This is a genomic window from Streptomyces noursei (assembly GCF_001646665.1).
In the GTDB taxonomy this organism is placed as follows: Bacteria; Actinomycetota; Actinomycetes; order Streptomycetales; family Streptomycetaceae; genus Streptomyces; species Streptomyces lavendulocolor.
The window spans coordinates 114,215-168,906 of record NZ_LWBU01000249.1 but is presented as its reverse complement, the minus strand read 5'-3'; the positions used below and the strand labels follow the sequence as shown (position 1 = coordinate 168,906).

General features: G+C 72.4%; 46 protein-coding genes, 5 tRNA genes and 1 pseudogene. 35 read left to right on the top strand and 17 right to left on the bottom strand.

All coding sequences use genetic code 11. From position 1 onward, the window contains the following. Nucleotides 1-743 (bottom strand): annotated as a pseudogene (locus tag A4V12_RS18020) (PucR family transcriptional regulator); the annotation flags it as partial. A gap of 173 nt (nt 744-916) precedes the next feature. On the opposite strand from A4V12_RS18020, the gene A4V12_RS18015 reads away from it, so the two are divergent. The 8 genes from A4V12_RS18015 (at nt 917) to A4V12_RS17985 (ending at nt 8,619) form a co-directional block, all read left to right on the top strand. After that, nucleotides 917-1,843, top strand: a complete 927-nt coding sequence (locus tag A4V12_RS18015) for a proline dehydrogenase family protein (protein ID WP_064070373.1) — start codon at nt 917-919, stop codon at nt 1,841-1,843. Nucleotides 1,844-1,859: 16 nt separating this feature from the next. Further along, complete coding sequence (gene pruA / locus A4V12_RS18010) at nt 1,860-3,491, top strand: L-glutamate gamma-semialdehyde dehydrogenase (RefSeq protein ID WP_064070372.1); 1,632 nt, start codon at nt 1,860-1,862, stop codon at nt 3,489-3,491. A 138-nt stretch (nt 3,492-3,629) separates the two neighbouring features. Then, nucleotides 3,630-4,655, top strand: a complete 1,026-nt coding sequence (locus A4V12_RS18005) for a S1 family peptidase (protein WP_064070371.1) — start codon at nt 3,630-3,632, stop codon at nt 4,653-4,655. Between the two features lie 113 nt (nt 4,656-4,768). Then, complete coding sequence (locus A4V12_RS18000; protein WP_064070370.1) at nt 4,769-5,182, top strand: hypothetical protein; 414 nt, start codon at nt 4,769-4,771, stop codon at nt 5,180-5,182. A 76-nt stretch (nt 5,183-5,258) separates the two neighbouring features. Then, nucleotides 5,259-5,804 (top strand): GNAT family N-acetyltransferase, encoded by a 546-nt coding sequence (locus A4V12_RS17995; RefSeq protein WP_064070369.1) that lies wholly within the window; start codon nt 5,259-5,261, stop codon nt 5,802-5,804. Nucleotides 5,805-6,040: 236 nt separating this feature from the next. Then, nucleotides 6,041-6,181, top strand: a complete 141-nt coding sequence (locus A4V12_RS38060) for a hypothetical protein (protein ID WP_199831313.1) — start codon at nt 6,041-6,043, stop codon at nt 6,179-6,181. Between the two features lie 63 nt (nt 6,182-6,244). Next, the gene (locus A4V12_RS17990) at nt 6,245-7,288 is read left to right on the top strand and encodes a 3-isopropylmalate dehydrogenase (protein WP_064070368.1); all 1,044 of its coding nucleotides are present in this window, start codon (nt 6,245-6,247) and stop codon (nt 7,286-7,288) included. A 239-nt stretch (nt 7,289-7,527) separates the two neighbouring features. After that, nucleotides 7,528-8,619 carry a branched-chain amino acid aminotransferase gene (locus tag A4V12_RS17985; RefSeq protein ID WP_064070367.1) on the top strand — a complete coding sequence of 364 codons (1,092 nt, stop codon included), beginning with the start codon at nt 7,528-7,530 and terminating at the stop codon, nt 8,617-8,619. Between the two features lie 90 nt (nt 8,620-8,709). On the opposite strand, the gene A4V12_RS17980 is transcribed toward A4V12_RS17985, so the two are convergent. Beyond that, nucleotides 8,710-10,158, bottom strand: a complete 1,449-nt coding sequence (locus A4V12_RS17980; RefSeq protein ID WP_064070366.1) for a cytosine permease — start codon at nt 10,156-10,158, stop codon at nt 8,710-8,712. Between the two features lie 143 nt (nt 10,159-10,301). Between A4V12_RS17980 and ureA the strand changes: the two genes are divergently transcribed. The 5 genes from ureA to cimA all read left to right on the top strand — a co-directional run bounded on the left by ureA (nt 10,302) and on the right by cimA (nt 16,317). Then, nucleotides 10,302-11,009: an urease subunit gamma gene (gene ureA, locus A4V12_RS17975; RefSeq protein WP_064070365.1), complete on the top strand. Its 708-nt coding sequence runs from the start codon at nt 10,302-10,304 to the stop codon at nt 11,007-11,009. Further along, nucleotides 11,006-12,727, top strand: a complete 1,722-nt coding sequence (locus tag A4V12_RS17970; RefSeq protein WP_064070364.1) for an urease subunit alpha — start codon at nt 11,006-11,008, stop codon at nt 12,725-12,727. Before ureA ends, A4V12_RS17970 begins: the two co-directional genes overlap by 4 nt. Before the next feature lie 10 nt (nt 12,728-12,737). Further along, nucleotides 12,738-13,775: an agmatine deiminase family protein gene (locus tag A4V12_RS17965; protein ID WP_064070363.1), complete on the top strand. Its 1,038-nt coding sequence runs from the start codon at nt 12,738-12,740 to the stop codon at nt 13,773-13,775. Between the two features lie 59 nt (nt 13,776-13,834). Further along, nucleotides 13,835-14,404 carry a TetR/AcrR family transcriptional regulator gene (locus A4V12_RS17960; protein WP_064070389.1) on the top strand — a complete coding sequence of 190 codons (570 nt, stop codon included), beginning with the start codon at nt 13,835-13,837 and terminating at the stop codon, nt 14,402-14,404. A gap of 281 nt (nt 14,405-14,685) precedes the next feature. Next, nucleotides 14,686-16,317 carry a citramalate synthase gene (gene cimA, locus A4V12_RS17955; RefSeq protein ID WP_064070362.1) on the top strand — a complete coding sequence of 544 codons (1,632 nt, stop codon included), beginning with the start codon at nt 14,686-14,688 and terminating at the stop codon, nt 16,315-16,317. 54 nt (nt 16,318-16,371) lie between these two features. Here the strand turns inward: cimA and A4V12_RS17950 are convergent, their stop codons facing one another. The 3 genes from A4V12_RS17950 to A4V12_RS17940 are packed head-to-tail and all read right to left on the bottom strand — an operon-like array spanning nt 16,372 to nt 18,790. Beyond that, nucleotides 16,372-16,707, bottom strand: coding sequence for an STAS domain-containing protein (locus A4V12_RS17950; protein ID WP_064070361.1), 336 nt, complete (start codon nt 16,705-16,707; stop codon nt 16,372-16,374). After that, a complete protein-coding gene (locus A4V12_RS17945; protein ID WP_064070360.1) occupies nt 16,701-17,987 on the bottom strand; it encodes a PP2C family protein-serine/threonine phosphatase in 1,287 nt (428 codons plus the stop codon). Before A4V12_RS17945 ends, A4V12_RS17950 begins: the two co-directional genes overlap by 7 nt. Next, complete coding sequence (locus A4V12_RS17940; protein ID WP_064070359.1) at nt 17,984-18,790, bottom strand: alpha/beta fold hydrolase; 807 nt, start codon at nt 18,788-18,790, stop codon at nt 17,984-17,986. Before A4V12_RS17940 ends, A4V12_RS17945 begins: the two co-directional genes overlap by 4 nt. An 83-nt stretch (nt 18,791-18,873) precedes the next feature. Between A4V12_RS17940 and A4V12_RS17935 the strand changes: the two genes are divergently transcribed. After that, on the top strand, nt 18,874-20,205 hold the full coding sequence (locus A4V12_RS17935; RefSeq protein ID WP_064070358.1) for a hypothetical protein: 1,332 nt from the start codon (nt 18,874-18,876) through the stop codon (nt 20,203-20,205). 90 nt (nt 20,206-20,295) lie between these two features. Here the strand turns inward: A4V12_RS17935 and A4V12_RS17930 are convergent, their stop codons facing one another. Next, complete coding sequence (locus A4V12_RS17930) at nt 20,296-21,054, bottom strand: transglutaminase domain-containing protein (RefSeq protein WP_064070357.1); 759 nt, start codon at nt 21,052-21,054, stop codon at nt 20,296-20,298. A gap of 167 nt (nt 21,055-21,221) precedes the next feature. Between A4V12_RS17930 and A4V12_RS17925 the strand changes: the two genes are divergently transcribed. The 3 genes from A4V12_RS17925 to A4V12_RS17915 all read left to right on the top strand — a co-directional run bounded on the left by A4V12_RS17925 (nt 21,222) and on the right by A4V12_RS17915 (nt 24,253). After that, nucleotides 21,222-22,358, top strand: a complete 1,137-nt coding sequence (locus tag A4V12_RS17925; protein WP_064070356.1) for an acyltransferase family protein — start codon at nt 21,222-21,224, stop codon at nt 22,356-22,358. Between the two features lie 124 nt (nt 22,359-22,482). Further along, a complete protein-coding gene (locus A4V12_RS17920; RefSeq protein ID WP_064070355.1) occupies nt 22,483-23,370 on the top strand; it encodes a D-alanyl-D-alanine carboxypeptidase family protein in 888 nt (295 codons plus the stop codon). Between the two features lie 109 nt (nt 23,371-23,479). After that, nucleotides 23,480-24,253: a class I SAM-dependent methyltransferase gene (locus tag A4V12_RS17915; RefSeq protein ID WP_064070388.1), complete on the top strand. Its 774-nt coding sequence runs from the start codon at nt 23,480-23,482 to the stop codon at nt 24,251-24,253. Here the strand turns inward: A4V12_RS17915 and A4V12_RS17910 are convergent. Next, nucleotides 24,237-24,845 (bottom strand): YceI family protein, encoded by a 609-nt coding sequence (locus A4V12_RS17910; protein ID WP_064070354.1) that lies wholly within the window; start codon nt 24,843-24,845, stop codon nt 24,237-24,239. The two genes, A4V12_RS17915 and A4V12_RS17910, sit on opposite strands and share 17 nt — an antisense overlap. A gap of 314 nt (nt 24,846-25,159) precedes the next feature. Between A4V12_RS17910 and A4V12_RS17905 the strand changes: the two genes are divergently transcribed. The 3 genes from A4V12_RS17905 to A4V12_RS17895 all read left to right on the top strand — a co-directional run bounded on the left by A4V12_RS17905 (nt 25,160) and on the right by A4V12_RS17895 (nt 29,442). Further along, nucleotides 25,160-26,530, top strand: coding sequence for a hypothetical protein (locus A4V12_RS17905; protein WP_064070387.1), 1,371 nt, complete (start codon nt 25,160-25,162; stop codon nt 26,528-26,530). Nucleotides 26,531-26,740: 210 nt separating this feature from the next. Next, complete coding sequence (locus A4V12_RS17900; RefSeq protein ID WP_064070353.1) at nt 26,741-27,988, top strand: AAA family ATPase; 1,248 nt, start codon at nt 26,741-26,743, stop codon at nt 27,986-27,988. Continuing rightward, nucleotides 27,985-29,442: a vWA domain-containing protein gene (locus A4V12_RS17895; RefSeq protein WP_234372214.1), complete on the top strand. Its 1,458-nt coding sequence runs from the start codon at nt 27,985-27,987 to the stop codon at nt 29,440-29,442. Before A4V12_RS17900 ends, A4V12_RS17895 begins: the two co-directional genes overlap by 4 nt. A gap of 118 nt (nt 29,443-29,560) precedes the next feature. Here A4V12_RS17895 and A4V12_RS17890 read toward each other — a convergent pair whose 3' ends face one another. Then, nucleotides 29,561-30,838, bottom strand: coding sequence for a beta-1,3-glucanase family protein (locus A4V12_RS17890; protein ID WP_079137104.1), 1,278 nt, complete (start codon nt 30,836-30,838; stop codon nt 29,561-29,563). A 357-nt stretch (nt 30,839-31,195) separates the two neighbouring features. Here A4V12_RS17890 and A4V12_RS17885 point away from each other — a divergent pair, with 357 nt between their 5' ends. The 3 genes from A4V12_RS17885 to A4V12_RS17875 all read left to right on the top strand — a co-directional run bounded on the left by A4V12_RS17885 (nt 31,196) and on the right by A4V12_RS17875 (nt 35,511). Continuing rightward, a complete protein-coding gene (locus tag A4V12_RS17885) occupies nt 31,196-33,562 on the top strand; it encodes a polysaccharide lyase 8 family protein (RefSeq protein WP_064070352.1) in 2,367 nt (788 codons plus the stop codon). Between the two features lie 154 nt (nt 33,563-33,716). After that, nucleotides 33,717-35,300 carry an acyl-CoA carboxylase subunit beta gene (locus tag A4V12_RS17880; RefSeq protein ID WP_064070351.1) on the top strand — a complete coding sequence of 528 codons (1,584 nt, stop codon included), beginning with the start codon at nt 33,717-33,719 and terminating at the stop codon, nt 35,298-35,300. Between the two features lie 13 nt (nt 35,301-35,313). Beyond that, complete coding sequence (locus A4V12_RS17875; protein WP_064070350.1) at nt 35,314-35,511, top strand: acyl-CoA carboxylase subunit epsilon; 198 nt, start codon at nt 35,314-35,316, stop codon at nt 35,509-35,511. Nucleotides 35,512-35,921: 410 nt separating this feature from the next. On the opposite strand, the gene A4V12_RS17870 is transcribed toward A4V12_RS17875, so the two are convergent. The 8 genes from A4V12_RS17870 to A4V12_RS17835 form a co-directional block, all read right to left on the bottom strand. Further along, nucleotides 35,922-36,503 (bottom strand): GTP-binding protein, encoded by a 582-nt coding sequence (locus A4V12_RS17870; protein WP_064070349.1) that lies wholly within the window; start codon nt 36,501-36,503, stop codon nt 35,922-35,924. Beyond that, nucleotides 36,484-37,053: a DUF742 domain-containing protein gene (locus A4V12_RS17865; RefSeq protein WP_064070348.1), complete on the bottom strand. Its 570-nt coding sequence runs from the start codon at nt 37,051-37,053 to the stop codon at nt 36,484-36,486. Before A4V12_RS17865 ends, A4V12_RS17870 begins: the two co-directional genes overlap by 20 nt. 97 nt (nt 37,054-37,150) lie before the next feature. Next, nucleotides 37,151-37,564, bottom strand: a complete 414-nt coding sequence (locus A4V12_RS17860; protein WP_030980891.1) for a roadblock/LC7 domain-containing protein — start codon at nt 37,562-37,564, stop codon at nt 37,151-37,153. Nucleotides 37,565-37,574: 10 nt separating this feature from the next. Further along, the gene (locus A4V12_RS17855; RefSeq protein ID WP_064070347.1) at nt 37,575-40,802 is read right to left on the bottom strand and encodes a sensor histidine kinase; all 3,228 of its coding nucleotides are present in this window, start codon (nt 40,800-40,802) and stop codon (nt 37,575-37,577) included. 340 nt (nt 40,803-41,142) lie between these two features. Then, entirely contained in the window at nt 41,143-41,730 is a 588-nt protein-coding gene (locus A4V12_RS17850; protein ID WP_079137103.1) for an ATP/GTP-binding protein, read from the bottom strand. After that, the gene (locus tag A4V12_RS17845) at nt 41,711-42,118 is read right to left on the bottom strand and encodes a DUF742 domain-containing protein (protein ID WP_064070345.1); all 408 of its coding nucleotides are present in this window, start codon (nt 42,116-42,118) and stop codon (nt 41,711-41,713) included. The genes A4V12_RS17850 and A4V12_RS17845 overlap by 20 nt, the downstream gene beginning before the upstream one ends. Nucleotides 42,119-42,237: 119 nt before the next feature. Next, complete coding sequence (locus A4V12_RS17840; protein WP_064070344.1) at nt 42,238-42,651, bottom strand: roadblock/LC7 domain-containing protein; 414 nt, start codon at nt 42,649-42,651, stop codon at nt 42,238-42,240. Nucleotides 42,652-42,660: 9 nt separating this feature from the next. Beyond that, complete coding sequence (locus A4V12_RS17835) at nt 42,661-46,341, bottom strand: sensor histidine kinase (RefSeq protein WP_064070343.1); 3,681 nt, start codon at nt 46,339-46,341, stop codon at nt 42,661-42,663. Nucleotides 46,342-46,929: 588 nt separating this feature from the next. Here A4V12_RS17835 and A4V12_RS17830 point away from each other — a divergent pair. From A4V12_RS17830 to A4V12_RS17790, 9 genes are all read left to right on the top strand, one after another. Next, the gene (locus A4V12_RS17830) at nt 46,930-47,112 is read left to right on the top strand and encodes a hypothetical protein (protein WP_064070342.1); all 183 of its coding nucleotides are present in this window, start codon (nt 46,930-46,932) and stop codon (nt 47,110-47,112) included. Between the two features lie 80 nt (nt 47,113-47,192). Then, nucleotides 47,193-47,981 (top strand): fumarylacetoacetate hydrolase family protein, encoded by a 789-nt coding sequence (locus A4V12_RS17825; RefSeq protein WP_064070341.1) that lies wholly within the window; start codon nt 47,193-47,195, stop codon nt 47,979-47,981. Further along, a complete protein-coding gene (gene gltX, locus A4V12_RS17820; RefSeq protein WP_064070340.1) occupies nt 47,974-49,446 on the top strand; it encodes a glutamate--tRNA ligase in 1,473 nt (490 codons plus the stop codon). Before A4V12_RS17825 ends, gltX begins: the two co-directional genes overlap by 8 nt. A 137-nt stretch (nt 49,447-49,583) precedes the next feature. Then, complete coding sequence (locus A4V12_RS17815) at nt 49,584-50,303, top strand: HAD family hydrolase (RefSeq protein ID WP_064070339.1); 720 nt, start codon at nt 49,584-49,586, stop codon at nt 50,301-50,303. An 89-nt stretch (nt 50,304-50,392) separates the two neighbouring features. Further along, a tRNA-Gln gene (locus tag A4V12_RS17810) sits at nt 50,393-50,464 on the top strand. 39 nt (nt 50,465-50,503) lie between these two features. Next, nucleotides 50,504-50,576: transfer RNA gene (locus A4V12_RS17805), tRNA-Glu, on the top strand. 60 nt (nt 50,577-50,636) lie between these two features. Continuing rightward, nucleotides 50,637-50,712: transfer RNA gene (locus A4V12_RS17800), tRNA-Glu, on the top strand. A gap of 18 nt (nt 50,713-50,730) precedes the next feature. Beyond that, nucleotides 50,731-50,802, top strand: a tRNA-Gln gene (locus tag A4V12_RS17795). An 18-nt stretch (nt 50,803-50,820) separates the two neighbouring features. Beyond that, nucleotides 50,821-50,893 (top strand) — tRNA-Glu (locus tag A4V12_RS17790). 131 nt (nt 50,894-51,024) lie between these two features. On the opposite strand, the gene ndgR is transcribed toward A4V12_RS17790, so the two are convergent. Next, a complete protein-coding gene (gene ndgR, locus A4V12_RS17785; RefSeq protein WP_017947593.1) occupies nt 51,025-51,741 on the bottom strand; it encodes an IclR family transcriptional regulator NdgR in 717 nt (238 codons plus the stop codon). Nucleotides 51,742-51,929: 188 nt separating this feature from the next. Between ndgR and leuC the strand changes: the two genes are divergently transcribed. From leuC to A4V12_RS17770, 3 genes are all read left to right on the top strand, one after another. Further along, nucleotides 51,930-53,354: a 3-isopropylmalate dehydratase large subunit gene (leuC, locus tag A4V12_RS17780; RefSeq protein ID WP_064070338.1), complete on the top strand. Its 1,425-nt coding sequence runs from the start codon at nt 51,930-51,932 to the stop codon at nt 53,352-53,354. A 6-nt stretch (nt 53,355-53,360) separates the two neighbouring features. Beyond that, nucleotides 53,361-53,954: a 3-isopropylmalate dehydratase small subunit gene (leuD, locus tag A4V12_RS17775; protein WP_064070337.1), complete on the top strand. Its 594-nt coding sequence runs from the start codon at nt 53,361-53,363 to the stop codon at nt 53,952-53,954. Between the two features lie 387 nt (nt 53,955-54,341). After that, on the top strand, nt 54,342-54,569 hold the full coding sequence (locus A4V12_RS17770; protein WP_064070336.1) for a hypothetical protein: 228 nt from the start codon (nt 54,342-54,344) through the stop codon (nt 54,567-54,569). The last annotated feature ends 123 nt before the right edge of the window (nt 54,570-54,692 follow it).

Below are 54,692 nucleotides of genomic sequence, written 5' to 3'. Positions count from 1 at the left end.
CCCGCCCCGCCGGCCCCCGCACCCGCCCCGCCGGCCCCCGCACCCGCCCCGCCGGCCTCGGCCCCCGCTCCGCCCGCCCCCGTCCCGCCCGGGTGCGGGTCCCGCGCCGTGCGCGCCGGCCACGGCACCGTGCAGAGGGCCGCGACGCCGGGGGCGGTGCGGACGGAGGGCGTCCCGGGGCCGGGCCAGGGCGCGACGCAGAGCAGCGCGTGCAGCCCCTCCGCGTCGCGGCCGAGCGCCGTGCGCAGCGCGGCGACGGCCATGTCGTACTGCCATCCGCCCTCGGCGGTGAGGACGGCCCGCAGCTCGCGGGAGAGGTCGGCGTCCGCCCGCTCCTCGTCCGCCAGCAGGGCGCCGATCCGCTCGGCCACCTCCATGGCGGCCGTCAGCCGGCCGGCGGAAGGCCCGGGGTCGGCGTCGAGGAGCCACACGTATCCGAGCACGACGCCCCGGTGCCGTACCGGGAGGCAGATCCGGTCGCGCAGGACGCCCGCGTCCGGGGCGGCGGGGATGCGCACCGGGCCGGTCGCCCGGGTGATGCCGAACCCCTCGAACCAGGCGCGCACCGCGGGGGTGGACTTCCTGGTCAGGATGGAACGGGTGCGCACGGGGTCCATCGCGGTGTCGTCGTCGCTGTCGTGCGCGCCGAAGGCGATCAGCCCGAAGTCGCGGTTCTCCAGCGTGGCGGGGGCGCCGAGGAGCGCCGAGATCTCGTCGACCAGGTCCTGGTAATCGGCCTTCACCCGGACATTCTGCCACTCGCTCAGACATCTGTATGAGACGTGGGGCACGGATGCGTGACAGCTGTCGATGGCCGACCATCGAAGCGATCCTTAGGTTTCACGGTGGTTCTCCGTGCCGATACGGAATCTTCCGTCTCCGGCCCCCTTCGATCCGTGTTCCGTGGAGGTGCCCCGTGCTGGGTCCCGTGATCCTCGCCGCGTCGCGCAGCGACAAGATGCGCCGTTTCGTCTCTGCCGCTCCGGGCACCAAGCAGGTCGTCGGCCGCTTCATCGCCGGTGAGACGGTCGAGCAGGTCGTCCCCATCGTCCGGGAGACGACGGCCAGGGGCCTGGAGGTCACCCTGGACGTGGTGGGGGAGGACATCACCACCCGCGAACAGGCGTTCGCCGCGCGCGACGCCTACCTGGAGCTGATCGACCGCCTCAAGGGGCTGGACCTCGGCACCCGGGCCGAGATGTCGGTCAAGCTCTCGATGTTCGGCCAGGCGCTCGACGGCGGCCACGAGCTGGCCCTCGCCAACGTCCGCCCGGTCGTCGAGGCGGCCGCCGCCATCGGCACCACGGTCACCCTGGACGCGGAGGACCACACCACCCTCGACTCGATGTTCGCCATCCACGAGGAGCTGCGGAAGGACTTCCCGCAGACCGGCTGCGTCATCCAGGCGTACCTCTTCCGTACCGAGGAGGACGCCCGTCGCCTCGCCGCGAACGGCAGCCGCGTCCGGATCGTGAAGGGCGCCTACAAGGAGCCCGCCTCCGTCGCGTACCAGGACAAGACGGAGATCGACAAGGAGTACGTCCGGATCCTCAGGATCCTGATGGAGGGCGACGGCTACCCGATGATCGGGTCGCACGATCCGCGGCTCATCGCCATCGGGCAGGAGCTCGCGCGCCGCGCCGGGCGCAAACTGGACGAGTACGAGTTCCAGATGCTGTACGGGATCCGCAGCGACGAGCACGTGCGGCTCGCCGCCGAGGGGCACCGGATGCGCGTCTACACCGCGTACGGAACCGACTGGTACGGGTACTTCATGCGCCGCCTCGCGGAGAAGCCGGCCAACCTGCTGTTCTTCGTCCGCTCGATGATCACCAAGAACTGAAGGAGTTACGGAACTCATGGACGCTGTGACCCAGGTCCCCGCTCCGGTCAACGAGCCGGTCCACACCTACGCCCCCGGTTCGGCCGAGCGCGCCCGCCTGGAGGCGAAGCTCAAGGAGCTGTCCGAGAACCCCATCGAGCTCCCGATGACCATCGGCGGCGTCAAGCGGATGGGCGGCGGTGAGCGCGTCGACGTCGTGCAGCCGCACAACCACGCCAAGGTCCTCGGCACCTTCGCCGGCGCCACGCAGGCGGACGCCCAGGACGCGATCGACGCGGCCCTGGCCGCCGCTCCGGCCTGGCGCGCGATGTCCTTCGACGACCGCGCCGCGATCATCCTGCGCGCCGCCGAGCTGCTCGCCGGCCCCTGGCGCGAGACGATGGCGGCCTCGACCATGCTCGGCCAGTCCAAGACGGTCCAGCAGGCCGAGATCGACACGCCGTGCGAGCTGGTCGACTTCTGGCGCTTCAACGTCAAGTACGCCCGCGACCTGCTCGCCGAGCAGCCGCCGGCCAACGCCCCGGGTGTGTGGAACCGCCTCGACCACCGCCCGCTGGAGGGCTTCGTCTACGCGATCACGCCCTTCAACTTCACCGCCATCGCGGGCAACCTCCCCACCGCCCCCGCCCTGATGGGCAACGTGGTCGTGTGGAAGCCGTCCCCGACGCAGACCCACGCCGCCGTGCTGCTCATGCAGCTGCTGGAGGAGGCGGGCCTGCCCAAGGGCGTCATCAACCTGGTGACGGGCGACGGCATCGCCGTCTCCGAGGTGGCGCTGAACCACCCGGAGCTCGCGGGCATCCACTTCACCGGCTCGACCAAGACCTTCCAGCACCTGTGGAAGACGGTCGGCAACAACATCGAGAAGTACCGCGGCTACCCGCGCATCGTCGGTGAGACCGGCGGCAAGGACTTCGTCGTCGCCCACCCGAGCGCCGACCGCGCCGTGCTGAAGACCGCGCTGACCCGCGGCTCCTTCGAGTACCAGGGCCAGAAGTGCTCGGCGTCCTCGCGCGCGTACATCCCGGCCTCGATCTGGAACTCCGGCTTCAAGGAGGAGTTCGCGGCCGAGGTCGACGGCATCAGGATGGGTGACGTCACCGACCTGACGAACTTCATCGGCGCCGTCATCGACGAGCGGTCCTTCGCCAAGAACAAGGCCGCCATCGACCGCGCCAAGGCCGACCCGGCGTGCACGATCGTCGCGGGCGGCACCTACGACGACTCGGTCGGCTGGTTCGTCCGCCCGACCGTCATCGAGTGCACGGACCCGGCCAACGAGGTCTTCACGACCGAGTACTTCGGCCCCATCCTCGCGGTGTACGTCTACCAGGACGAGGACTACGACGCGATGCTGGAGCAGATGGAGTCGGTCTCGGCGTACGCGCTGACCGGTTCGGTCATCGCGGGCGACCGGGCCGCGGCCGCGTACACGATGGAGAAGCTCCGGTACGCCGCGGGCAACTTCTACATCAACGACAAGTCGACCGGCGCCGTCGTCGGCCAGCAGCCCTTCGGCGGCGGCCGTGCCTCCGGTACGAACGACAAGGCCGGCGCCCCGCAGAACCTGATGCGCTGGACGCTGACCCGCGCCATCAAGGAGACGCTGGTCCCGCCGACGGACTACACGTACCCGCACATGGGCTGACGCCCGTCCCGCAGACACCGCCCCCGTCCGGCCCCCACGCCGGGCGGGGGCGGTTCGCGTGCGGGCACCCTTGTCTTTATGTGGTGGACATGTCAATTTTCCGGTACCCCACCCGTCGTACGACGAAGGAGACCCGGGATGAGACGCACCACCCGTGCGCGCATCGCCCTGTCCGCCGCACTCGTCTTAGCCACGCTCGGCCTCGGCGCCACCCCCGCCGCCTCCACCCCCACCCCGTACGCCCTCGACACGGCCGTCGAGCGGCAGCTCGGCGCCGAGAGCGCCGGGACGTACCTGGAGGACGGCCGGCTGATCGCCACCGTCACCACCCGGGCCGCCGCCGAGCGGGCCCGTGCCGCCGGAGCGGTGCCGCGGATCGTCACCCGCGGATCCGCCGAACTCTCCGCCGCCATGGCCGCGCTGGAGCGGCGGGCGAAGATCCCGGGCACCTCCTGGGGACTGGACCCGCGCGCCAACCTGATCGCCGTCGAGGCCGACTCCTCCGTCGGCGCCCGCGACATGGCCCGGCTGCGCCGGGTCGCCGCCTCGCTCGACGGGGCGGTGCGGATCAGCCGCGTACCGGGCACCTTCACGCGCGAGGTCGCGGGCGGCGAGGCCGTGTACGGAGGCGGATTCCGCTGCTCGGCCGCCTTCAACGTGCAGAAGGGGACCACCCGGTACTTCCTGACCGCCGGACACTGCACCAACTCCGCGTCGAGCTGGTCGGCGACGTCCGGCGGGGCGCAGATCGGCGTACGGGAGGGCACCAGCTTCCCGACCAACGACTACGGCCTGGTCCGCTACACCAGCACGGCGAACACCCCGGGCGGCGTCAGCCTCCACAACGGCAGTCAGCAGGACATCTCCTCCGCGGCGGACGCCGTCGTCGGGCAGGCCATCCGCAAGAGCGGCTCCACCACCAAGGTCACCAGCGGCACCGTCACCGCCGTGAACGTGACCGTCAACTACAGCGACGGCCCGGTTTACGGCCTGGTCCGTACGACGGCGTGCTCGGCCGGCGGTGACAGCGGCGGCGCCCACTTCGCCGGGTCGGTCGCCCTCGGCATCCACTCCGGCAGCTCCGGCTGCACGGGCACCAGCGGCTCGGCGATCCACCAGCCGGTGCGCGAGGCGCTGAGCGCGTACGGCGTCAGCGTCTACTGACCCGCGGGCGGCCGCGCCCGGGGACGGACGGCGCCGTCCCCGGGCGCGGCGGCGGCGCGGTACGGGCCGAACGGCCCCAGTTTGCGGGGGCGCTGAGCGGTTATCCGCACAGCATGACCGAGACGAACAAGACTTCGACGACCAAGACCGCATCGCGGGCCGGCACGGCGACCAAGGAGCGGGCGCAGGACACCGCCAAGAGCGCGGGCAAGACGGCGCAGGATGCCGGGAAGTCCGCGTCGCAGTCCGCGGGCGGCGGCATGGAGAAGCTCGCCGGCATCGGCGGGGCGACCGCCGAGAAGGCGAAGTCCGCCGCCCGGACGGCCCAGTCGGCCGTCAGCACGGCGGCCGGCCGCACCGTCGGCAAGGCGGGGGTGGCCTGGACGCTGTTCAAGGCCCGGAAGGCCATCGTCACCGGCGCGGGCGCCGGCGTGGCGACCGTCGTGGCGTCCTCGTACGCCCTGGGCCGCCGGGCCGGTCTGCGGCAGCGCGGCCCGCTCTCCCGGCTGACGGGCGGCCGGCTCTGACACTTCCGGACGGCGCGGGGCGGGTGGTGGCCGATTTGTCACCGCCCGCCCCGTCGCCGCTGGGAAACTGGGCCGTATGACCGACTCGTTGCGTACGGCTCACACCTACGAGCTGTCCTCCGCCGCCCTCGCCGGGATACGGGCGATGCTGGACGCCGCGTTCGACGGCGACTTCGGCGACGAGGACTGGGACCACGGCCTCGGCGGCGTCCACGCGTACGTGGAGGACGAGCACGGTGTGGCCGCGCACGGCAGCGTGATCATGCGCCGCGTGGGCCACGCGGGCCGCTCGTACCGGATCGGGTACGTGGAGGCGGTCGCCGTCCGCGCCGACCGCCGCCGCCAGGGCCTGGGCGGCCGGGTGATGGCGGCGCTGGAGGAGGTCGTCGACGGGGCGTACGCGTTCGGCGCGCTGTCGGCCTCCGACGAGGGCGCCGAGCTGTACCGGGCGCGCGGCTGGCAGCTGTGGAACGGCCGCGTCGAGGCGTACGGCCCGGACGGGGTGGCGCACCTGCCGGACGAGGAGGACTCGACGTACCTGCGCCCGTCGCGCGGCCGGCCGCTGCCCGCCGCTGACGCGGGCGCGCTGCTCTTCGACTGGCGCGACGGCGACGTCCTGTAGGAGCGCGGGAGGCGGCGCGGGCCGGACTCCACCGGCACTCGTCTCAGATAGTAGGAAGTCCGAGTAATTGTGGAGACAGACGCTCCACGACGGCTTAGCTTTGTAGAAGCCGAACGTCTCGCTCCATCGAGCGAACGCGGATGCGAGCGCCGCGCCCCCGGCAGGCAACCCCTGCGGCCGCGCTCCCCGCCCCTTCCGGCGCCTCGAATCGTTCTGATCTCAAGGAGTCGATCGTCATGGCCGCTCAGACCTCCGTCCGCCGTGTCCGCCACGCCGCCCCGCGCCCCTCCGACGCCGAGCGCCGCAACGCCGCCGCCGCCCTCCAGCGCGCCCTCGACCGGCGGGACAACGGCGGGGCCACCGGACACGCCAACTGATCCGGGCGTCCACATTCCGGAACGCTCATGTCAGGCTCTGGGACGGGGGAGTAGGGTGCGGACATGTCTCGCAGCATCGATCTCGCAGTGGTTCCCGGTGACGGCATCGGCCAGGAAGTCGTGGCCCAGGGCCTGAAGGTCCTTCGCTCCGTCCTCCCGCAGGATGTGAAGCTGGAGACCAAGGAGTACGACCTCGGCGCCAAGCGCTGGCACCGCACGGGGGAGACCCTCCCCGACGCGGAGCTGGAGTCCCTCAGGGGCCACGACGCCATCCTGCTCGGTGCGATCGGCGACCCCTCCGTGCCCTCCGGGGTCCTGGAGCGCGGGCTGCTGCTCAAACTGCGCTTCGCCTTCGACCACTACGTCAACCTGCGTCCGTCGAAGCTCTTCCCGAACACCGCCACCCCGCTGGCCGGCCGCCCCGACATCGACTTCGTCGTCGTCCGCGAGGGCACCGAGGGCCCCTACACCGGCAACGGCGGCTCGCTGCGCACCGGCACCCCGGCCGAGGTGGCCACCGAGGTCAGCGTCAACACGGCGTACGGCGTCGAGCGCGTCGTGCGGGACGCGTACGAGCGCGCCAATGCCCGCCCGCGCAAGAAGCTGACGCTGGTCCACAAGAACAACGTCCTGGTGTACGCCGGCCACATGTGGAAGAACATCTTCGACAAGGTCGGCGAGGAGTACCCCGAGGTCACCACCGACTACCTGCACGTCGACGCCGCGACGATCTTCTTCGTCACCCAGCCCGAGCGCTTCGACGTCATCGTCACCGACAACCTCTTCGGCGACATCCTGACCGACCTCGCCGCGGCCGTGACCGGCGGCATCGGCCTGGCCGCGTCCGGCAACATCAACCCGACGGGCGAGTTCCCGTCGATGTTCGAGCCCGTCCACGGGTCCGCGCCCGACATCGCGGGCCAGGGCAAGGCCGACCCCACCGCGACGATCCTGTCGGTCGCGCTCCTCCTGCGTCACCTGGGCTACGAGGCCGAGGCCGTCCGCATCGAGGAGACGGTCGCCGCCGACCTGGCGGAGCGCGACCCCTCGGCGCCGCGCACGACGGACCAGATCGGCGACGCGCTCGCGGTACGCGTAGCGAGCTGACCCGCCGACTGAGGATCACCAGACACAGCCGCCGGGTCGCACACGCACCCGGCGGCTTCTCCTGTGCGGCCCCGGGTGCCACCATCAACCCTGGACCGCACTCCAGCCGTTTCATTGCACCGGCCACGCGAGCGATAATCGAACGTGGGGCCGCGGCATGCGGGAAAGCTCGGACGTCCTAGCAGGTGTAGCGGCGTGAGCGCGGTCCGTCACACACAACGGTGAAGGACACAGCACTCATGACGACGACGCCCACGATCGAGCTCAAGCCCTCCTCGAACCCGCTGTCCGACGCGGAGCGCGAGGCGATCCTGGCCAACCCCGGATTCGGCCGCCACTTCACCGACCACATGGTGACGATCAAGTGGACGGAGGGGCGTGGCTGGCACGACGCCGAGCTGACGCCGTACGCGCCGCTCTCGATCGACCCGGCGAACATGACCCTGCACTACGCGCAGGAGATCTTCGAGGGGCTGAAGGCCTACCGCCGCCCCGACGGCTCGATCTCGCTGTTCCGGCCCGAGGCCAACGCCGAGCGGTTCCAGATCTCGGCCAAGCGCCTGGCCATGCCGGAGCTGCCGGTCGAGACGTTCGTCGCCGCGTGCGACGCGCTGGTCCAGCAGGACCAGGCCTGGGTGCCGCCGCACGGCGGCGAGGAGTCGCTCTACCTGCGCCCGTTCATGATCGCCAATGAGGTCGGACTGGGTGTCCGCCCGGCCAACGAGTACCTGTTCATCGTCATCGCCTCGCCGGCCGGCGCGTACTTCCCCGGCGGTGTGAAGCCCGTGTCGATCTGGCTCTCCGAGGACCGCGTCCGCGCCGTTCCCGGCGGCATCGGCTTCGCCAAGACCGGCGGCAACTACGCCGCGTCCCTGCTCGCCCAGGCCGAGGCCGCCGCGAAGGGCTGCGACCAGGTCGCCTACCTCGACGCGGTCGAGCACAAGTGGGTCGAGGAGCTGGGCGGCATGAACCTGTACTTCGTGTACGACAAGAAGATCGTCACGCCCGAGCTCACCGGGTCCCTGCTCGCCGGCATCACCCGTGACTCGCTGCTGCGGCTCGCCGGCGACCTCGGGTTCGAGGCGGAGGAGGGCCGCATCTCCATCGACCAGTGGCGGCGCGACACCGAGAACGGCACCCTCAAGGAGGTCTTCGCCTGCGGTACGGCCGCGGTGATCACCCCCGTCGGCCGGGTCAAGTCGGCGAGCGGCGAGTGGACCCAGTCGGGCGGCGAGCCCGGTGAGGTCACGCTGAAGCTCCGCAAGACCCTGCTGGCCATCCAGACCGGCGCGGCCGAGGACGTCCACGGCTGGACCCACCAGGTCTCCTGACCCCGCCGCACGCACGGGAAGACGCCCGCGCCCCCCGCTCGGGGGCGCGGGCGTCGCCGCGTGCCGCGCCCCCCGGCGGGCCGGGGCACGTCAGAAGGCGCCGGTCCCGGTGGTCGTGGTGGCAGGGGTCCCGGGCGCCGCGAGGGCGTCCGGGACCGCGGCCCCGCGGGCGGGCGTCAGCGCCGCGTACACCCCGCCGCCCACCAGGCCGGACAGGACGAAGCTCAGGTCGACGCCGCCGGTCAGCGACACGAGCGGCCCTTCGTACAGCGGCGTCGCCACGGCCGCCAGGCCCACCGCCGCGCCCACCGCCCAGGCGGCCGTGGCGCGCGGGTGCCAGCCGCCGCGGAACCAGTAGATCCCGCCCTTCGCCCGCCGGTTGAGGACCTGCAGCGCCTCGGGGTCGTAGTGGCCGCCGCAGCGCCGGTGGCCGATCAGGGTGATCGCCGCCCAGGGCGTACCGATCGCCGTCAGCAGCAGCACGAACGACGTCATCGCCGCCTGCGCGTCCCAGGCGAAGTGGCCCGCGAAGACGAACGCCGTCGCGACGGCCGCCACCACCAGCGTGGCCGTGGAGCGGGTGGCGCGCGGCACGATCGCGTCCAGGTCCAGGCCCATCGAGTAGAGCATCAGCCCCGCGTTCCCCACCGACCCCGCGCTCGCCGCGACCAGCAGCGGCAGCAGGTACCAGGGTGCCGACGCGGCGACCAGCGGCCCCGCGTAGTCGGTGCCCGCCCGCGCCGCGAGCGCCGTGAACGTACCGAACAGCTGCGGCACCAGCAGGCCCGTGAACAGGCCCGCGCACGTCGCGCGCCACACCCGGCGCGGGCTGTGCCGCTGCGGCGAGACGTACCGGGTGTAGTCGCCGAGCAGGGTGATGAAGGCGACCGGCCCGCTCAGCCCCGCCGCCACGGCCGACAGCAGCCACGTGGGCCAGAACGACCCCAGCAGGTAGGGGGTGTCCGGCGGCGGCGCGGCACGGAAGTCACCGGCGTAGGCGAGGATGCCCAGCAGGAGCAGCAGCGTCATGCCGACCGCCAGGTACCGGCTGAGGCGCAGCAGCAGCCGGTAGCCGTACACCGCCGCGGCCACCGTGCAGCCGGCGAGCAGGACGTACACGAGGGCGTGGGCCAGCGGGCCGGTCGGCACGCCGAACAGCCGTGACAGCGTGCCGAGCGTCACGTCGCCGCCGATCCACAGCGTCAGCGCCGTGTAGCCCAGCGACAGCAGCAGCCCCACCACCGAGCCGACGAGCCGGCCGCGCACGCCGAAGAAGGCGCCGCTGGACGTGGACAGGTTCGTGCCCGTCCGCAGCGAGACGAGCGCGAGCGGGGCGGTGACGGCGACGCCGACGACCGTGCCGGCCAGGATCGAGGTCACCGCGGGCCACAGGCCGAGCCCGAAGGAGACGGGCAGCCAGCCGAAGACGATCACGCCGAGGCACAGGTTGGAGCCCACCAGGATCGAGACCAGGTCGCGCGGCCCGCTCGTACGTTCCGCCTCCGGGATCGTGTCGACTCCGTGCTGTTCCCTCGGCATGGGCGCTCTCCTCGCTTCGCTCGGCAATGCATGGACAGGTTTTAGAGTGACGCTCAATGTGACCGACGCTCGGTGCTCTCGTCAATGGTTTGTTCCGAGCGCGCTTATGGTTAGAGTGATGCTCAAACAGGAGGTGTGGTGACGTGCGACTGACTCCCACGGAGCGCGACCGGCTGCTGATCTTCGGCGCCGCCGAGCTGGCCCGGGCCCGCCGGGCGCGCGGCCTGAGGCTCAACGTCCCCGAGGCGACCGCCCTCGTCGCGGACACCGTCTGCGAGGCGGCCCGCGACGGGCGGCGGCTCGCCGAGGCGATCGAGCAGGCCCGCGCGGTCCTCGGCCCCGACGACGTCCTGCCGGGCGTCGCCGACGTGGTGACCGAGGTCCATGTGGAGGCCGTCTTCGACGACGGCTCCCGGCTCGCGGTGGTCACCGACCCCATCGGGGGCGGCGGCCGGGGCGGCGACGCCCCCGGCGCCCTGCTGCCGGCGCCGCAGCACCCCGAACCGGAGCCCGTGGAGGTCCTGCGGGTCACCAACACCGCGGCCGTGCCGGTCTCCGTCACCTCGCACTTCCACTTCTTCGAGGCCAACCCGCGGCTCGACTTCGACCGCGCCCGGGCCTACGGCATGCGGCTCTGCGTCCCCGCCGGCTCGTCGGTGCGCTTCGGACCGGGCGAGAGCGAGGAGGTCGGCCTCGTACCGATCGGCGGCGACCGCGTGGCGATCGGCTTCGCCGGTCTCGTCGACGGACCGCTGGACGCCCCGGGCGCCCGCGAGGAAGCACTGCGCCGCGCCGCCGCCTGCGGCTACCTCGGCGTACCGGACACCACCGACCAGGAGACCGAGCGATGAGCCGCCCCGGAGGCCACCCCGCCGCAGCGCGCCGCCTCACCCCCCACGAGTACGCCGCCACGCACGGCCCCCGCGCCGGCGACCGCGTCCGCCTCGGCGACTCCGGCCTCACGGTCCGGGTCGAGTCGGACGCCCAGAAGCCCGGCGACGAGTTCCTCGCCGGCTTCGGCAAGACCGCCCGCGACGGACTGCACCTCAAGGCCGCCGCCGTCCGCGAGACCTGCGACGTGGTCATCAGCAACGTGCTGGTCATCGACGCCGTCCAGGGCATCCGCAAGGTGTCCGTCGGCATCCGCGAGGGCCGCATCCACGCCATCGGCCGCGCCGGGAACCCCGACACCCTCGACGGAGTCGACGTCGTCGTAGGCACGGGCACCAGCATCGTCTCCGGCGAGGGCCTCATCGCCACCGCCGGAGCCGTCGACACTCACGTCCACCTGCTGTCGCCGCGCATCATGGAAGCGTCCCTCGCCTCCGGAGTCACCACGATCATCGGCCAGGAGTTCGGCCCGGTGTGGGGCGTCGGGGTCAACTCGCCGTGGGCACTGCGCCACGCCTTCAGCGCCTTCGACGCCTGGCCCGTCAACATCGGCTTCCTCGGCCGCGGCTCCTCCTCCCACGAGGCCCCGCTGATCGAGGCGCTCGCCGAGGGCGGCGCCTGCGGCTTCAAGGTCCACGAGGACATGGGCGCCCACACCCGCGCCCTCGACACCGCGCTGCGCGTCGCCGAGGACCACGACGTCCAGGTCGCCCTGCACAGCGACGGCCTGAACGAATGCCTGTCGGTCGAGGACACCCTCAGGGTGCTGGAGGGCCGCACCATCCACGCCTTCCACATCGAGGGCTGCGGCGGCGGCCACGTCCCCAACGTGCTGAAGATGGCGGGCGTCCCCAACGTCATCGGCTCCTCGACCAACCCCACCCTGCCCTTCGGCCGGGACGCGGTCGCCGAGCACTACGGGATGATCGTCTCCGTCCACGACCTGAAGACCGACCTGCCCGGCGACGCCGCCATGGCCCGCGACCGCATCAGGGCCGGGACGATGGGCGCGGAGGACGTCCTGCACGACCTCGGCGCGATCGGGATCACGTCGTCGGACGCGCAGGGCATGGGAAGGGCCGGCGAGACCGTACGCCGGACCTTCGCCATGGCCGGGAAGATGAAGGCGGAGCTGGGCCCCCTGGAAGGCGACGGCGACGGCGACGACAACGCCCGCGTCCTGCGCTACATGGCCAAGCTCACCATCAACCCGGCGATCGCCCACGGCCTCGCGCACGAGGTCGGCTCGATCGAGGTCGGCAAGCTCGCCGACATCGTGCTGTGGCGGCCCGAGTACTTCGGCGCCAAGCCGCAGCTCGTCCTCAAGTCGGGCTTCCCCGCGTACGGGGTCGTGGGCGACCCGAACGCCGCCACCGACACCTGCGAACCGCTCGTCCTCGGACCGCAGTTCGGGGCGTTCGGGGCGACGGCCGCCGACATCTCGGTCGCGTTCGTCTCCGGCGCCGCCGCGGAGGCCGGAGACGACCTGATGCCGACCCGCCGCCGCCGGGTCGCCGTACGCGGCACCCGCGGCATCGGCCCCGGCGACCTGCTGCTCAACTCCCGCATCGGCGAGGTCGCGGTCGACGGCCGCACCGGACTGGTCACCCTCGACGGCGATCCGGTCCGCTCCGACCCGGCCGACTCCGTCTCCCTCAACCGCCTCTACTTCCTCTAAGGACCACGCGATGTTCCGCATGCCCGCCGAATGGGCCCCGCACGAGCGCACCTGGATGGCCTGGCCGGGGCAGAACCCGACCTTCACCGACGACGACGAGCTGCGCGAGGCCCGCGAGGCCTGGGCGTCCGTCGCCCGGGCCGTACGCCGTTTCGAGCCCGTCACCGTGGTCCACGCCCCCGGCGACGGGGACAGCGCCCGCGAGCTGCTCGGCCCCGGGATCGATTTGGTCGAGCGGGACCTGGACGACGCGTGGATGCGCGACATCGGCCCCACCTTCGTCACCGACGGCGAGCGACTGGCCGCCGTCGACTGGGTGTTCAACGGCTGGGGCGCCGCCGACTGGGCACGCTGGGAGCACGACGCGAAGATCGCCCGCCATGTCGCCGACCTCGCCGGCGTCCCGGTCCACAGCAGCCCCCTGGTCAACGAGGGCGGTGCCATTCACGTCGACGGCGAGGGCACGGTCCTGCTCACCGACACCGTCCAGCTCGGCCCCGAGCGCAACCCCGGGTGGACCCGCGAGCAGGTCGAGGCGGAGATCCACGCCCGGCTCGGCACCACCAAGGCGATCTGGCTGCCCCGCGGCCTGACCGGCGACTACGGCATGTACGGCACCCGCGGCCACGTCGACATCGTCGCCGCCTTCGCCCGCCCCGGCGTCGTCGTCGCCCACACCCAGCCCGACCCGGCGCACCCGGACCACGAGCTGTGCAAGGCGAACGTCGCCCTGCTGCGCGGGCAGACCGACGCCAAGGGCCGCCCGCTGGAGGTCGTCGAGGTCCCGGCCCCGACCGTCCTCCAGGAGGACGGCGAATGGGTCGACTACTCCTACATCAACCACTACCTCTGCAACGGCGGCGTGGTGCTGTGCGCCTTCGACGACCCGCGCGACGAGATCGCCGCGGGCATCTTCCGCCGCCTCTTCCCCGACCGCACGGTCACCCTCGTCGACGCGCGGACGATCTTCGCGGGCGGGGGCGGCATCCACTGCATCACCCAGCAGCAGCCCAGGGTCCGGCGGGCATCGGGTACAACGTACGAGTGAACGAACCCCGTACGACACCGGCCGCCCGGCGGCGCAACAGCGCCCCGCCGAGGGAGGACCTGCTCGCCGCCGCCATGGCCACCATCGCCGAGCGCGGGCTCGACGGGCTGACCATGGCGGGGCTCGGCCGCGAGGTCGGGATGAGCAGCGGGCACCTCCTGTACTACTTCCGCACCAAGGACGAGCTGCTGCTCCAGACCCTGGAGTGGAGCGAGGGCCGCCTCGGCGCCGAGCGCGGGGCGCTGCTGTCCCGCCCGGCGCCGGTGCGCGAACGGCTGGACGCGTACGTCGACCTGTACGTGCCCGACGGGCCGCGCGACCCGCACTGGACGCTCTGGCTGGAGGTCTGGAACCGCTCGCAGAACGCCGACGCCGACGCCCGCGCCCGCCAGGCCGCCATCGAGGGCGCCTGGCACCGCGACCTGGTCGCCCTCCTCGCCGAGGGCATCTCACGGGGCGAACTGCGCCCCGTCGACCCCGACCGCTTCGCGGCCCGCCTGCGCGCCCTGCTCGACGGCTTCAGCGTCCACGTCGCCGTCGGCATACCGGGCACCGGCCGCGAGACCGTCCTCGGCCACGTCCGCGACTTCCTCGCGGACACGCTCGTCCCCGGGACGCCCGGAATGTGAGACCCGGGTCCACCGGGACCCCCGTCTGTGGCAGACTGCCGGACGTGCTTGCTACCACCATGATTATGGGCAGCAGCGCGCCGGTCCGCAGTGACCACTGAATCGCGGCAGAACCACCGCGGCAGTGGACACCGTGTCTCAGACCCGCGCGCAGACCTCTCGCACCCGCGAGGGGTCTTTTCGTTTTCCGGCCCACCACGGCCGGCGACGGCGGCGCGCGAGAATGGGGGCAGGTGGATCCAGGGAGTCCGGAGCCACATCCGACAGGAGCCAACACAGTCATGACCACGGAGACCGACAGTCTTCCCACCGTCGCCGCCGACGCCGCCGACGACAGCTTCCACGTCTTCGACACCACGCTGCGCGACGGCGCCCAGCGCGAGGGCATCAACCTCACCGTCGCGGACAAGCTGACCATCGCCCGGCACCTGGACGACTTCGGCGTCGGCTTCATCGAGGGCGGCTGGCCCGGGGCCAACCCGCGCGACACCGAGTTCTTCGCCCGCGCCAAGCAGGAGATCCGCTTCCGCAACGCGCAGCTCGTCGCCTTCGGCTCCACCCGCCGCGCCGGCGCCACCGCCGCCGAGGACCCGCAGGTCAAGGCGCTCCTCGATTCCGGCGCCCCCGTCATCACACTGGTCGCCAAGTCGCACGACCGGCACGTCGAGCTGGCGCTGCGCACCACCCTGGACGAGAACGTCGCCATGGTCCGCGACACCGTGACGTACCTGCGCGAGCAGGGCCGTCGCGTGTTCGTCGACTGCGAGCACTTCTTCGACGGCTACCGGGCCAACCCGGAGTACGCCAAGGCCGTCGTCCGCGCCGCCGCCGAGGCCGGTGCGGACGTCGTCATCCTGTGCGACACCAACGGCGGCATGCTCCCCGCCCAGATCCAGGCCGTCGTCGCCACCGTCCTCGCCGACACCGGGGCCCGCCTCGGCATCCACGCCCAGGACGACACCGGCTGCGCCGTCGCCAACACCCTCGCCGCCGTCGACGCGGGCGCCACCCACGTCCAGTGCACCGCCAACGGCTACGGCGAGCGCGTCGGCAACGCCAACCTCTTCCCGGTCGTCGCCGCCCTGGAACTGAAGTACGGCAAGAAGGTGCTCCCCGACGGGGCCCTCAAGGAGATGACGCGCATCTCGCACGCCATCGCCGAGGTGGTCAACCTGACCCCCTCCACCCACCAGCCGTACGTCGGCGTCTCCGCCTTCGCCCACAAGGCCGGCCTGCACGCCTCCGCCATCAAGGTCGACCCCGACCTGTACCAGCACATCGACCCCGAGCGGGTCGGCAACACCATGCGGATGCTCGTCTCCGACATGGCCGGCCGCGCCTCCATCGAGCTGAAGGGCAAGGAACTGGGGGTCGACCTCGGAGACGACCGCGCCCTGGTCTCCCGGGTCGTCGAGCGAGTCAAGGAGCGCGAGCTCAAGGGCTACACCTACGAGGCCGCCGACGCCTCCTTCGAACTGCTGCTGCGCGCCGAGGTCGAGGGGCGCGCCCGCCGCTACTTCCGTACCGAGTCGTGGCGCGCGATCGTCGAGGACCGCCCCGACGGCACCCACGCCAACGAGGCCACCGTCAAGCTGTGGGCCAAGGGCGAGCGGATCGTCGCCACCGCCGAGGGCAACGGCCCGGTCAACGCCCTCGACCTCGCCATGCGCGCGGGCCTCGAACGGATCTACCCGCAGCTCGCGAAGCTGGAGCTGGTGGACTACAAGGTCCGCATCCTGGAGGGCAAGCACGGTACGCAGTCCACGACCCGGGTCCTGATCACCACGACCGACGGCGAGGGCGACTGGGCGACGGTCGGCGTGGGCGAGAACGTCATCGCCGCGTCCTGGCAGGCCCTGGAGGACGCGTACACGTACGGGCTGCTGCGCGCGGGCGTGGACCCGGCCGAGTAGGCGGTGCCGCCGAGCGCGGCCCGCCCCGGCCGCCGGCGGGGCGGCGCCGCCGGCTCAGGCGCTGTCCGCCCCGGCCCGCTCCGCCGGCTCGATCGGGAAGACCTGGTCGAGTCCCACGAGGCGCAGGACGCGGAACGTGGGCTCCGGCACCGCGGTCAGGGCGACCTCCGCGCCGGCCGTCGCGGCCAGGTTGCGGGCGACGAGGAAGGCGGTGATGCCGCTGGAGTCGCAGAACCGCAGACCGGCGAGGTTCAGCACGAGGCGCTGCCCCCGCAGCAGGGACACGCCCTCCAGGGTCTTGCGGAAGTCGGGGACCGTGTGGAAGTCCAGGTCTCCGTGGACGTCCAGCACGGGGCCGTCGGGTGTGTGGCGTGTGGTGGTCTTCAGCATGGTGAGGATGTCGGGTTCTCGTGAGCGCGGGCGGGGACGCCCAGGGCGAGTATGGCGGTGTCGTCGTCGAGGCCGTTGCCGAAGCTCTCCAGCAGATCGGTGAGTGCCTTGACGGTGGGTTCCGCCCCCGAGGGCGCCAGTGCGGAGACATGGGCGAGGAGCTGCTCGTCACCGTACCGCCCCGCGGGGGTGCGGGCCTCCGTCAGGCCGTCGGTGTAGAGCACGAGCGTGTCCCCGGGTTCCAGCCGGGTGCGGACGACCGTGACGGACGACCGGGGCAGGATCCCGATGAGGACGCCGCCGGGCGTGGGGACGTAGCGGGCGGTGCCGTCGTCCCGGAGCAGCAGCGCGGGCGGGTGCCCGCCCCCGGCGAGGGTGATGTCGAACCCGGTGTCCCGCAGGCCCGCCGCCTCCAGCAGCCCGAGGACGACGGTGCAGTAGCGCGGGTCGTCGCCCGTGTACCGCTCGTACAGGACCGAGTTCAGGGTGTGCAGCACGGCCTCGGGATCCGGGTCGTTCATGGCCGCGGCCCGCAGCGTGTGGCGGGCGAGCGAGGTGACGGCCGCGGCCTCGGGCCCCTTGCCGCACACGTCGCCCAGGCAGAAGGCCCAGCGCCCGCCGCCCAGCGAGAACAGGTCGTAGAAGTCGCCGCCCAGGTGGTCGGGGGAGGCCGTGTGGTAGTGGGCGGCGGTCTCCAGGCCGGGCACGAGCGGCAGCGACGGGGGCAGCAGGCTGCGCTGGAGGACGGCGACCACCTCGTGCAGGTGCTCACGGCTGCGCTCCGCCTCCCGGTGCGCCTCCTCGGCGGCGCGGCGGGCGCGCAGCAGCTCCTGCTCGTAGGCGCGGCGGTCGCGGGCGTCGGTGACGGTGGTGCGGATCAGCAGGGGCTCGCCGGCGGCGTCGGTCTTGACGACGGAGGTGACCAGTACGGGCAGCCGGGCGCCGTCCGCCGCCTTGAGCTCCATGGCGATCCCGTGGACCTCGCCCTGCATCTGCAGCAGCGGCGCGAAGTGCGTCTCGTGGTAGAGCTTCCCGCCGATCGTCAGCAGGTCGGCGAAGCGCCTGCGGCCGACCAGCTCCTCCCGGCGGTAACCGAGCCAGGACAGCAGCGTGCCGTTGACCTTGGCGAGGGTGCCGTTCATCAGGGTGGACAGGTAGCCGCAGGGCGCGTTCTCGTACAGGTCCTCGGCGGAGTCCTCCAGCAGCGGCGCCACCGCGGCGGCCTGCTCGGCCAGGGAGCCGGCGTCCTGCGGCGGCGGGGCCGGTTCCCGGGGGCTCACCGTTCGCCGTCCCGGAGGAAGGACCGGATCGCCTCCACGGTCGCCTCGGGTGCGCTGAGCTGCGGGCAGTGCCCCGTGGCGTCCAGGGTGACCAGGCGGCTGCCGGGGATGGCGGCGTGCACGTAGGCGCCCACCTCGCGCGGGGCGATCACGTCCTCGGCGCACTCCACGACCAGCGTCGGCACGGCCACCCCGGCCAGGTCGTCCCTGCTGTCGCTCAGGAACGTGGTGCGGGCGAAGACGCGGGCGATGTCCGGGTCGGTGCGGCAGAAGGCGTTGGTGAGCTCCTCGCCCAGTTCCGGGCGGTCGGGAGCGCCCATGATCACGGGGGCCATCACGCCCGACCAGCCGAGGTAGTTCGCGTCCAGGGACTCCAGCAGTTCGTCGATGTCCTCCTTGCTGAACCCGCCCCGGTAGCCGTCGTCGTCGATGTAGCGGGGGGACGGGGTCAGCAGCACCAGCCTGCCGAACCGGCCGGGTTCCCTGGCCGAGGCCACCACCCCGGCCATCGCGCTCACGGAGTGGCCGACGAACACGGCGTCGCGCAGGCCCAGCTCGCGGCAGACGTCGAGGACGTCCTCGGCGTACCCGTCGAGGGTGGAGTACCGCTCGGGGTCCCAGGCCGACAGGTCCGACCCGCCGGCGCCGACGTAGTCGAACAGCACCACGCGGAACTCCTCGGCCAGCGCGGGCGCCACCAGGCGCCACAGGTTCTGGTCGCAGCCGAACCCGTGGGCGAGCACCAGGGCCGGGCCGTCCTCGCGGCCGATCACCGAGACGTTGTTCCGCCGACGAATGTCCATCCGAGCATCCTCCCACTGGGCCCGGTTCCATTCTCCCGTACTGTTATGTCCCCTTTACCCTCTTTTGGGGTAGCGTCGATGCTATGAGGACCAGGCCGCTCACCCTTCTGTCGGCCCTGGCGGGGCTGACACTGCTGCTGCTCCTGGCCCTGACCCCGACCGCGGGCGCCAGGGCCACGGGTCTCCAGGACGCCGCCGAGGCGCTGAAGCAGGGCCCGGTGTACGTCCACCCCGACGCCGCCGACCAGCTGCCCAAGCCCGCGGCCGACGCCCTGGCGGACCGGATCCGCGAAGCCGACAAACCCGTCTTCGTGGCGGTGCTGCCCGCCACGGCGGAGTTCCCGCAGCAGGGCCTGCTCCAGAACCTCCGCACCCAGACCGGCATCACCGGCCTGTACGGGGTGCGCCTCGGTGACGCCTTCGCCGCCGGGGCCGACCGGGCCGTGATGCCGGACCGGGCCGTGCAGAACGTCGTGGAGTCCGTCCGGCAGCCCGGCGTGGACGCGACCACGGAGCTGAACAACTTCGTCGACCAGGCCCTTCCGCAGGTGCGCGGCGACGCCCCCGACAGCTGGTCCGGGGTGCCGGGCGAGAGCGTCCCCGTCGCCGGACTGATCACGATCGGCGCCCTGGCCGCAGCGGGCGGCGCCACCGCCCTCACCGTCACCCGCCGCAAGCGGCGCCGGCGCTACCAGGAGGAACAGGAAGCACTGGACAAGCTGCGGGTCGTCGTCGACGAGGACATCACCGCCTACGGCGAAGAGCTCGACCGGCTCGACTTCCACCCGGGCGAGAAGGGCGCCGACGACGCGATGCGCGCCGACTACGAGCGGGCCCTCGACTCGTACGACAAGGCCAAGACACTGATGGGCCAGGCCCGGCACCCCCACGACGTACGGGGCGTGACCGAGGCCCTCGAGGACGGCCGCTACGCGCTGGCCGTCCTGTCCGCCCGCCGCGAGGGCCGCCCGCTTCCCGAGCGGCGGGCGCCCTGCTTCTTCGACCCGCGCCACGGCCCGGCCGCCACCGAGGTGGAGTGGTCGCCGTCCGGCGGCGCGGTGCGCGAGGTGCCGGTCTGCGCGGCGGACGCCGCACGGCTGGCGCAGGGCGAGGACCCCATGGCCCGCACCGTGGACACCGAGTACGGCCGCCGTCCCTACTGGGAGGCGGGACCGGCGTACGGGCCGTGGGCGGGCGGGTACTTCGGCGGCGGCCTCCTGCCCGGTCTGCTGATGGGCACCATGCTGGGCTCCATGCTCTCCACCCCGGCGTACGCGGGGGAGTACGGCGGCGGCGGGTACGAGGGCGGCGACTTCTCCGGCGGCGACTTCAACGCCTCGGACTTCGGCGGGGGCGGCGGGTTCGGCGACGGCGGGGGCTTCGGCGGCGGCGACTTCGGCGGCGGCGGGTTCTGAGGCGCCGTCACCGGACGGCGCCGGCGAACGGGCTTTCGGCTCCGTGGTGGCGTCCCCGTCGGGCCGCGGCCGTGAGCCCTCCCCGTCACCTCACGCCGGAGTCATCCGGCCGAGGACCGCACCGCCGGCCACCCTCGCCGGCAGGCACAGCGTCTGGCCGTGCGCCGCGAACAGCTCGTCGCGGGAGGAGAACCGGCCCAGGTCGCGGCGGACCATGGCCGACAGGTCGTACGACGGGCAGCTGTCCGTGCCGCACATCGACCCGTCCCAGTCCACGGCGGTGGACGACAGGGCCTCGAAGAGCGTCTGCGATCCGGTGTTGGTGAAGCCCCGCGGATCCCGGGCGCCGAGGACGTCGAGCGGCGCGTACAGCTCGGAGACGTTCACCCACGCACCGTCGACGCGGAACTCCGGCCAGGCCAGCACCACCGCGTCCGGCACCAGCGGGCGCAGCCGCGGGAAACGCGGGTACCAGAACGAGCCGTCGACCAGCAGCCCGCGCACCCGGGTACGGACACCGGCCGCGCGGGCGACCGCCTCCAGGACCGCCAGGCGCTGGCTGCACGAGCCACGGCCCCTGGCCAGGGTGCGGGAGGCGGGCTGGGCGTCGTTCATGGCGTAGACGGGGCGGACCCGCTCGCTGATGAGGCGGTGCGCCGCCAGCACGAGCGTCCGCTCCCCGCCGCCGTCGGGCGCGGCGCCGCGCGCGTCACCCAGCAGCCGCTGGATCCCGGCGGCGTGCAGGTCGAGGATCCGGGTCGCGGCGGCCGAGCCCTCGGCCTCGGCCCCGGCCCCGGGCGCCGCCACCGGCTGGCGCTTCCACCACGGCGTCAACAGGGTGCTCGTCATGGCCGGATGCTACGGCACCCGCCCGCGCACCCCGGCACCGGCCGGGACCTCCGGCGCAGGCCCCGCGGCCCGGCCGAGACGCCCCGCGTGCCCCGGCCGCCGCCCCCGCGTGCCCCGGCTGTCGCCCCCGCGGCGGCCGGGCGCGGGACCGGCCGGATAATCGCGGGATGCCTCCCACGCCCCGCGCCCCCTCCACCGAGCCGACCGGCAGGGACCGGCTCCCCTCCCTCACCGGACTGCGCTTCTGGGCGGCCCTGCTGGTGGTGCTCTACCACCTGTCCCGGCAGGTGGGCGAAGTGCCCGGCCTCGGCGAGGCGGTCCGGTACGGGCGCAGCGGGGTGACGTTCTTCTTCGTGCTGTCCGGATTCGTACTGGCCTGGACGTACGACGGGAAGAGGGTGCCGGCGCCGGTCTTCCTGTGGCGCAGGTTCGCCCGCATCTGGCCGCTCCTCGCCGCCACCACCGTGCTGTCGGTGGGCGCGTGGCTCGCCCTCGGCAAGGAGGTTCCGGCCCGCGCGGTGGCCGCCTCGCTGCTCCTCGTCCACGCCTGGGTGCCCGACCCGGTGGTGCTGCGGGGCGGCAACCCGGCGGCCTGGTCGCTCAGCGACGAGGCCTGGTTCTACCTCGTCTTCCCGCTGCTGATGGCGCTCCCCGCCGTGCGGTCAGCGCGCGGCCGGCGGTGGATCGCGGGCGGAGTCTGCGCGGCCGTGGTGCTGGTGTGGCTGGGCGGCGCGCTGATCGCCGACGGCGCCACGCGCGCGTGGGCGCAGGACTACCTGCCCCTGACGCGGACGGCGCAGTTCCTGCTGGGCGTGGTGACGGGCCTGGCGGTGGCCCGCGGGTGGCGGCCGCCGGTCGGCCTATGGCCCGCGGTGGCGCTGGTGGCCGGCTGGCACCTGGCGCTGGTGCCCTGGTCCGACGCCGTCCCGGACGCGCTCTGGTACGGCCCGTACGCCGCCTCCCAGCTGCTCGCCACCCCGCTGTTCGCCCTGCTGGTCGCGGCGGCGGCGCGGGCGGACCTCGACGGTCGGCCGACCGGCCTGCGCGGCACCTGGCCGGTACGGCTGGGGCACTGGTCGTACGCCTGGTACCTGATCCACGAGATCGTGATCCGCCTCTGGCTCGGTCACTTCGGCGGACCCGCCGGCCCGGTGGGCACGGCGGCGGTCTGGTGCCTCGTCCTCGCCGTGAGCCTGACGCTGTCGGCGTGCGCCTACCACTGGGTCGAACACCCGCTGGAGCGGCGGCTGCGGGCGCTGGGGCCGCGGGCCGCCGCGGGTCCGAGGACGGCGGGCCGGCGCTAGACCGGGGCGTTCACTCTTTCGGTTGCTTCGCGCCCGTGCCGTGCATCCCCGGGGCGGGGCGGCGTGTCTTGTCGGTAGCGGTCTTATCGGGGCAGCCGCCGCGGCTGCACGTACGGGAGTGTCGATGGTGAACAGCAGGAACATCAGCCGCGCCGGAGCGGTGTGCGCAACCGTCTGCGCCGTGTCGGCGGCCGGAGCCGGCCTCGCCCCGGCCCAGGCGGCCCCGGTGCGGCCACCGGCGATCACCGCCAAGGGCGGCTTCGTGATGAACACCGGCACGGGTGCCGCCCTGTTCGCGAAGGGTGCCGACAGCAGGCTCCCCACCGGCTCCACGGCCAAGATCATGACGGCCCATGTGGTCCTCTCGCAGAAGAACCTGGACCTGAACCGGAAGGTCACCGTCCAGATGGCCTACAGCGACTACATCGTGGCCAAGACCGCCTCCTCGGCGCGGCTGATCGTGGGCGACAAGGTGACGGTCCGGCAGCTGCTGTACGGGCTGATGCTCCCCTCCGGATGCGACGCCGCGTACGCCCTGGCCGACGCCTACGGCACCGGCTCCACGCGCGCCGCGCGCGTGAAGTCGTTCGTCGGCAGGATGAACGCCGCGGCCACCGGCATGGGCCTGAAGAACACCCACTTCGACTCGTTCGACGGCATCGGCAACGGCAAGAACTACTCGACGCCGCGCGACCTGACGAAGCTCGCGGCACAGGCGATGAAGAACCCGACCTTCCGCGCCGTCGTGAAGACCAGGTCGACCAAGCAGCGGGTCACCACGAAGACGGGCGGCTACCGCGACATGGCATGGACCAACACCAACAAGCTGCTGGGCACGTACCAGGGCGCCCTGGGGGTGAAGACCGGCTCCGGCCCGGAGGCCAAGTACTGCCTCGTCTTCGCCGCCACCCGCGGCGGCAGGACGGTCATCGGCACGGTCCTGTCCTCCTCCTCGGAGGCCAACCGCAACACGGACGCGACCAAGCTGATGAACCACGGCTTCAGGAGCTAGAGGGTGTCCCGCCGGGCACGGGCCGGTGAGAGCGGCCGCGGCCGACACGGGAGGTCCGGGCGGGTGGAGGCCCGACGGGGTCGTGCCGCGGGGTTCGTACAGTGACGGCATGTCACGTACTTTTGACGATCTCGTCGCCGAGGCCGACGCCGTCGACGTCTCCGGCTGGGACTTCTCCTGGCTGGAGGGCCGGGCGACCGAGGAGCGTCCGTCGTGGGGCTACCGGCGCCTGATGGGCGAGCGGCTGGCCGCCGCCTCCGCCGGCCTGGACGTCCAGACGGGCGGGGGCGAGGTGCTGGCCGGTGCGGCGACGTACCCGCCGACCATGGTGGCCACCGAGTCCTGGCCCCCCAACATCGCCAGGGCCACCGCGCTGCTGCACCCGCGCGGGGTGGTGGTGGTCGCGGATCCGGACGAGCCTCCGCTGCCGTTCGCGGACGCGGCCTTCGACCTGGTCACGAGCCGCCACCCGGCGACCGTGTGGTGGGGCGAGATCGCCCGGGTGCTCCGCCCGGGCGGCACGTACTTCGCGCAGCACGTGGGGCCGGAGACGGTCTTCGAGCTGATCGAGTTCTTCCTCGGACCGCTCCCGGACGAGCTGCGCCGCAAGCGGCACCCGGACGAGGAGACGGCGGAGGCACGGGCGGCGGGCCTGGAGATCCTCGACGTACGCATGGAACGCCTGCGCATGGAGTTCTTCGACGTCGGCGCGGTCGTCTACTTCCTGCGGAAGGTCATCTGGACCGTGCCGGGCTTCACGGTGGACGCGTACCGGGAACGACTGAGGGACCTGCATGGCCTCATCGAGGCCGAAGGTCCCTTTGTCGCTCACTCGTGCCGGACGCTCATCGAGGCCCGCAAACCGGTCACTGCGCGTTCTTGATCGCGGAGATCTCGAACGTCAGCTTGATCTTGTCGCTGACCAGGACACCGCCGGTCTCCAGCGCGGCGTTCCAGGTCAGGCCCCACTCGGAGCGGAGCAGCTCGGCCTTGCCCTCGAAGCCGACGCGCTCGTTGCCGAACGGGTCCTTCGCGGCGCCGTTGAACTCCAGGTCGATGCTGATCGGCTTGGTGACGCCCTTGATGGTCAGGTCGCCCGTGATGCGGTAGTCCGCGCCGCCGAGCGCCTCGGCGGCCGTGGAGCGGAAGGTCATCAGCGGGAACTGCTCGGCGTCGAAGAAGTCGGCGCTGCGCAGGTGGCCGTCGCGGTCGGTGCTGCCGGTGTCGATGGACGCGATCGTCACGTCGATGGACGCGCCGGAGGCGGCCGGGTCGGTGCCGTCGAGCTCCAGCGTGCCCTCGTACTCGGTGAAGGCGCCGCGCACGTTGGTGACCATGGCGTGGCGGGCGGTGAACCCGATGCCGCTGTGCGACGGGTCGATGGTGTACGTGCCGGTCAGGGCGGCCAGGGCCGGGTCGACGGCGGCGGCCGGGGCGGGGACGGTGGCGGTGGTGGTGCGGCTGAAGAGACCCATGATGACGTACTCCCTCTGGTGGCTTGGTTGAACCTTCAACGACTTCGACTCTAGACCCATTCCGTTCAACTTTCAACCACTGGGTGAACCCTTTTCTCGGCCCGGACACCCCGCGCGGCCGGGCGGCGGCGCGCCGCGGTGGAGGTCCGGTTCCGGCGAGGGCAACCGCCGGGACGTGACCCACGACAACAGCGGCAGCTGTCGACCGCCCCGAAATCGCCCTGACAGGTGATCCGGCGCGTGGTTAAGATGCCCGCGATGAAGAACAACTCCTCGTGCGGATTGGGGGAATCGTTCGCTCAGGGTGAGTGCTGATGGCACATCACTCCGCGAACCGGATTCCCGACCACCTGTCGATGTGGCAGCGCGTACGTGAGTACGCCGTGCCACCGTCCATGATCGAGAACGCGACCGCACGCCGTGCGGCCGGTGACTGGGCGGGGGCCTGCGCCGCCGCCCGGATCGACGTCGACCTCGATCTGCGCGCCGTGCGCCACCGCCACGGCACCGAAATCGCCGGCCGCCTCCGGGCCGACCTGCGCCGGCTGGCTCCGGACCTGCTGCGCTGGCACATGCCCCGGATCGCCCCGGACGGGCTGCTGCGGCCCGGCCTCACCGTGGCCCTGGTCTCCTACCGGAACCCCGGCGCCGTCCCGGTCCACCTGGTGGTGCGCACGCCGCCCGCCCGGGTCGACGCCGGGCAGCGGATGTCCCTGGCCCTGTGGGACGGCTCCGCCCAAGGGCACCACCCGCACCCCCACCCGCATCCCGACCGGCGCTTCCGGCTCGACCTGCACCGGCACCTCTGGGACGCGGGGAGCAGCGGTGAACTGGCCCTGCGCTGCGGCGGCTTCGGCACCCCCGCCGACGGGCCGTGGGCGGTCGGGCGCTGGGCCGCCGAGGCCGAGCTGCTGCTGCGGGCGGAGGGGCTGCCGCGCGGGGCGTTCACCGTACGGCTCGGGGCGCGCAGCCGTGCCGTACTCGAACTCGTCGCCCCCGACGACAGCCACGCCCCGACGTTCCGGCCCCTGCCCGGCGCCCTGCCGCCGCAGGTGGTCGCCGCGCTCCCGGTGCTGCCGGAGGCGGCGGCCCGGGCCCTGCCGGACGTGGAGCTGCTGCGCGCGGGGCTCGTCCCGCCCGGGAGGCTGCACCCGCTCGTCGCCGCGGCGCTGGGGACGCCCGGAGCGGCGCCGGCCACCGGCCCCGTACCCGAGTCCGGCGATCCGCACCGCGTGGAGTGCCGGGGGGAGGTCCACCGGATCGCCCTGCGGGACGGGGTGCTGACGGCGGTCGACCACGACCCGGCGCAGTTGCGGCGCGAGGATCTGCTGGTGGCGCTCGGCGGGCCGCCGCTGCCCTGCCTGCGGGCCATCGACGCGGTCCACCGCAGCCCGGAGGCCCTGCCCGCGGTACGGGAGCGGCTGCGCCACGGCGACGTCACCGGGGCGCTGGCCGTCGTCGAGGGGCTGCTCGGCCCCGGCGCCGTCCTGCGCGACGGGCCGCTCCGGGACGAACTGGAGGCGGCCGTGCACCGGCGGGTCGAGCACGGGCTGTTCCGCTCCGGTCTGATTGACGAACACCCCGCCACCACCGGCCGCCGCCCGCGGCTCGACCGCCGCACCCCGCTCGTCGTCCGCCGCAAGCGCGCCAACCGGTCCCGGCCCCGCAGCGGCCTGCACGCCTGACCGCGCCCGCGGACGCGCGACGGCCGGGGCGGGGCCGTGCAGGGTCGCCCCCGCAGGCGTTGGCGGCCTCGGTGCGGCTCCCCTGCCGGTGACCCAAGGCCGCCGGCGCCGAGGAGGTGAGCCCGGAGGGGCCACGCCCCACCCCCCACCGCGCTCCGCGCCACGCACCCACAACCTTGACTTCTCTCCTACACACACCCAGGTGATCCCATGACCACGACCACGACCACCTCCACCCAACTCGCCCTGGCCCAGGACCTCCTGACCCTCCTCCGCACGACGTCCACCGAGCCCCGCCCCGACGAACAGCTCGAAGCGCTCACCCTGGCCGTCGCCGCCGACTTGCCCGTGCTGCTCTGGGGCGAGCCGGGCATCGGCAAGACGGCTGCCCTCACCCAGCTCGCCGCCTCCCTCGACCTGCCGCTGACCACCGTGATCGCCAGCGTCCACGAGCCCTCCGACTTCTCCGGGCTGCCCATCGTGGGTGACGATCCGGCCACCCAGGGTGTCCCGATGGCGCCGCCGCAGTGGGCGGTGGAACTGGTCCGGGCCGGCCGGGGACTGCTCTTCTTGGACGAGCTGTCCACCGCCACCCCGGCCGTCCAGGCCGCACTGCTCCGGGTCGTCCTGGAACGGAGGGTCGGCGCGCTGCAACTGCCGCCGGGCGTACGGATCGTGGCCGCCGCCAACCCGCGTGCGTCGGCGGCGGACGGGTGGGAGCTGAGCCCACCGCTGGCCAACCGGTTCGTGCACCTGTACTGGGTGCACGACCGGGAGGTGGTGGTACGCGGCCTGGGCGGCGTCTGGCCCCGTGCGGAGCTGCCCCGACTGGACCCGGAACGGCTCCCGGACGCGGTCGCCCTCGCCCGGCGCGCGGTCTGCGGCTTCCTGAAGGCCCGGCCGACGCTCATCCACCGGCTGCCGAGCAGCGAGGCGCGGCGCGGCGGGGCCTGGCCCTCGCCCCGCAGCTGGGAGGCCGCGCTGACGCTGCTGGCCTTCGGTACCGCGGCCGGCGTCTCCCGCGACGTGCTGGCCCTGCTGGTGCGGGGCGCGGTGGGGGACGGGCCCGGGCTGGAGCTCCTGGCCCACCTGGACCGCATGGACCTGCCGGACCCGGAGTCGCTGCTGGCCGACCCGGCGTCCGCCGAGCTGCCGGAGCGGGGCGACCTGCGGCAGGCGGCCCTGGACGCGGTGGTCGCCGCCGTCGGGGCGCGCCCGGAGCGGGACCGGTGGGAGGCGGCCTGGGCGGTGCTCGTCCGGGCGCTGGAGACCGGCGCCCCCGACCTGCTGGTCGCCCCGGCGTCGGCGCTGGCCGGGCTGCGGCGCGACGACTGGGAGGTGCCGGAGGCGGTGGAGCGGCTCGCCGGGGTGATCGGCCTCGCCCGGCGTGCCGACCGGTCGGTGGGGCGGGTCGCGGCGGCGGCCGGCGCCGGGCGGGCGACGGGGGTGGGCCGATGACCGGCACCGTGCGGCGACCCGTGCCGCGCCCGCTGCCGCGCCCGGTGGCCCCGCCGGCGCCCCCGCGCCCGGTGAAGGCCGCCACCCTCCCGGAGCCGCCGGACGGACCCGGCCGCCCCGCCGGTCCGCCCACCGCCGGTCCGCCCACCGACCGACAGCCCACCGACCGGCAGCCGCCCACCGACCGCACCACGCCCACCCGCCCCGCCGGTCCGACCCGTCCTCCCCGCCCCGGACTCCCGCTCGACCGCGAGAAGTTGCTGGCCGCCCGGCTGCACGCGGTGAAGGTACGCCCCTACCTGGCCGACGCCCTCTTCGCGCTGCACGTGGTGGAGGACCGGTCGGTGCCGACGATGGCGGTGGACGCGCACTGGCGCTGCTACGTCTCACCGGCCTTCGTGGCGCGCATGCCGGTGGAGGAGCTGGCCGGCGTGTGGGTGCACGAGGTCTCGCACCTGCTGCGGGACCATCACGGCCGGGGCGAGCGGTACGCACGGGAGCACGAGGCGTACGGGCCGGGGGAGAGGCTCCGGCGCAACATCGCCGCCGACTTCGAGATCAACGACGACATCTACGGCGACGGTCTGCCCCGGCCGGCTGGAGCCGTGCTGCCGTCGCTGCTGCGGCTGCCCGAAGGGCTGCTGATGGAGGAGTACCTGCGCAGGGCGTCGATGTCCGGGCTCGCCGCGGACCTGGCCTGGCTGGACTGCGGCAGCGGTGCCGACGGCCACGAACGGCCCTGGGAGCTGGGGCCCGGCGGGGCGCACGGGCTGAGCCGGCAGCAGCGGGACGCAGTCCGGTTCCGGGTGGCTGAGGGGATCAAGGGCCGGCCGGGCGAGGCACCGGACGGGTGGCGCCGCTGGGCGGACGAGGCGTTCCACCCGCCGCAGCCGTGGCGGCAGTTGCTCGGGGCCGCGGTCCGTGCGGCGGCCGGCGCGCCGGGGGTGGGCGAGAACCACACCTACCGGCGCCCGTCCCGCCGCGCGGCGAGCCTGCCGGGCGTGGTGCTGCCGAGCCTGCGCCGGACGCCGCCCCGGGTGTGCGTCGTGATCGACACCTCCGGGTCGGTGAGCGACGCCGAACTGGGCAGCGCGCTGCTGGAGGTGGCGGCGATCTCGCGGGCGGTCGGCGGGCGGCGCGACCTGGTCTCGGTGATCTCCTGCGACGCGGCGGCCGGGGTCGCGGTCCCGCTCTGCCGCGCGGAGAGCATCGAGCTGCTCGGTGGCGGGGGCACGGACCTGCGCTCGGGTTTCGCCCGGGCGCTCCGTTCCGGGCCGCGCCCGGACGTGATCGTCGCGCTGACGGACGGGCAGACGCCCTGGCCGTCGGCCCAGCCGCCGTGCCGCACCGTCGTGGGTCTCTTCCCCCGCACGGGCGGACCCGTCGACGAGGACGACCCCGATTACGTTCCGGACGCCCCACCGCCCTGGGCGCGTGTCGTCACCATCGGCTGAGGCCACCGGCCCCGGCCGGCCCCGGGCGGGGGGCGACCCCCGGGGGGGCGACCCCCGGGGCGCGACCCCGGGCCCCGGCCGCCCCAGGGACGGGTCCCCCCGGGCCGGGGGCCCGGTCCTACGACCCGACCGACACCGTGAAGCGGCGCGGGTTGCCGTCGTGCGCGGCGCCCGAGACGTCCGGGCGGCCGTCCGGCCGGACGTCGTCGTAAGGGAAGGCGTACCCGATCGGGGTGTTGGCGTGGACCACCCGGGAGAAGTGGTTGGTCGACGGGTCGCGGTAGTAGTCGGAGGGCGCCGGGCCGTTGGGCTGGTCGGGGTGGGTGAGCAGGGTCGTCCGGTTGAATCCGGCGGCGAGGCGGGCGAGCAGGGCCTTGCGGTCGTCGGAGTCGCCGGGGTTGTTGGCGAACGGGCCGTGGTTGCAGGTGAAGACGTCCCGTGAGGTGGGGCGGGTGAAGCTGTGGCCGCCGGTGAAGGTCAGGACGTCTCCGTTCACCCGGCCCACGCGCACACCGCGCCCGCCCTGGAGGTCGATGCGCAGGTCGGTGGTGCGGTACTTCTGCCACACGCGGTCGATGTAGCCGGTGAAGGCGTTGCGGAAGGGCATCTGGTCCGGGCGGTCGAAGTACGGCGCCATGAGGTTCTGCGGGGAGATGACCCGCAGGACGGAGCCGTTGGAGGCGCGGATGACCAGCTTGTCCCACGGCTGGCCGTCCCGTGCGGCCTGGGCGACGAGCCCGTCCGCGATCCGCTGGAGGGCCCCGGCCGGGAGCGGGGCGACGGTGTGGGTGGCGTCCCCGGTGAGCGTGAGGCCGATCGGCAGGGCGGTCACCAGGTCGACGTAGCTGATGTTGGCGTACAGCTGCTGCGGGTTGAAGGTGAACTCGGCGAAGGACCAGACGCGCCCGTAGTTGGGGTCGGCGGACGTGGCGAACGCCGGTTCCACCAGGGCGGGGCCGGGGTTCAGGAAGAAGTCGAGCCTGTTGTCGCGGACGAAGTAGACCCGGGCGCCGTACATCTGGGGGAGGGTCAGGACGACCGGTCCCGCGCCCGCCGGGCGCAGGGGTATCGCACAGTCGACCGGCATCGGGGTCATCGGGGCGGACGGCGACTCGGGCCGGTAGACACCGCCGCCCGGGCGCAGCAGGACCCAGCGGCCGGTGCCCTGCTCGTGGCCGGTGACGTAGGCGCGCACGGTTCCGGGCAGGGACCGGTTCTCCAGGGCGAGTTCGCACGTCGCGGGGGCGGCGGAGGCGGACGTACCGCCGCGCAGGCCGAGCGCGGTGGCCGCGGCGGCGGCGGCCGTGCCGGTGAGCAGGGCGCGGCGGGAGAGGGAGCGGTGGGACGTGTGGGAGGCGTGGGACGCCTGGGACGCGTGGGATTCACGGGACGCCATGAGCGCACTCCTGTGGGGGTGGGGGGGGATGGGTGCCGCTCACTCTCGCGCTGCTCGGATGAGGCGTCAAGAGATGTGACTGAGAGCGCTCTCAGATTTTTTGTTCCTTCACAACGTGGCGCCGCTCCGGCCGACTTGGACGAGACCGGCGCGATTGTTGGACTCGCGTCGCCGTACCGTGCTCCGGGCGTTGACGGTGCCGCGAGGCGGCTGTTACGCCGGTGTCCTCCGTGCCGCCCGGGACCCTCCGTACGGGTGACGGGGGCCGGGTCGGCGCCCGGAGCCGTACGTCGTGCCGGGCACGCTGGGTGGGGTCCACGAGGCGGTGGTCCGGCCGGGGCGGAGTGCTCGTGCGCCATGCCGCTGCGATCCGTTCACCGGGAGGTCCCCGTGCCACCGACAACGCCCGCTTGGTCCCGCCGCCTCTTCCTCGCCGCCACCTCCGCCGCAGCCCTGGGACTCACCGTGCCCGCCCAAGCCTCCGCCGCCCCCGACGACTTCGAGACGCTGCGGCTGCGCTGGCTGGGCCTCCAGCTCGGCACCGGCTACGACCCGGCCGCCGAACCGTACGCCTCCCGCCTGGCCGCGACCGGTGACCTCGCCGCCCGTCACCGCGCCACCATGGCCCCCACCGCCACCTCCCTGTGGCCGGGCCACGCCTTCGACCCGCCCTCCGGCATCACCCAGAGCTACCACCGCCTGTGGACCATGACCCAGGCGTACGTCCAGCGGGGCACCGGCCAGACCGGCGAGCCCGGCCTCCTCGCCGACGTCCTGCGCGGCCTCGACCACCTCGCCGAGCGGATCTACAACCCCTCCACGACCCGCTACGGCAACTGGTGGGAGTGGCAGATCGGCAGCCCACGCCTCCTGATGGACATCGTCGCCACGCTGTACGAAGCCGCCGGCCCCGAGCGGGTCGCGGCCGCCTGCGCCGCCGTCGACCACTTCGTCCCGGACGCGATGCTCGGCGACTACGCCGGCACGTCCACCGGCGCCAACCGGGTCGACCTGTGCCGCTCCGTCGCCCTGCGCGGCGTCGTCGGCAGGGACCCGGCGAAGATCGCCCTCGCCCGGGACGCCCTGTCGCCCGTCTTCCCGTACGTCACCAAGGGCGACGGGCTCTACGCCGACGGGTCGTTCGTCCAGCACACCTGGGTCGCGTACTCCGGTACGTACGGACAGGTCGTGCTCGACGGGCTGGGCCGGCTGTTCGCGCTGCTCGCCGGGTCGCCGTGGGCCGTCACCGACCCGAACCGGCAGATCGTCCTCGACAGCGTCGAGCACGCCTACGCGCCCCTTCTGTACAACGGCCTGATGATGGACAGCGTCAGCGGCCGCGCCGTCAGCCGGGGCATCCTGCGCAACGACCCGTACGGCACCCTGCGCGGTGACCACTACCACGGCCAGGGCATCATCGCGGCCATCGCCCTGCTCGCCGCGGGCGCCCCGGCCGCCGTGCGCGACCGGTGGCACGCACGCGTGAAGGGCTGGATCGAGCGGGACACCGTCAGCCCGGTCCTCACCGCGCCCCAGTTCGGCGTCGCGGACCTCGCCCGGCTCCACGCCGTCGCCGCCTCGCCGGTGCCCGCCGCGCCCGAACCGGTCGGCCACAAGCTGTTCGCCGCCATGGACCGGGCCGTGCACCGCCGCCCCGGGTGGGCGGCCAACATCGCCATGGCGTCGGAGCGGATCGCCTTCTACGAGTGCGGCAACGGGGAGAACCCGCGCGGCTGGCACACCGGCGCCGGGATGCTCTACTGGTGGGGCCCCGCCACCGACGCCCAGTACACCGACTGGTTCTGGCCGACCGTCGACCCCTACCGGCTGCCCGGCACGACGGTGTCCACCAAGCGGCTGCCCGACCGGGCGGGCGGCGAGTGGGGCGCGCCGAAGCCGGCCGTGCGGTGGGTCGGGGGAGTGACGGACGGCGAGTTCGCCGCCGTGGGACAGCACCTCAAGGGTCTGGACTCCACCCTGGAGGCGCGCAAGTCCTGGTTCTGCGCCGCCGACACGGTCGTCTGCCTCGGTGCGGGGATCGGCTGCACGGACGGGGTGCCGGTCGAGACGGTGGTGGACAACCGGAACCTGGGGGAGGCGGGCGGCGGCCGGTTCACGACCGGGCGGGGCAGCCGCTGGGCCCACCTGGAGGGGCACGGCGGATGGGTGTTCCCCGGCGGTACGGAGGACCTGCGCACCCTGCGCGAGGACCGCACCGGCGCCTGGCGCGACATCAACACCACCTCCACCACCGAGCGCCGCACCCGCCGCTACCAGACCCTCTGGCTCGACCACGGCACCGATCCGGCGGACGCCTCGTACGCCTACCTCCTCATGCCGGGGGCGTCGCGCCGGACCGTCGCGGCCCGCGCGTACGACCCCCGCTGGCTGGAGATCCTCGACAACACCGCCGCCCGCCAGGCCGTCACCGTGCCCTCCCTGGGCCTGACCGCCGCCAACTTCTGGCAGCCCGGTACGGTGGGGCCCCTCACCGCCGGCGCGCCGGCGAGCGTCCTCGTCCGCGCGACGGGCCGCAGGGTGACCGTCCACGTCAGCGAGCCGCCGCGCACCGGACTGCCTCTGGAGATCGTCTGGCACCGCCCGGTACGGCGGGTCCTCGCCCACGACCCGTCCGTCGAGGTCCTGGGAGCGGGCCGCACGCTCCGGCTGCGCATCACGCCCGGCACGGCCGGCGCCGGACACGCCTGCACGGTCTCCATCTGAGCCTATTGTGGGATCTGCACAACGCATGGGGGTCCCCGGCTGGCACTTCGCCTGCACTGCGGCCCGGTTCTGTCCAGGGCTCACAGGAGATGGGGCGGGGAACTGTACGGAGTCGACGGCGGGTTTCCCTTGGTCGGCTTCGTAGGGTCGATGCATGACCGTTGTGGACGAAACCCAGGGCGAGCCGACCGATGCCCGTGGGCGTGTGGCAGAGCTGCACGCCCTGCGCGAGGAGGCCCTGCGCGGCCCGAGCGACCGGGCGACCGAAGCCCAGCACGCCAAGGGCAAGCTGACCGCGCGTGAGCGGATCGAGCTGCTGCTCGACCCGGGCTCGTTCCAGGAGGTCGAGCAGCTGCGCCGGCACCGCGCGACCGGGTTCGGCCTGGAGAACAAGCGGCCGTACACCGACGGTGTCATCACCGGCTGGGGCACGGTCGAGGGCCGTACGGTCTTCGTCTACGCGCACGACTTCCGGATCTTCGGCGGCGCGCTGGGCGAGGCCCACGCCACCAAGATCCACAAGATCATGGACATGGCCATCGCGGCCGGTGCCCCGCTGGTCTCCCTGAACGACGGCGCCGGCGCCCGTATCCAGGAGGGCGTCTCCGCGCTCGCCGGCTACGGCGGCATTTTCCAGCGCAACACGCGCGCCTCGGGTGTCATCCCGCAGATCAGCGTGATGCTCGGCCCGTGCGCGGGCGGCGCCGCCTACAGCCCGGCGCTGACCGACTTCGTCTTCATGGTCCGCGACACCTCGCAGATGTTCATCACCGGCCCGGACGTCGTCAAGGCGGTCACCGGTGAGGAGATCACTCAGAACGGCCTGGGCGGCGCCGACGTGCACGCCGAGACCTCCGGCGTCGCGCACTTCGCGTACGACGACGAGGAGACCTGCATCGCGGAGGTCCGCTACCTCCTGTCGATGCTGCCCTCCAACAACCGCGAGAACCCGCCCGTCCACCCGAGCGACGACCCGGCCGACCGCCGCTCCGAGGTCCTGCTGGACCTGGTCCCGGCGGACGGCAACCGCCCCTACGACATGGCCAAGGTCATCGAGGAGCTCGTCGACGACGGCGACTACCTGGAGATCCACGAGCGCTGGGCCCGCAACATCATCTGCGCCCTGGCCCGGCTCGACGGCCAGGTCGTCGGCATCGTCGCCAACCAGCCCCAGACCCTGGCGGGCGTGCTGGACATCGAGGCCTCCGAGAAGGCCGCCCGCTTCGTCCAGATGTGCGATGCTTTCAACATCCCGATCGTCACGCTGCTGGACGTCCCCGGCTTCCTCCCGGGCGTCGACCAGGAGCACGGCGGCATCATCCGCCACGGCGCGAAGCTGCTGTACGCGTACTGCAACGCCACCGTGCCGCGCATCAGCCTCATCCTGCGCAAGGCGTACGGCGGCGCGTACATCGTCATGGACAGCCAGTCCATCGGCGCCGACCTCACCTACGCGTGGCCGACGAACGAGATCGCCGTGATGGGCGCCGAGGGTGCCGCCAACGTCATCTTCCGCCGCCAGATCGCCGACGCCGAGGACCCCGAGGCCATGCGCGCCCGCATGGTCAAGGAGTACAAGGCCGAGCTGATGCACCCGTACTACGCCGCGGAGCGCGGCCTGGTCGACGACGTCATCGACCCGTCCGAGACCCGCTCCGTGCTCATCGCCTCCCTGGCGATGCTCCGCACGAAGCACGCCGACCTGCCGTCCCGCAAGCACGGCAACCCGCCCCAGTAACCAGGAGCCACACGTGACCGACTCCCACCTGCTCCGCGTGGAGAAGGGCCAGGCCGAGCCGGAGGAGCTCGCGGCGATCACCGCCGTCCTCCTCGCCCGCGCCTCCGCCCGCACCTCCGCCACCCCGGCCCGCCGCGTCCGCTCCACCGCCGGCTGGCGCCGCCTCGAACGCCGCCCCGGCTTCAGCGCCCCGCACTCCTGGCAGCGCTGACACCCGCCGGCCGCCGCGCACGCCACGCAGGGCCCCGCACCACCGAGGTGCGGGGCCCTGCGCCGTCCCGGCCGCCCGCGGCCGCCCGGGCCGCCCCTCGCCGCGCCACCCGCCCGCCGGGCCAGGCGACCGCCCGCACACCGTCCGCGACCCGTACGGGCCCCACCACCGCCCCGCGTGCCGCACCGCCTCCGGTGCACCCACGCGCGCCCGCATGCCGCACGGCCCCGCCCCGCGTGCCGCACCGCCTCCGGTGCACCCGCGCGCCCGCATGCCGCACGGCCCCGCCCCACGCCCGCCGCCCATACGGCCCCCGCCCCACGTGCCGTACCGCCACCCGGTCCGCGGGCCCGACGACGAAGGCCCGCACACCGTCGGGTGTGCGGGCCTCGCTGCATGGGGAGAGGCGCCTACCGCAGGCGCGCCATGAGGGCGTGCTCCACGAGCGTGATCAGCGCGCTCTTGGCATCGGCACGGTGGCGGGCGTCGGTGGTGATGATCGGGGTGTCGGGGCCGATCTGCAGCGCCTCGCGCACCTCCTCCGGCGTGTACGGCTGGTGGCCGTCGAAGCCGTTCAGCGCGATCACGAACGGCAGGCCGCTGTTCTCGAAGTAGTCGACCGCCGGGAAGCAGTCGGCGAGACGGCGGGTGTCCACCAGGACGACCGCGCCGATGGCGTCGCGGACCAGGTCGTCCCACATGAACCAGAAGCGGTCCTGACCGGGCGTACCGAAGAGGTACAGGATCAGGTCCTGGTCCAGGGTGATGCGGCCGAAGTCCATGGCGACCGTGGTGGTCGTCTTGTCACCGGTGTGGGTGAGGTCGTCGATGCCCGCGGACGCAGACGTCATGACGGCCTCGGTACGCAGCGGGTTGATCTCCGAGACGGCGCCGACGAACGTGGTCTTGCCCACGCCGAATCCGCCCGCCACCACGATCTTCGCGCTGGTGGTTGAGCGGGCTGCACCGCCGCTAGAGCTTGCGAAGTCCACTGAGCACCCTTTCGAGCAGTGTCACGTCTGGCTGGCCGCCGGCGGACTCGTCGCCGCCGGGCTGGTGGATGGCGACAAGTCCGGCCTCCGCCAGGTCGGCGACGAGGATCCGGGCAACGCCGAGGGGGATGGAGAGGAGTGCCGAGATCTCGGCGACCGACTTGATCTCGAAGCACAGCCGGCAGATCCGCTGGTGCTCGGGCAACTGCCCTTGCAGCCTGGCCGGATCGGCCGTGGTGGACACCAGCGCCTCGATGGCGAGCTGGTACCGCGGCCTCGTCCGGCCGCCGGTCATGGCGTACGGACGGACCAGCGGGTTGTGGTTGCCCGACGTGGGCGCGGGCTCCGGGCGCCGCCGCTGCTGCACCGGCTGGATGCGCGGCGCCTGCGGCTGGACGTACGGGTGACCGGACTGCGGCTGCTGGTACGGCTGCTGCATGCCGCCCTGACCGCTGGGCGCGGAGGGGAAGTTGAAGCGGTTCTGGGCGTTCTCACCCTGCGACTGGTGCGCACCGTCGTATGGGTGGTGTCCGCCTGGGGGTGTTGCCACTTTTCCTCCTCCGACTGCCGTTCACCGGTTCCATGTCCCTGTGGAGCCGCGCCACCGCACCCTATGGTGCGGTGGCGAGAAACGCACGGTCTGTCTGCTAGTTGAGAAGACTTCCCTGGAGTTCGGCGCGGAGGTCCGGGGTGAGGACGGTGCCCGCGCGGTCCACCAGGAGAGCCATCTCGTAACCGACCAGACCGATGTCGGCGTCCGGGTGGGCGAGGACGGCCAGCGAGGAGCCGTCCGAGATCGACATGATGAAGAGGAAGCCGCGCTCCATCTCCACCACCGTCTGGTTGACCGCGCCACCCTCGAAGATCCGGGAGGCCCCGGCCGTCAGCGACGTCAGACCCGACGCCACCGCGGCGAGCTGGTCGGCACGGTCCCGGGGGAAACCCTCGGACATCGCCAGCAGGAGTCCGTCGGCGGAGACCACCACCGTGTGGGACACCCCGGGGGTGTTGTCCACGAAGTTGGTGATCAACCAGTTCAGATTCTGCGCCGCCTGGCTCATCGGGCTCACACTAACGCTCCTGGTTGTAGGTACTACCCGGGCCGAGGCCCGATCCGTTCGTGTCCGTTCCCGCGTTGCGCCCCTGCTGGACACCGCGCCGCAGGTTGCTCAACCTGCCGCGCACGTCCTCCGGGGCGCGGGAGACCTGTGGGCCTCCCTGCGGGGTCTGCTCCGCCGTGCCCTCGACCAGGTTGGCCTTGGGAACGCGCCGCGGGAGTCCGGACGGGGTGACCCCGCCGGCCTTCGGCTCGCGGAGCTTCTCGGCCCGCTGCCAGCGCTCGTCGTTGGTCGAGCGCCAGCCCTCGGAACCGTTGTCCTCGCTGCTGCTCTGCGAGACCCGCTGGACCGGCTGCGTCTGCTCCGCCTGAGGAACCTGCCGCTGCTGCTGCGGGGCCGGAGCCTGCTGCTGGCTGCCGCGGCGCGGCAGACCGGCGTCGGTCAGCTCGTGACCGGTGCTCGGGGTGGGGCCCGAGGAGAAGCCTACGCGCTCGCGGCCGTTCGTGGGAGCGCCCTGGGAAGATTCCGATTCCGTCGCGTACCCGGACTCGTAACCGCCCTCGTAGGAAGCCTGCTCCTGCCACTCGCCCTGGTGGGACTGGGGCTCGAACTGGTTGTCGTACTGCGGCTGCTGGGACTCCTGAGCCGGAAAACCGGATTCCGCATAGGACGGCTCGGGGTACTCGCCGGTCGCGTACTCGCCCGTCGCGTAGTCACCGCCGGCGTACTGCTGCTGGTAGCCGTCCTGGCCGTCGTAGGCGTCCTGCGCGTAGCCGGCCGGCTGCTCGTACTGCTGCTGCTGCTCGTACGGCTGCTCGTAGCCGTAGCCGTCCTGGCCGCCCTGCTCGTCGTACGCGGCGGCCTGCTGGTCCTGGGCGGGGTCGTCGCGGTACATCTGCCGCTCGCCCTCGCCACCCTGGAGCTGCGCGCCCAGCGCCGCACGGCGCTCCTCGCGCAGCCGGGAGCGGCCCACCGGGTCCAGCGAGTTGCCGTCGCCCGACGCCTGCTCGTACCGGGAGTCGTCGAAGCCCAGCTCGGCGGCCGTCCGCAGCGGCGCCGCCTCGAACGCCTGCTGCTCCGGGATGATCTGCGAGACGGTGAAGTCGTCCTGCATGGCCGGGTCGCCACCACCACCGTGGGTGATCGCGTCCGGAAGCATGACCAGCGACGTCGTACCGGCCTGCTCGCCCGAGGGACGCAGCTGGACGCGGATGCCGTGCCGGTCGGCGAGGCGGCCGACCACGAACAGGCCCATGCGCTGCGAGATCGCGGCGTCCACGGTCGGCGGGTTGGCCAGCTTGTGGTTGATGTCGGCGAAGTCCTCGGCGGTCAGGCCGATGCCCTTGTCGTGGATCTCGATCATCACGCGGCCGTCGGGGAGACGGGTCGCGGTGACCCGGACCTTGGTCTGCGGCGAGGAGAACGTCGTGGCGTTCTCCAGCAGCTCGGCCAGCAGGTGCACGAGGTCGGTCACGGCCTGGCCGTGGATCTCCGACTCCGGTACGCCGGTGAGCTCGATGCGCTCGTACTGCTCCACCTCGGAGGAGGCGGCGCGCAGGACGTCCACCAGCGGGACGGGCTGGTTCCAGCGGCGGCCGGGCTCCTCGCCGGCGAGGATGAGGAGGTTCTCGCCGTTGCGGCGCATACGGGTGGCCAGGTGGTCCAGGCGGAAGAGGTTCTCCAGCTGGTCCGGGTCGGCCTCGTTGTTCTCCAGCTCGGTGATCAGGGTCAGCTGGCCCTCGATCAGCGACTGGTTGCGCTGCGACAGGTTGGTGAAGATCGCGTTGACGTTGCCCCGCAGCAGGGCCTGCTCGGCGGCGAGCCGGACGGCCTCGCGGTGCACCTGGTCGAAGGCGCGGGCGACCTCGCCGATCTCGTCCTGGGAGTCGATCGGGATCGGCTGCACCCGGGTGTCGACGCGGCCCGGGTCGGTACGGGAGAGCTGGTCGACCAGCATCGGCAGGCGCTGCTCGGCGATGTCGAACGCGGCGGTGCGCAGGCGGCTCATCGAGGTGCTCATCTGCCGGGCCATCATCGCGGCCAGGATGAAGGCGGTGAGCAGCGCGACGACGACGATGGCGCCGATGACGATGGCGTCGGTCTTGGCGTCGCTGGAGATCTCGGCGGCCTCGTCCACGGCCTTGTTCACCAGCTCGGTGCTGATCTCGCCGTAACCGTCGAACTTGGAGGAGGAGGCCCCCAGCCACGTCTCGGGAGCGATGCCCTTGGCCGCGAGCTCCTTGATCGCGTCCGCGTCCTCGGCGTTGCCGATCTCCGCGGCCATGGGCGCGAGGACCGAGCCGTTCTCGTCCTTCTTCAGGCTGATGCCCTCGGCCTGAAGCTTCTTGTCGCCCTCGGCGGCGCGGCGCAGCATGACCGCCTTGAGCTTGTCGACGTCCTCCTCGGTGCCACCGGAGTTGTACTCGCCGAGGGCGATCTGCTCCAGGTAGTTGTACGAGTTGAACGCCCGGCTCTGCTCGGCGAACGTCACGTCGTCCTTGCTGGGACGGACCAGCAGGTGCGTGCCGATCGAGCGCTGGAGCGACTGGGCGGCCTGGGCGAGCTGGATCGCGTAGACCATGCGGCCGTAGGAGGTGACGTTCCCGGTGCCGAGCCCCAGCTCGTTGGAGAACTCCATGAGGTAGTGCTGGACGTCGGTGTAGTCCTCTTCGGTCGTCACCGGGTCCTGCGCCTTGGAATAGGCGCTCTCCCGCACCTTCTCGAGCCTGGGCTCCTCGTTCCGGAACAGCTCGAGCCGCCGCTCGAGGCCCTGCCCCGAGGGCATGTCCTTGACGGCCTCGTCGAACTTCTCCTTGGCGGCCTCGGTCTCGGCACGCGCCTTGGTGACCTCCGAGTCGCTCTGGCCCTTCGCTGTGAGCAGCGGCACGGCCGTGAGGTCGCGCTCGTTGAGCAGCGCCTGGCCGTACTCCGAGGCGGCGCGCACGATGAGCGCCGTCTTCTCGGCGTCCTGTGCCTCCTGCCAGGTGTCGATGGCCGCCTTCACCTGGAAGCCGCCCATGACGAGCCCGACGAGCACGGGTATGAGGAGGATGGCGTTCAGCCGGGTGCCCACGCGCCAGTTGCGCGGGGACATCTTGCTGGAGCTGCCCTGACCGCCACCGCCGCCGGAGGCGGCCGACGGCGTTCCGGGCGTATCGGCAGGCGGCACCGCTGTGCGTGCGGGCGGGGTGAAATTGCCCCGCGCCTGCTGCTCTGCGGCGCTTTTCGTGCTTCGCCTCACTCGACCAACAACCTCTCGGCGCCGGCACCTACGTCGTGCCGTTTTTCTTTTCAGGGCCGTACTACTCGGGAGTTCGTCGCATTGCAGCACGTAAAGCCGCCGCGTTCCAAACCCCCCATCGGGGTCGTCTTCAGTGGTTCAGACCGCAGATAAATCGGGCATAAAGAGCGAGCCCCGCCAAAAGGCGGGGCTCATGTGAGCGCAGCGGCACCATTCGGATGCGTCTCGTGTCCGGCGCCCCGCAATTCTCTGTCGAAACGTTATGAACGTCGGGGCCGGCCGTGTCTAACGACACACCCGGCCCCTGAACGCCGCTACGACAACTGCCGTATGGGCACGTCTACTTGAGGCGGGCCATAAGAGCGTGCTCCACCAGCGTGATCAGCGCGCTCTTGGCGTCGGCACGGTGGCGGGCGTCGGTGGTGATGATCGGGGTGTCGGGGCCGATCTGCAGCGCCTCGCGCACCTCTTCCGGTGTGTACGGCTGATGGCCCTCGAAACCGTTGAGCGCGACGACGAATGGCAGCCCGCTGTTCTCGAAGTAGTCGACCGCCGGGAAGCAGTCGGCCAGCCTTCTCGTGTCGACGAGCACCACCGCGCCGATGGCGCCGCGGACCAGGTCGTCCCACATGAACCAGAAGCGGTCCTGACCGGGCGTACCGAAGAGGTACAGGATCAGGTCCTGGTCCAGGGTGATGCGGCCGAAGTCCATGGCGACCGTGGTGGTCTTCTTGTCGCCGGTGTGGGTGAGGTCGTCGATGCCCGCGGAAGCGGACGTCATGACGGCCTCGGTACGCAGCGGGTTGATCTCGGAGACGGCGCCGACGAACGTGGTCTTGCCCACGCCGAATCCGCCCGCCACCACGATCTTGGCGGAGGTTGTCGAGCGACCGCCTCCGGAACCGCCGCTAGAGCTTGCGAAGTCCACTGAGCACCCTTTCGAGCAGTGTCACATCCGGCGTTCCGCCGGCCTCTCCGTTGCCCGGCTGGTGGATCGCCACCATGCCCGCCTCCGCCAGGTCGGCGACGAGGATCCGGGCGACGCCCAGGGGCATCGACAACAGCGCCGACACCTCTGCCACCGACTTCACCTCGCGGCACAGATGGCAGATCCGCTGGTGCTCGGGAAGCAGGCTTCCCAGGTGTGCCGGGTCGGCCGTGGTGCTGACCAGCGCTTCTATGGCGAGCTGGTAGCGCGGCCTCGTCCGGCCGCCGGTCATGGCATAGGGCCGGACCAGCGGCTGGTCGCCTTCGACGCCGTACCCGGCGTCCGTGGGGACGCCGTACGGATCGTGAGAGGCGGGGGGCGGGGTCATTGATCCTCCAGTGACAGCAGGTGGTCTGCCTGTCGTCTGACTGGCCGGTGGGGGGCCGGAGGGGGCGGCCGACGGTGAACGAGGCAAGAGGGGGGAGGTACGGATTGGGGCGTACCGCCTCAGTGGAGCAGGCTGCCCTGCAGTTCCGCGCGCAGGTCAGGGGTGAGGACGCTGCCCGCGCGGTCGACGAGCAGGGCCATCTCGTACCCCACGAGGCCGATGTCGGCATCCGGGTGCGCGAGCACGGCGAGGGAGGAGCCGTCCGAGATGGACATCAGGAAGAGGAAGCCGCGCTCCATCTCCACCACGGTCTGGGCGACGGCGCCGCCCTCGAAGATCCGGGACGCACCCGCGGTCAGCGAGGTCAGTCCGGACGCCACGGCCGCGAGCTGGTCGGCGCGGTCGCGGGGGAACCCTTCGGACATCGCCAGCAGGAGCCCGTCGGCGGAGACCACCACCGTGTGGGACACCCCGGGGGTGTTGTCCACGAAGTTGGTGATCAGCCAATTCAGGTTCTGGGCCGCTTGGCTCATCGGTCTCAACTAACGCTCCTGCTGGTGAGTGGGGCCTGTGTGGAAACTGCCCGTGGTGGAGCTGCCTGCCTGACGCCCCTGCTGGATGCCGCGGCGGAGGTTGGTCAGGCGGCCGCGTACGTCATCAGGCGCACGCGAGACCTGCGGACCGGACTGGTGGGCCGACTCCTGCGCGGTGCCCGGTACCAGATTGGCACGCGGGACCCGGCGGGGGAGGCCGGAGGTGGTGACGCCGCCGGCGGCGGGCTTGCGGACCCGCTCGGCCTGGCGCACCAGCTCGTCGTTGGGGGTGGTGCGCCACGCACCGGTCGTGGAGGCCGGGTCGGTGCCCGGGCCGGAGCCCTGACCGGGAGCCTGCGCCGCGCCCTGACCGGAGGCCTGGCCGGCGGCCGGCACGTCGCGGCGCGAGGGCAGCGACGGCGTGGGCCGGGCCTGCGAGGGCCGCGCCGGACGGGGCGCGGGCTGCTGCGGCACGGCCGGGGTCGGCATCGTCCGGTCGTGGGCCGGGTACGCGGCGGCGTCGCCGCGTGCGGGCGCCTCCTGCTGCTGGGGCGGCTGCTGGGCCTGACCGTTCTGGTGGAACCAGTTGGTCTCCAGCGTGTCGTACAGCGGCGTACGGCCGTCCCCGGCGCCGGGCGCGGGCGGCAGCGCCTCGGGCTGCTGCTGCGGGAGCCCGGCGTTGTAGTCCGGGCGCGCGAACTGCGCCGTGGACGCGGGGTCCTGGCGGTCGGCCGACGGGCGGGCGTACTGCCCGGTCGTCTCCGGCTCCTCGTGACCGCGCGGCACGTCGGCGCCCCAGCTGGGGGTCTGCGGGCGCTGGGGGCGCTGCTGCTGGACCGGCTGCTGCGGCTGCTGCTGCTGAACGGGCTGCTGCGGCTGGGCCGCCTGCTGGGGCTGCTGCTGCCGGCGGGGCGGCTGCTGCTGGTGCTGCTGGCCGGCACCGGGCAGTTCGGCGCGCGGACCGCCGGAGGGCGGCAGCTGCTGCTTGCCGGGCCGGGGGGCCTGCTCGGCGGGACCGTTCTGCCAGACGTCCGAACGCGTCGGAATGCCGTTGTCCCGCGTACCGCGGCCGCCGTCGCCACCGCCGAAGGCGCCCGCGACACCGGAACCCTGACGCTGCTGCTGCGGCTGTCCGGCCGGCGCGCCCTGGCCCTGGCCGTGCCGGCCGTGGCGACCCGGCTGACCGCCCTGCGGTCCGCCCTGGGGCCCGCCCTGCCGCGCGGCCGCGTCGTCCCGGCCGGGCAGCGCGGCACGCGGCCCGCCTCCCGCGCCGAGACCGTTGCGGCCCGCCGGGGCACCACCCGGGCCACCGGGACCGCCGGCCAGACCGGGACGGCCGCCACCGGCCGCGCCGGGGCCGCCGGCGAGCCGGCCACCGGGGCCGGACGAGCCCTGCGGCATGCCGCCCTGGCCGCCCTGGCCGGGCTTGCCGGGCAGCTTCTTGCCGCCCTGGGCGACGTCCACCGGGAGCATGACCAGCGCGGTCGTACCGCCCGAGTCGGACGGACGCAGCTGGATGCGGATGCCGTGCCGCAGGGACAGGCGGCCGACCACGAACAGACCCATGCGCCGGGAGACCGACACGTCCACGGTGGGCGGCGACGCGAGCCGCTCGTTGATCGCGGCGAGGTCCTCGGGGGACAGACCGATACCGGTGTCGTGGATCTCGACGAGCACCCGCCCGTCGGGCAGCGCGTGACCGGTGACGCGCACCTTGGTCTGCGGGGAGGAGAACGACGTGGCGTTCTCCAGCAGCTCGGCGAGGAGGTGCACGAGGTCGTTGACGACGCGGCCCGCGACCTCGGTCGCCGGCACGGAGGCGAGTTCGATGCGCTCGTACTGCTCCACCTCGGAGGCGGCGGCACGGAGCACGTCGACGAGCGGGACGGGCCGGGTCCACCGGCGCCCCGGCTCCTCACCGGCGAGGACGAGGAGGTTCTCACCGTTACGGCGCATACGCGTGGCGAGGTGGTCCAGCTTGAACAGGGACGACAGCTGGTCCGGGTCGGCCTCGCGGGACTCGAGCTCGGAGATCAGCGACAGCTGGCGCTGGATGAGGCCCTGGGAGCGGCGCGAGAGGTTGGTGAACATCGCGTTGACGTTGCCCCGCAGCAGGGCCTGCTCGGCGGCGAGGCGGACCGCCTCGCGGTGCACGTCGTCGAAGGCCGCGGCCACCTGGCCGATCTCGTCCCGGGAGTGCACACCCACCGACTCCACGGACGTGTCGACGTCCTGCGGGTCGGCCTCGGACAGCTGCTTGACCAGCTCGGGCAGCCGTTCCTGGGCGACCTTGGTCGCCGTGTCCTGGAGCCGCCGCAGCGACCGGATCATGGAGCGGGCCACCACGAAGGCGCCGACCAGCGAGACGCCGAGCACGAGGAGGATCAGGGCACCGTTGATGATCGCGTCGCGCTGCTCCTCCTGGCGCAGCTCACGGGCGGTGCTGTCCATGTCGCCGAGCAGGGACGCCTCGATGGTGTCCATGACCTGCATCTTGGTGGCGTAGGCGTCGGTCCAGTCGAGGTGGTTGCGCGCCTCCTGCTGCTTCATGCCGTTGTCGTTGCGGAGCACGAGGTCCGCGTAGGTGTCGGCCTGCGCGATGGAGGGGTTGTTGGGACCGAGGGGGGCCAGCAGTTCCGTCGGGTCGCCGCCGAGGGAGCTGTAGATGTTCTGGAACGAGTTCATGGCCTGCTCCTCGTTCTCCCGAGCGGCCGCTCCGTACTCGCGGTCGTTCGTGTCCATCGACCGCTTTTCCTGGCTGGTCGTGGGGAGAGCGGCGGCGATGATCGCACGCTGGATGGAGGCGTACTCCTTGGCGGCCGAGAACGCGGCCAGCGCTCGGGTCCGCTTGATCATCTCCGGGTTGCTGGTCGCCTGGGCCATGTCCTGCGAGAGGCTGAGCAGCGAGTTGATCAGACGGTTGTAGCGCTCGACCGTCTGGAAGTCCTGGGCGCCGTCCTTGTACGCGCCGCTGCGGATGTTGCCGAGCGTCACGACCTGGCGGGCGATCTGCGTGACGTTCGTGTGGATGCTCTGCAGGGCCTCGTCGCCCTGCGTGTCACCGATGTCGTTGGTGGCGTGCAGGAACGCGTCACGCGCCCGGTCCGCCTTCTTCTGCGGCTCGGTGACCTTGAGGTTGGTGGGGGAGGTGCCGTTGGACAGGGGACCGGCCGTCAGGTCGCGCTCCTCCTGGAGCGCCCGGGCGAGGTTGGTCGCCTCCTGGGTCAGCTTGGTCAGCAGCTGCATGTGATCCAGCTGCTCCATGTCGTTCATGGACTCGTTGATACGGATGCCGCCCAGCGTGGTCGCCGCGACCACGGGGAGGGCGAGCAGCGAGACCAGACGCGTGCTGATGCGCCAGTTGCGCAGGGCTATTCGCGAACCGGCGTCCGTGGGGCTCTTCTCGGACGGCGCGCTCTTCGCACCCTTGGCGGTCTTCGTGCCCTTGGCGCCCTTGCCCGTACGGGACCTGCCGGCCGCCGTGGACGTGGCGTCGCCGCCCTGTCCGGCACCCGGGCGTCCCGCACGGTCGCCGCCGTCGCCGGCGTCGGCCGGTCCCGGGGCCTGGGTGTGCTGGGGCGAGGAGCCGCGGTCGGTCCCGCCGAGCGGCTCCTGCTCCGCCGCAGCTTCCCCTCGGCCCTGGCGGGCCTGGGGAGACCCGTTGCCATCCCTCTTGAAACGTCCCTGCACTAGCGTCGCAACCTCTGGACCAGGCGTCCCCCCGCGCGAACGGACAGGACGGTGTCGGCGTCGTGGAGCGCGAGCGCGCTCCAGTGGTGGTCGTGAGTGACCGGCGCAGATCCCCCTTCCTCACCGCCGCCCCGGCGCTGTGTTGCGCCCCAGCGCGCCGGTCTGGAATCCGCGGCGGTGCGTGGAATTCCAGCACAGTGCCGGATCTCCAACAAGGCCGACGACCCCCGCCCGTTATGGAGTCACACCACGTGAGTGACGGGTCACCGGCCGTAGAAAGCGAGTGGGGAGAAATGGGGCGTTCGCGTACGAGTCGCTGGTGGGGAGCTCGGGGGTGGGGGGTGTCCCAGTCGCCATGATCAGCAGCGGAATGCTGCATTCAGGTACGCAATGTCCGATTCTCGGGCCCCATCCGACCGTCCGTTATGTCGCGATCGACCCTAGTAGCGTGAGCAAACTCACATATAGATCGTTGCCTTCTACCGTCAATCACGGGGAATCCCATGTTTAGCCTGACGCTTTACAAAGAAGGAAAAACCGTCAACGAGGCGCCCGGACGGCGCCCCAACCCCGAGGTCGACACCACCGATGAAGACGACGATGACCATGCGCAGCATCGCCAACCCCCGCCGCACCACCCTGATGCACCTGGCCGACGCCGGTGAGCTCGACCAGGGCGTGCGGCCGGAGCACCCGGTCGACCTCCCCGCCAGCACCGCCAACCCGCGCCGCACGACCCTGATGGACGCGCCCGTCCCCGCCGCCGGGTGACGACGGCGGGCGGCGTGCGCCTCCCGCGTTAGCCTGGGACGTCAGACTCCAGCAAGCGGAAGTAAGGGGCGCGGCATCCCGTGCGCATCGCCAGGTTCTCCATCGACGGCAATGTCGCCTTCGGCGCGGTCGAGGGCGACAGCGCCCCCGGCGAGGAGGGCGGTCTCGTCCTCGACATCATCAAGGGTATTCCGTACGGAGACTTCGAACTCAGCGGGACGAAGGTCCCGCTGAGCAAGGTCCGGCTGCTGCCGCCCGTCCTGCCCAACAAGGTCGTGGCCATCGGCCGCAACTACGCGGAGCACGCCGCGGAGCTCGGCAACGAGGTCCCGGACGCCCCCGTCGCCTTCTTCAAGCCCACCACCTCGGTCATCGGCTCCGGCGACGCCATCGAGTACCCCTCCTTCTCGAACGAGCTGCACCACGAGGCGGAGCTCGCCGTGGTGATCGGCCGCATGTGCCGCGAGGTCCCGCGCGAGCGGGTCAAGGACGTCGTCCTCGGCTACACCTGCGCCAACGACGTCACCGCCCGGGACGTCCAGCGGCGCGAGAACCAGTGGGCGCGCGCCAAGGGCTTCGACACCGCCTGCCCCCTGGGCCCCTGGGTGGAGACCTCCCTCGACCCCTCCGACGTCACGATCCAGTGCACCGTCAACGGGGAACAGCGCCAGCTGGGTCGTACGAGCGACATGGTCCGCTCCGTCGAGGACCTCGTCGTCCACATCACCGAGGCCATGACGCTGCTCCCGGGCGACGTCATCCTCACGGGCACCCCGGCCGGAGTCGGACCGCTCAACGTCGGCGACGAGGTCGCCGTCACCATCGAAGGCATCGGCACTCTCACCAACAAGGTGATCAAGCGTGGCTAACGCGATCCGCGTACGTTTCTGTCCCTCGCCGACCGGCAACCCCCACGTGGGCCTGGTCCGCACCGCCCTGTTCAACTGGGCCTTCGCCCGGCACAACCAGGGCACCATGGTCTTCCGCATCGAGGACACCGACGCGGCCCGCGACTCGGAGGAGTCCTACGAGCAGCTCCTCGACTCGCTGCGCTGGCTCGGCCTCGACTGGGACGAGGGCCCCGAGACCGGCGGCCCCCACGCCCCGTACCGCCAGTCGCAGCGCATGGACATCTACAAGGACGTCGCCGACAAGCTGCTCGCCGGCGGCTACGCGTACCGCTGCTACTGCACCGCCACCGAGCTCGACGAGCGCCGCGAGGCCGCCCGCGCCGCCGGCCGGCCGTCCGGGTACGACGGCACGTGCCGCGACCTCACCGACGAGCAGAAGGCGGCGTACGAGGCGGAGGGCCGCGAGGCGATCGTCCGCTTCCGGATGCCCGACGAGCCGATCACCTTCACCGACGTGGTCCGCGGCGAACTCACCTTCACCCCGGACAACGTCCCGGACTACGGCATCGTCCGCGCCAACGGCGCCCCCCTCTACACGCTCGTCAACCCCGTCGACGACGCGCTGATGGAGATCACCCACGTCCTGCGCGGCGAGGACCTGCTCTCCTCCACCCCGCGCCAGATCGCCCTCTACAAGGCACTGATCGAGCTGGGCGTCGCCAAGGACGTCCCCGTCTTCGGCCACCTGCCGTACGTCATGGGCGAGGGCAACAAGAAGCTCTCCAAGCGCGACCCGCAGGCGTCCCTCAACATCTACCGGGAGCGCGGCTTCCTCCCCGAGGGCCTGCTGAACTACCTCTCCCTGCTGGGCTGGTCCTTCTCCGCCGACCAGGACGTCTTCACCATCCCCGAGATGGTGGCGAAGTTCGACATCGCCGACGTCAACGCCAATCCGGCCCGCTTCGACCTCAAGAAGGCCGAGTCGATCAACGGCGACCACATCCGGATGCTGGACGTGAAGGCGTTCACGGAGGCCTGCGAGCCGTGGCTGCGGGCCCCGCACGCCCCCTGGGCGCCGGAGGACTTCGACCGGGCGGCCTGGGAGGCCATCGCCCCGCACGCCCAGACGCGGCTGACCGTCCTCTCCGAGATCACGGCCAACGTCGACTTCCTGTTCCTGAAGGAGCCGGTCCAGGACGAGGCGTCCTGGCAGAAGGCCATGAAGGAGGGCTCCGACGCCCTCCTGCGCACGGCCCGCGCCAAGCTGGAGGCCGCGGACTGGACCAGCCCCGAGTCCCTGAAGAACGCGGTCCTCGCCGCCGGCGAGGAGCACGGCCTCAAGCTCGGCAAGGCCCAGGCCCCCGTCCGCGTCGCCGTCACCGGCCGCACGGTCGGCCTGCCGCTCTTCGAGTCCCTGGAGATCCTCGGCAAGGAGCGCACCCTCGCGCGCATCGACGCCGCGCTGGCGAAGCTCGCGTCGTAACGTCCCGTACGCGAAGGGGGGCGGCCACCGGTGCACCGGTGGCCGCCCCCCTTCGCCGTCCCGGCCCCCCGGCCACCCCGCCGCTTTCCCGGCCGTCCGCGCCCGGCACGGCGCCGTCGCCGCGTAGGCTCGGGCCCATGCCGATCCGCGCGATCCTGTGGGACATCGACGACACGATCTTCGACTACGCGAGCGCCGACCGCGCCGGCATGCTGCGCCACCTGCGCGCCGAGGGCCTGGCCGACGGGTACGACTCCGTCGACCGGGCCCTCACCCGCTGGAAGGAGCTCACGGCCCTCCACTGGCAGCGCTTCGAGGCCGGCGGCGTGGGGTTCGAGGAGCAGCGGCGCGACCGGGTGCGGGACTTCCTCGGCAGGAGCATGACCGACGACGAGGCGGACGCCTGGTTCCGGCGGTACCTGCGCCACTACGAGGCCGCGTGGGAGCTGTTCCCCGACACCCTGCCCGCCCTGGAGCTGCTGGCCGCCGACTACCGGCACGCCGCCCTGTCGAACTCCTCCGTCCACAACCAGGAGCGCAAGCTGCGCGTCCTGGGCGTACGGGACCGTTTCGAGGCCCTGCTGTGCGCGGCCGAGCTGGGGGTGGCCAAGCCCGACCCCGCGGCCTTCCACGCCGCCTGCGACGCCCTCCGGCTGCGCCCGGCGGACGTCGCGTACGTCGGCGACCAGCCGGACATCGACGCCCGTGGCGCCGTCGAGGCGGGGCTCACCGGCATCTGGCTGGACCGTACCGGGAAGGGCGGCAGGCCCGAGCTGACCAGGATCACGGGCCTGGACCAGCTCCCCGGCCTGCTGCGCGGCGATACCCGTTTTGGAGCCCCGGACTCCTTCGGGTAATGTTCTTCCTGCGCCGAGGGGAGCGGGCCGAAAGGCCGGAACCCGGAAGCGTAACCCGAACAAAATCCCCGTCGGGGGTTGCGTTTTGGTGGCCTATGGTGTAATTGGCAGCACGACTGATTCTGGTTCAGTTAGTCTAGGTTCGAGTCCTGGTAGGCCAGCTCGCAGAGCTTATCTGCATCGCGGATGGCATCCGCAAAGCCCCCGTTGTGTAGCGGCCTAGCACGCCGCCCTCTCAAGGCGGTAGCGCCGGTTCGAATCCGGTCGGGGGTACAGATCCTTCCCGCGAGATCGTCTGGGTCGCACCCATGATCTCGATGCAGGATCGCTAGGGCCCCCGTTGTGTAGCGGCCTAGCACGCCGCCCTCTCAAGGCGGTAGCGCCGGTTCGAATCCGGTCGGGGGTACCAACTGGTCTAAGCCACCAGTGGCCTATGGTGTAATTGGCAGCACGACTGATTCTGGTTCAGTTAGTCTAGGTTCGAGTCCTGGTAGGCCAGCGGATCATCACTGATCTTGCCCCCGTTGTGTAGCGGCCTAGCACGCCGCCCTCTCAAGGCGGTAGCGCCGGTTCGAATCCGGTCGGGGGTACGCACAGAAGAAGCCCTCCCCAGCAGGGGAGGGCTTCTTCGCGTCCGACAACAGCAGAGAGCGCCGAACAACTCCGGCCCACCGCTGCGGCGTTGGAGCGGTGGACCGGGAGTCGGCAGCAGGAACGGTGATCAGCCGGAGCGCCGCAGCGCGTCCGAGAGCCGGGCGGCGGCGTCGATGACCGCCTGGGCGTGCATCCGGCCCGGGTGGCGGGTCAGGCGCTCGATCGGGCCCGAGACCGACACGGCGGCCACCACCCGGTTCGAGGGGCCCCGCACGGGCGCGGAGACGGACGCCACCCCCGGCTCGCGCTCACCGATCGACTGGGCCCAGCCACGGCGGCGTACGCCCGACAGGGCCGTCGCCGTGAAGCGGGCCCCCTGCAGACCCCGGTGCAGCCGCTCGGGCTCCTCCCAGGCCATCAGGATCTGGGCCGACGAGCCGGCCTTCATCGTGAGGGTCGAGCCGACCGGCACGGTGTCCCGCAGACCGGACAGCCGCTCCGCCGCGGCGACGCAGATGCGCATGTCGCCCTGGCGGCGGTAGAGCTGCGCGCTCTCGCCGGTCACGTCCCGCAGGTGGGTGAGTACCGGTCCCGCCGTGGCCAGCAGACGGTCCTCGCCGGCCGCGGCGGCGAGCTCCGCCAGCCGCGGGCCGAGGATGAACCGGCCCTGCATGTCCCTCGCCACCATCCGGTGGTGTTCCAGTGCCACGGCAAGACGGTGTGCCGTGGGTCGTGCGAGCCCTGTCGCCGCGACCAGCCCGGCGAGGGTGGCCGGACCGGACTCCAGGGCGCTCAATACCAGAGCTGCCTTGTCGAGAACGCCGACGCCGCTAGAGTTGTCCATGCAACGATATTCACGTCTCACTCTGTGAAACGCAAGTTCAATTTTTCCCGGAACTTGCCACCCTGTACGTACGGCCCGGGGACCAACGGGTCCGATGTCGACGTCCAGCACGTGAAACGTGGGTTTACGGGCGTGGGCCCACAGATCTCTAGAGGAGCCGGCACACCACGCCGGCCGGAGGGAAAGCGATGGGTAGGACTCTCGCGGAGAAGGTCTGGGACGACCATGTCGTCCGGCGCGCCGAAGGCGAGCCCGACCTGCTCTTCATCGATCTGCACCTGCTGCACGAGGTGACCAGCCCCCAGGCCTTCGACGGTCTGCGCAAGAGCGGCCGGCAGGTGCGGCGCCTCGACCTCACCATCGCGACCGAGGACCACAACACCCCCACCCTCGACATCGACAAGCCCATCGCCGACCCGGTCTCCCGGGTCCAGCTGGAGACGCTGCGCAAGAACTGCGCCGACTTCGGTGTCCGCCTGCACCCCCTGGGCGACGTCGAGCAGGGCGTCGTCCACGTCGTGGGACCGCAGCTGGGCCTGACCCAGCCGGGCACCACCGTGGTCTGCGGCGACTCCCACACCTCCACGCACGGCGCCTTCGGCGCGCTCGCCTTCGGTATCGGCACCTCCCAGGTCGAGCACGTCCTCGCCACCCAGACGCTGCCCATGGCCCGCCCCAAGACCATGGCGATCACCGTCGACGGGGAGCTGCCCGAGGACGTCACCGCCAAGGACCTCATCCTGGCGATCATCGCCAGGATCGGCACCGGCGGCGGCCAGGGCTACGTCCTGGAGTACCGCGGCCCCGCCATCGAGAAACTCTCGATGGAGGCCCGCATGACCATCTGCAACATGTCGATCGAGGCCGGTGCCCGCGCGGGCATGATCGCCCCGGACGAGACCACCTTCGCCTACCTCGAGGGCCGTGCGCACGCCCCCGAGGGCGAGGACTGGGACGCGGCGGTCGCCTACTGGAAGACGCTGCGCAGCGACGAGGACGCGGTCTTCGACGCCGAGGTCGTCATCGACGCCTCCGAGCTGGCCCCCTTCGTCACCTGGGGCACCAACCCCGGCCAGGGTGCGCCGCTTTCGGCGTCGGTCCCCGACCCGGCTTCGTACGAAGACGCTTCGGAGCGCCTGGCCGCCGAGAACGCCCTGAAGTACATGGGGTTGACCGCCGGACAGCCGCTGCGCGACATCAAGGTCGACACCGTCTTCGTGGGCTCCTGCACCAACGGCCGCATCGAGGACCTGCGCTCCGCCGCCGGCATCCTGGACGGCCGCAAAGTCGCCGACGGCGTACGGATGCTGGTCGTCCCCGGCTCGGTCCGGGTCGCCCTGCAGGCGGTCGAGGAGGGCCTGGACAAGGTCTTCAAGGAGGCCGGCGCCGAATGGCGGCACGCGGGCTGCTCGATGTGCCTGGGCATGAACCCCGACCAACTCGCCCCCGGCGAGCGTTCCGCCTCCACCTCCAACCGCAACTTCGAGGGCAGGCAGGGCAAGGGCGGCCGCACCCACCTGGTGTCGCCCCAGGTCGCCGCCGCCACCGCGGTGCTGGGCCACCTGGCCTCGCCCGCCGACCTGTCCGAAGCCCCCGCGACCGCCGGAGTCTGAGCAACCATGGAAGCTTTCACCACCCACACCGGCCGGGCCGTCCCGCTGCGCCGCAGCAATGTGGACACCGACCAGATCATCCCGGCCCACTGGCTGAAGAAGGTCACCCGCGACGGCTTCGAGGACGGCCTGTTCGAGGCCTGGCGCAAGGACCCCGAGTTCGTCCTCAACCGCCCCGAGCGGCAGGGCGCCACGGTCCTGGTCGCCGGCCCCGACTTCGGCACCGGCTCCTCGCGCGAGCACGCGGTCTGGGCGCTCCAGAACTACGGCTTCAAGGCCGTCATCTCCTCCCGCTTCGCCGACATCTTCCGCGGCAACTCGCTGAAGAACGGCCTGCTCACCGTGGTCCTCGACCAGCCGACGGTGGACGCGCTGTGGGAGCTGACCGAGACCGACCCGCAGGCGGAGATCACCGTCGACCTGGAGGCCCGTGAGGTCCGCGCCCAGGGCATCACCGCGGCGTTCGAACTCGACGAGAACGCCCGCTGGCGGCTGCTCAACGGCCTGGACGACATCAGCATCACCCTGCAGAACGAGGCGGACATCGCCGCCTACGAGGCGAAGCGCCCGTCGTACAAGCCGCGCACCCTCCAGGTCTGACCCTCGAGGACACCCCCGCGCGACACCCTCCGGTGCCCCCGGCCGATCACGGCCGGGGGCACCGTCGTGCGTGGCGGCGGCCGCCGTTCCGAGGGGGCTCAACTCCGCCGCGCGAACCACGGAGACGATGGCCGAAAGTGACCTTGCCCGTCGGCGGGAAGGGCGCTTGGGGGGCCATCCGGCTGACGTCGGCGACATCCCGCACGGCACCCCCGCGGACCCCCTGAACGGCAGGGCGGTGGGCCCCAACTTCCGTACATCGAACGGAGATTACTGGGTAGATGCCTTCCGGTGAGCGGGTCGCCCGGTCGGCCGTGAAATGCCGCCAGGACAGGCCAGTTACCCCCTACGGAGGCGACAACTCGCCCCAGATGGCACAATCGGTGCATGGAACGCGACAGCCAACTCGAGCTCTATCAGGCCGTCGCAGCCCGACTGAAAGAAGCGCACACCCGAGTGCGCGAACTGCAAGTCCCGGAGGGCGTAAGGATGACGCTGTCCCGGCAGCTGTTGGCCGTCACGGCCGTGGCGAAGCACGATCTCGCAGGCGCGGCAAGGCGGCTCGACCGGTTGATGAAGGCCCTCGACGAGGGCCGAATCCCCGAAGGGGACTGACACTCGAACTCCGCAGCGGCCGACTTCATTGCGGCACTAGGGTGATTAGCCCGTTTCGTGTTTGATTTGCGGTATATATCTGCCTAACGTGCGAAAAGCTTGAACACTTTCGTTCCGGCAATG

Coding starts and splice junctions, on each gene's coding strand:
- pruA (WP_064070372.1), top strand. CDS start 1,860: ATGGACGCTGTGACCCAGGTCCCCGCTCCGGTCAACGAGCCGGTCCAC.
- A4V12_RS18005 (WP_064070371.1), top strand. CDS start 3,630: ATGAGACGCACCACCCGTGCGCGCATCGCCCTGTCCGCCGCACTCGTC.
- A4V12_RS18000 (WP_064070370.1), top strand. CDS start 4,769: ATGACCGAGACGAACAAGACTTCGACGACCAAGACCGCATCGCGGGCC.
- A4V12_RS17995 (WP_064070369.1), top strand. CDS start 5,259: ATGACCGACTCGTTGCGTACGGCTCACACCTACGAGCTGTCCTCCGCC.
- A4V12_RS38060 (WP_199831313.1), top strand. CDS start 6,041: ATGGCCGCTCAGACCTCCGTCCGCCGTGTCCGCCACGCCGCCCCGCGC.
- A4V12_RS17990 (WP_064070368.1), top strand. CDS start 6,245: ATGTCTCGCAGCATCGATCTCGCAGTGGTTCCCGGTGACGGCATCGGC.
- A4V12_RS17985 (WP_064070367.1), top strand. CDS start 7,528: ATGACGACGACGCCCACGATCGAGCTCAAGCCCTCCTCGAACCCGCTG.
- A4V12_RS17980 (WP_064070366.1), bottom strand. CDS start 10,158: ATGCCGAGGGAACAGCACGGAGTCGACACGATCCCGGAGGCGGAACGT.
- A4V12_RS17970 (WP_064070364.1), top strand. CDS start 11,006: ATGAGCCGCCCCGGAGGCCACCCCGCCGCAGCGCGCCGCCTCACCCCC.
- A4V12_RS17965 (WP_064070363.1), top strand. CDS start 12,738: ATGTTCCGCATGCCCGCCGAATGGGCCCCGCACGAGCGCACCTGGATG.
- cimA (WP_064070362.1), top strand. CDS start 14,686: ATGACCACGGAGACCGACAGTCTTCCCACCGTCGCCGCCGACGCCGCC.
- A4V12_RS17950 (WP_064070361.1), bottom strand. CDS start 16,707: ATGCTGAAGACCACCACACGCCACACACCCGACGGCCCCGTGCTGGAC.
- A4V12_RS17940 (WP_064070359.1), bottom strand. CDS start 18,790: ATGGACATTCGTCGGCGGAACAACGTCTCGGTGATCGGCCGCGAGGAC.
- A4V12_RS17935 (WP_064070358.1), top strand. CDS start 18,874: ATGAGGACCAGGCCGCTCACCCTTCTGTCGGCCCTGGCGGGGCTGACA.
- A4V12_RS17930 (WP_064070357.1), bottom strand. CDS start 21,054: ATGACGAGCACCCTGTTGACGCCGTGGTGGAAGCGCCAGCCGGTGGCG.
- A4V12_RS17925 (WP_064070356.1), top strand. CDS start 21,222: ATGCCTCCCACGCCCCGCGCCCCCTCCACCGAGCCGACCGGCAGGGAC.
- A4V12_RS17920 (WP_064070355.1), top strand. CDS start 22,483: ATGGTGAACAGCAGGAACATCAGCCGCGCCGGAGCGGTGTGCGCAACC.
- A4V12_RS17915 (WP_064070388.1), top strand. CDS start 23,480: ATGTCACGTACTTTTGACGATCTCGTCGCCGAGGCCGACGCCGTCGAC.
- A4V12_RS17910 (WP_064070354.1), bottom strand. CDS start 24,845: ATGGGTCTCTTCAGCCGCACCACCACCGCCACCGTCCCCGCCCCGGCC.
- A4V12_RS17905 (WP_064070387.1), top strand. CDS start 25,160: ATGGCACATCACTCCGCGAACCGGATTCCCGACCACCTGTCGATGTGG.
- A4V12_RS17900 (WP_064070353.1), top strand. CDS start 26,741: ATGACCACGACCACGACCACCTCCACCCAACTCGCCCTGGCCCAGGAC.
- A4V12_RS17895 (WP_234372214.1), top strand. CDS start 27,985: ATGACCGGCACCGTGCGGCGACCCGTGCCGCGCCCGCTGCCGCGCCCG.
- A4V12_RS17890 (WP_079137104.1), bottom strand. CDS start 30,838: ATGGCGTCCCGTGAATCCCACGCGTCCCAGGCGTCCCACGCCTCCCAC.
- A4V12_RS17885 (WP_064070352.1), top strand. CDS start 31,196: ATGCCGCTGCGATCCGTTCACCGGGAGGTCCCCGTGCCACCGACAACG.
- A4V12_RS17880 (WP_064070351.1), top strand. CDS start 33,717: ATGACCGTTGTGGACGAAACCCAGGGCGAGCCGACCGATGCCCGTGGG.
- A4V12_RS17860 (WP_030980891.1), bottom strand. CDS start 37,564: ATGAGCCAGGCGGCGCAGAATCTGAACTGGTTGATCACCAACTTCGTG.
- A4V12_RS17845 (WP_064070345.1), bottom strand. CDS start 42,118: ATGACCCCGCCCCCCGCCTCTCACGATCCGTACGGCGTCCCCACGGAC.
- A4V12_RS17840 (WP_064070344.1), bottom strand. CDS start 42,651: ATGAGCCAAGCGGCCCAGAACCTGAATTGGCTGATCACCAACTTCGTG.
- A4V12_RS17830 (WP_064070342.1), top strand. CDS start 46,930: ATGAAGACGACGATGACCATGCGCAGCATCGCCAACCCCCGCCGCACC.
- A4V12_RS17815 (WP_064070339.1), top strand. CDS start 49,584: ATGCCGATCCGCGCGATCCTGTGGGACATCGACGACACGATCTTCGAC.
- ndgR (WP_017947593.1), bottom strand. CDS start 51,741: ATGGACAACTCTAGCGGCGTCGGCGTTCTCGACAAGGCAGCTCTGGTA.
- leuC (WP_064070338.1), top strand. CDS start 51,930: ATGGGTAGGACTCTCGCGGAGAAGGTCTGGGACGACCATGTCGTCCGG.
- leuD (WP_064070337.1), top strand. CDS start 53,361: ATGGAAGCTTTCACCACCCACACCGGCCGGGCCGTCCCGCTGCGCCGC.
- A4V12_RS17770 (WP_064070336.1), top strand. CDS start 54,342: ATGGAACGCGACAGCCAACTCGAGCTCTATCAGGCCGTCGCAGCCCGA.